Below are 57,366 nucleotides of genomic sequence, written 5' to 3'. Positions count from 1 at the left end.
AGTCACTCATGAACAATGCAGATATTAAGAGAAGATTTACAGAAATATTGAAAGAAAGAGCTCCTCAATATATGAGTTCAATTATAAATCTTGTTAATTCTGATATAAATCTTGTTAAATGTGAACCTATGAGTATTATTGCAAGTTGTATGGTAGCAGCTACTTTAGATTTGCCTATAGATAAAAATTTAGGTTATGCATGGATAATCCCTTATAAAGAAAGAGCCACCTTTCAACTTGGGTATAAGGGATATATCCAATTAGCACTTAGATCTGCACAGTATAAAGCTATTAATGTGATTAATGTCCATGAAGGAGAACTTTCTTCATGGAATCCTTTAACAGAGGAATTAGATATTAATTTTAATAATAGATTATCTGATGCAGTAATAGGATATGCAGGTTTTATCCAGCTTATGAATGGATTCAGAAAAACTGTTTATTGGACTAAGGATCAGATTGAAAAGCATAAACAAAAATTTAGCAAATCTAATTTTGGTTGGGATAATGATTATGATGCAATGGCTCAAAAGACTGTAATTAGAAATCTTCTTTGTAAATGGGGAATTTTAAGTATAGAAATGCAGAAAGCTTATTCAGAAGATATATCAATAGATACTGGAAATAGTAATATTCTAATAGAATCTAATAGTTAAAAAATAAGGGGGTATGGGAATTATGGGAATGAATTTTAGGATTTTGGAAAGTTATGTTATTATGTGTAAAAAATTAAATCTAGAAAGCACATGGAATGGATTAAATAAATTTCAAAAATTATTTTTTGAATTGTTAGATGATGATGGTAAGACAAAATTTAAAAGACCAGATAGATTTCAGGATAGATATTTTAGAAAATAGTTAATGGAGGTTTATGTATGGCAGATATAAAGTGGATTAAGATAAAGACAGATATGTTTGAAGATGAAAAAATTAAACTTATTGATGCACTTCCAGAGCGAGATACAATTCATTATATTTGGTTAAGACTTTTAGTTCAAGCTGGAAAAACTAATGCTAGTGGATATATTTTTCTTAATGAGAATGTCCCATACACAGAAGAAATGTTGTCCACTATATTTTGCAGACCACTTAATTCTATTAGATTAGCTTTGTCCACTTTAAGTAATTTTGGAATGATAGAAATAAAAGAGGACAAGATTATTAAAATTACAAATTGGGAAAAGCATCAAAATGTTGAAGGTATGGAAAGGGTGAGAGAGCAAGGAAGAATAAGAGCTCAGAGAAAAAGAGAGAAAGATAAATTATTAAAGGAAAAAAGTGAAAAGCTTGTCCAAACTAATAATGAAAATAACGTTACTGAAATTGAAAGTAACGTTACAGTAACGGAACAGAATAAGAACAAGAATAAAGAACTAGAAGAAGATATTAAGAATAAGAAAGAAGATATAGATATTAAGAAAAGAGAACTAGAAGAAGATCAAGTAGTTGTTGTTGCTACAAAGATAGTAAAAGATTATGAAGAACTTACAGGAACTATTGGAATTTTTAATATTGGAGCCATAAAACTTGCATTAAAAATGCATGGAGAAAAGTATTTAAGAATGGCAATAGATAAGGGAATGCAAGCAAACAGAATGAATATGACTTATATAAATGGAATATTAAGAAATTGGGCTTATGGAGGCTATCCTAAGGAGGATGTTAATGAGCAATGCATGTTATCAAATGGCAATGAATTTAAAGGCTTTAAACCAAAGAAATGGAATAGAAAAAGCACATCAGATGAATCAGACATTATATAATTGTCCTATTTGTAGAGATACTGGTTGGATACTTAAGCCACAAAAGAATGGAATGGATATTGCAGTAAGTTGTGAATGTAGAAATAAAGAGATACTTCATAGACAATGGAAAGCTTCAGGTATAAATTTGGAAAATAGAAATAGGACTTTTACTAATTTTGAAGAATGGAACGAACATTCTAAACTTGCAAAGGAAGTTGCAATAGCATATGTTAAAGATTTTTCAAACATAAGACTTCATAGAAATAATAGTTTGCTTTTATGTGGTCAAGTAGGAAGTGGAAAAACTCATTTAGCATTAGCAACGGCTCTTAATCTTATAGATAGACATAATCTTGTTGTATATATGTCATATAGAGATGTTGTTACTGACATTAAACAAAACATGCTAGATGCAGAATATTATAAAAAGAAGCTAGCTAAATATCAAAGATGCCAAGTGCTTTTAATAGATGATTTGTATAAGGGAAAAGTTACTGAATCTGATTTAAATATTATGTTTGAAATTATTAATTATAGGTATTTAAACTATTTGCCAATAATAATTAGTACTGAATATGCAATTGATGTACTTTTAAGTTTTGATGAAGCTATAGGATCTAGAATTTATGAAATGTGCAAAGAGTATATTGTTCAGATACCAAAGAACATAAAAAATAATTATAGATTGAGGTAATAAAAAGGGGGCTGGGTTATGGATATGTATAATATAAATGCTAAAGATATTAAGGAAATTTTAGAAACAAAGAAAATTGAAAAAGATGGAGAAATATTTTTCCTACTTAATTATGAGGAATTAGATAAACTTGAAAAAATGTTAGATGAATATAATTCTCTTAAGCAACTAGTTATTAGCTTAAAAAGGCAGAATATGATTTTAAGAGATGGCATTAAGAGGATAAATGATATTGTGAGTTTTAAAAAGAATAAGTAAATTTATAAAAGCAGATGAATTTTATTATGAATAATAGCAAATTAAATTAATATGTTAAATATGTAACTGATATTTAAGAAAAATTAATAGGAAATATTACTTAGCAAAAGCATAAATGGAAATAAATTACCACAAATTAAAAGCTGATGAAATATAATTAAATTTGAATCATCAGCTTTAGAATATTAATTATTATATATGATAAGAAGTATTTTTTCTTTCAGTAAGTACTGCACTAACCTTTTCTATAAAGTTTCCTTTTGAAGTTAAGAAAACATTTTGCTCAATAATTGTATCCATTATAGAAGCAACTTGTTCATCTGTAAGGTCATTTTTTGCATTATCTATTGTTAATGTTACTTTTGCATCTTGTGATGTTTTGAAAGTTAAAGCTAAAGAATATTCCATATATTTCACCTCCTAGTTGTTTATTAAAAAAGGAATACTATTCTGAGATAATACTTGATTCTGTTACTAATATATTTCTTGTATTAGCAGAAATAGCAGATCTAATAGCATTAGCAGTAGCAAGTAATGCATCTGATGTTGCAGTAGTATTAATGTTAGAATAAGATCTTTTCTTGTATTGAATTTCACCAGAACTATTAGTTCCATTTTCAACTTCAATTACAAGTGTACTTGAATTTAAAGTTTTGTTAGCCATATAGGGCCACCTCCTTATTTATAGTTTCAATTAGGATATATGTTTTATTACATAAAAATAAGCAGTAAATATAAAAATATTTACTACTTATTTAAGCTATTTTATTAATAGAATTTAAATTAGTATTCATTTTTAAGTGATTTAAAAGCATTTTGTTTAAAGTAACAACAGATTTTTCTACTTTTTTTAAACTTGTATCTATTTTTAAAAACACTAATAGGTATACAATTAAGGGAAATAATATGCAACATAAATCATTAAAAATCATAAGAATCACCTCTGGATATTTATTTTATATAGAAGTTATATGTTTTTTAATGAATTAATAAAGTGGTTTTACTAAATTAATAAATATATATAGTAAAAAAATTATTAATAATATTTGAAATACAAACAGAATTTTAAGTGAAATATTCATTGAAAATAGTTCTATGCCATAGCACTTGTGAAATCTTTTCATACAAAATAATAAAAAACTTGTTGGAATTAAAAATAAAAATATAATTACTGAAAAACCATAGCTATTATTACCTGTAATCATATATATTATATATTTACATATAAGTAATAGTATTGTGAAAGTTATATCTAAGGTGAAATTAAAGAAAATAAATCTTTTTGTGTTGATATGTCTATTTTTCATAATATCAAACCTCCATATTATAATTATTTACAATTAAAAGAATTGTAATCATAGTTGAGTACCATTTTCATTAATTATATAGTTATAATAATAATCTATTGCTACATCAACTATGGTACTGATGTAAGCATTTATATCTGGATGGCAGCTTTTTAGCTCATTTAATTTTCTAATAGTTGATTTTCTAAGTACATAGGTACGCCTAATTGATGGTTGTTCTTCATTAATAGCTGGACAAGCTCCATTTGCACAAGGTGTTTTTATATTATCAGGTAGTTCATTATTTTTAATATCAGAAGTTAATTTGAATAATTTGTCATTGGTAATGGTTTTATTGATAGGTGTTGTATCTTGAGATGTAAAATTAAAAGATGATACACAGTTTTCTGTATTTATTGAATCTTCAAAGCTAAAACAGTCATTATCCTCTTCATCATTAACTGAAATAAGAAATGTTGAATCTGTAGTTGATTTTTTTGATTTTCTTGCCATGTTTAAAAACCTCCATAAACATATCTTTTAAAAAACATATATGCATAAAAATATTTATTTTAAAGAATATATGTTTTTAATAATAAATAAATGTATGAATATGTATTTATAAAAATATGCTTATTTTAGGCCAATTAAGAGCTTTTTTATGTAAAAGCATATATATTACCTATAAGATTAAAAGAGTGGAGGTAAAGGCTATGAACAATGATGAAATCAAAATTAAGAAAAAAGGAGATAGTACTTATGATATTTATAAAATAGCATTAGCAATAAAAAATTCAACATATGATGATGATATGGAATGCTCATTAGTTAATGAAAATATTATTGATGATTGTCAGCATTGCGGCTTAAGATTTATTTGTAATGGGATAAATAATCTTTCAGATGAATTTGTTTCTAAAACAACAAAGACAGTTCAACATTTTTCTGTATAGTTAAAGGCACCAGATTAAATTTCTGGTGCCTTTTAATTGAGTATATAAGATAGTTTACTTAGAATTTCTTTTTTTCTTTTAAGACTTGCAGAGTAATTTAGATTATATTTTTTACAATATTGTCTTAGAGGCATGTCCAAGAAATATAAGTGTTCAATTAACTTTCTATCATTAGCGTTTAATTTATTCATTGCTTTTTGAATCTGTAATTTTGTGTCTATATTACTTATAGGATCTATATAGTTATTATCCTTATAATATTTTTCTAAATCAGTTGTAAATGAATATATATCAGTATATTTATTGCCTTCTTTATTAAGATGACATCTAAGAATGGAGTGGATAGAATTTTTTATTGCATTAGTACCATAAGCAACAAATCTGTGTTGTTTAGGGTTATATAATTTAATAGCTTTCATTAGTATTTTAAAACATTCACTATGTAAATCATCTTTATCGTATCCCTTTATATGAATTTTTTTACAAAAGTTAAAAATGAATGGTTTAAAATTTTCAATAATTTTTTCTTTTGCTATTTCATTATTATTTTTGGCTTCAATTACAAGAAATTCCATTTGATTATAATCCATAATTATCGCCTCCCATATTAAAATATATGTAAAAATATTAAAAATATAGAAAATATGATAAAATAATATATATGAAAAAGTAAAAAAATAAATTGAAGAAAAGGATGCCTTTCTATTCTTCAGCACACATAAAACCTAATAAGCCATCAATCAAAAGTACTGAATAACAGAAAGGCTTTGATTATAATGGGGATACCCCAAACCCCAGCTCCAGTCGCAAAAATAATTTGATTTATAAGGACTGCATTATTTTTGCTTTATGGAGCGGTAAGGAGGTCGAGAGCAAAATAGAAATAATAACAAGTTATATTTATCATATTCAATATACAAAATTTTTTAGAAAAAACATTAAGAAAATATAAAGGATAGGGTTATATTCAATAAGCTAATATATTTATTATTAAAAGTACAATTAATAAAATAATTATTGGAGTATAATGTTAATCATTCTGTAAAAGACTACGATAATAATATTATATATGAATATTAACAGATTAGGCACCTAGTATCTGCAGGGGTGCAGATAAAAAGGTCACAACCCAATAAGGGCCAACTTCACTTGGACTACCCCAGGGGTGATCCACCTTGTACAAGCGGTTGTACAAGGACGCTTAAATTAAAAGAAAAGTTTACTTAATAATTTAGATAGTAATGAAATTAGGATTAGTGTTTTATAATACTATTTCTAAATTATTTTAAGGAATATTTTATTAATTCGTTTATATGTGAAATTTAGAATGTGATACATAGAACCGTATCATAAATAAGTGAGGTTTTTACTGAATTTGGTGTTAGATTATAGGTGAGAGGTTAGTTATGTTTCGCCTCTACCATGAATCCCCTGACAATACACTCTGTATTGTCAGGGGGTTATTACTATGTAAGAAAATAAATATAAAAAAGTATTGTATTTCAATACAGCATATTATAAAATATAATGAGTTATGTTGTATTTTTGGAGGGCTTATGAATAATGTTGATGTAATAAAAGATAAAAATGATATAGAAAAAATAAAAAATATTCTTATAATCGGCGATTATAGAAATTATCTTATGTTTATTATTGGGATTAATACTGGATTAAGAATTACACAAATATTATCATTAAAATTTTCGGATTTGATTGATAATGAAGATAACGTTATAAGTAAAATTGACTTTAATGGAATTGAATACAGAATAAATGACTGCATTAAAGATGCTCTTAGAAACTATATATGTGTTAGTGGAGTAGAAAATAAAAATACATTTATTTTTAAAAGTAAAAAAGGAAGTAATCCAATAGAAAGAACACAAGCTTATAGAATATTAAAAAATGCTTGTAGGGAAGCTGGAGTAAACTTGAATTTTGGAACACATACTTTAAGGAAAACATTTGGATATCATTTTTATAAAGAATATAAAGATTTAAAGTATTTACAGAAATTGTTTAATCATTCATCTATAAAGATAACTATGGAATATATAGGAATAGAGAGAAAAAGTGATGAAATAAAATATAGTTCATTTAATTTATAACTTAGGAAAAGAGGTAGAGTATATGCTAAATGTAATAGATTTATTTTGTGGGTGTGGAGGATTAAGTCTTGGATTTAAACTTGCTGGATATAATATAGTTGGTGGTGTAGATATAAATAAAGACGCAATTGATACATTTAATGCTAATTTTTCAAATGCAAAAGGTATTTGTTTTGATTTATTGAAAATGGATAGTGATAACATAGTTAAAGCTTTTGGAGATTTAAAAAACATAGATGTGATTATAGGAGGGCCACCTTGTCAAGGCTTTTCTTCAGCTAATAGATATAAAAAAGAAGAAGAGGATGATAGAAACAAATTGTTTTTCGAGTTTGTTAAGTTTGTAGATTTGGCAGAACCTAAAGCAATAGTTATTGAAAATGTTAGAGGAATAGTAACAAGCAATAATGGATATGCAAAAGATAGAATTTATGAAATATTTGAAAGTAGAGGATATGAAGTTAATCACCAAATTTTAGATGCATCATTATATGGTGTTCCACAAAAAAGACTTAGAAACTTTTTTGTAATTACAAAAGGAATAAAATTTGACTTTGAATTGTTAAGGAAAAAAGAGAATATTGTAACTGTAAGAGAGGCGATAGGCGAACTATATAATTATGATAAAGAGTCTATAAAAGAAGCCTATAAAATTAATACTATAGCAAAAACTGAATATCAAAAGTATTTAAGAAATGAAGAAAATATTATTTATAATCACGAAATAAAGTATCCTGCAGAAATTGTACAAAAGAGAATGTCATTTGTACCTCAAGGTGGAAATTGGAGGGATATTCCTCAAGAATTATTTGAAAATAATAGAAGTAATAGACATTCTTCAGCTTTTAAGAGATTAAACGAGAAAGACACATCAGTTACTATAGATACTGGAAATGCACACAGTAATTATTTTCACCCAATCTATAATAGAATACCTACAGTTAGAGAAGCTGCTAGGTTACAATCATTTAATGATGCTTTCATATTTAAAGGTTCAAGAACAGCTCAATATAGACAGGTTGGAAATGCAGTTCCGCCATTATTGTCTAAAGCAATAGCAGATGCATTAAAGGAGGTACTAGGGGATGAATAAACCAAAAATTTTAGATTTGTTTTGTGGTTGTGGAGGTTTAAGCTTAGGATTTGAAAATGCTGGTTTTGAAGTAGCGTTGGCTATAGACATATGGAAAGATGCTATTGAAACATATAATAGGAATCATTCTAAGCCAGTAGCTATATGCAAGGATATACATGAATTAGATAATAATTATTTAAGAGACTTTTCTCAAAAGGAAAATATAGTAGGAGTAATAGGAGGGCCACCTTGCCAAGGATACAGTACTGTAGGAACTAGAGATGTAAATGACCCTAGAAATCATTTGTATCTAGAATATTGTAGGGTAGTTGAAGCTATAAAGCCTAAATTCTTTGTTATTGAGAATGTAAAAGGATTATTAACATTAAATAATGGTATGTTTAAAGATGATATTATAGATAGATTTAGTAAATTAGGATATAATATTTCTTTTAAAGTTCTAAATGCATCAAATTATGGAGTCCCTCAAAATAGGCAAAGGGTATTTTTTGTAGGTCTTAAGGATGAAGAATTTGATTTTCCTGTAGAAAAGGATTATAAAGTATCAACATTTGAAGCACTAAGTGATTTACCATCATTAGATACAATGAAAGAATGTTTAGAAATATATCCATATGAAGATGATGAAGTAAATGAATATCAAAAGTTAATGAGAAAAGATAGTAATATGATTTATAATCATAATGAAACTAAGCATACAGAACAAACTAAAAATATTATTTCTATGATTAAAGATGGAGGTAGAATATCAGATTTACCAGAGGAATATTGGGGAATAAGAAAATATAATAAAGCTTTTCAAAGAATGAATAGTAAAGAACCATCACATACTATAGATACAGGTCATAGAAATTATTTTCATTATAAAGAAAATAGAGTTCCTTCAGTAAGAGAATGTGCTAGAATACAGTCATTTCCTGATAAATTTATTTTTATAGGAGCAAAAACAAGTCAATATAAACAAGTTGGTAATGCAGTTCCACCATTGTTGGCAGAGGAAATTGCTAAGCAAATAAAGAAATATATAAGTAATAAAGCAAAGTAGTTTAAACTTTGCTTTATTTTTTTTGTACTATATAATTATAGAGAGTGGATAAAGGAGGGGATAAATATGAAGTTAAAACTAGAGGGGTGCTCTAATGCTGGATTTAGTTTAACTGATATTAGAAAAGAACAGATATTGGAATTATCTGAGTGGATTATAAATCACACAGAAGATAAGCCAAAAACATACAAACAGATACAAAATGAAATACAAATAGAATGTAAACACCTAGATTCATCAAAGGTGCGAATGTTAGTTCCATTTCTAAGAAAAATGGGGTATGTTAATAATGAAGGTTTTGAACAAAAAAATTCATTAATATCTTTAAAAGAATTTATTACGGATGAAGGGAAATGTTTTATTGAATACTTAAAAATGACCTCTAAAATTATGCAGCTAGAGCAAAGAGATATAGAAAATAAGATAGAAGAAATAGATGGGCTTTTTAACATGATTAACATGATAAATTTAATAAGTAATGGTGAAGAAATATATATAGATACGATAGAATTTCTAAAAAAGTACAGAACTATGGATAAGAATGAGTTCTTTATAATGACGACAATGAAGAAGAGACATGAAGGTGAAGAGTATATAAAAATGTTAGATAAAGCTATATGCAAATATAGAGGGGGTATCTTTAAAAGAATTGAAATTGTAAAACACCAAAATGCTTATAATTATGTAAAAAGCTTTTTAGTTGAAACTAATTTAATAATACAATCAGAAAATTCTATAAGATTAAATGATAAATATTTAAATATTATAAGTAAAATGATGTAGGAGAACAATGCTATGGATGTAAATACTAATATAGTTGATACAAAAGAAGTTATTAAAACAGAGATTGTAAATCAACTGGATAATATTAAAAAAATGTTAATAAATGATAAAAAAGAATATAGTAATATTGAGGAGATAAAAATTAATAAACCTCATAATAGAATAATATTTGGAGCACCAGGAACTGGAAAAAGTTATAAAATAAATAAAGAAATAAAAGAAAATAATTTAAAAGAGTTATCTAAAAGAGTAACGTTCCATCCGAATTACACATATTCACAATTTATAGGGACTTATAAGCCAATTAGTAAATCATTTATAGAAAATGGTATAGAGAAAGAAGTGATATCATATCAATTTGTACCAGGAATTTTTTTAAATGTTTTAATTGAAGCTTTAAAAGATGAGAATAAAGGAATTCCACATGTATTAGTCATAGAAGAAATTAACAGAGCTAATCCAGCAGGAGTATTTGGAGATATATTCCAGTTATTAGATAGAAATAGTGATGGAAAAAGTACGTATACAATAAATATGCCTACAGAGATGAAAAAGTACGTGAATAGCGAATTAGGAATTGATTCTGACAATTATATAGATGAATTATATATACCTAATAATATGTATATTTGGGCAACTATGAATAGTGCTGACCAAGGTGTATATCCAATGGATTCTGCTTTTAAGCGAAGATGGTCATTTGAATATATAGGAATTGACAAAAATGAAAAAGAGTTAAAAGGTAAGAACTATGAATTTATTAGATTAAAGGATAAAGATAACACTTATTCTGTATATGAATGGAATATGGTAAGAAAGGCTATTAATAAAAAACTTAAAGTAGATGGAAAAATAAATGAAGACAAGCTTTTGGGGCCATTTTTCTTAAGTAAGACAGAATTATTGAAATGTAAGGATAGTCAAGAAGAGTTTGATGAGATATTTAAGAGTAAGGTTTTAATGTACCTATATGAAGACATATTGAAATATAAGAAAATAGATTTTTTTGTTGAAGGTGTACAAACGTTATCGGATATAATGAACGCATATGATGATGGAAAAGTATTTAATTTTGAAATAGAAAAGACACAAATAGAAGGTGATAACTACAAATTAGAAGTTGCTGAGGAGCAAAGTTCTTACCAGACAAAGGAGTAGTTTGAGCGATGATATTATTAAAGGAGCTTAGACCTTATTCAGAAAAAGAACTGATGGATAAGTTAGAAGTAGAAAATGATGATTTTCAAAAGATAATAAAAATATTAGATTACAAAAAAATATTAAAATATAATTATAGAGGGGAAATACAATTCTCATATGTTGGAATAGTTCTAGTAAAGGGTAAGGCTATTTTTATTTTTCCAAAGTATGTACAATGTAAAAATGAAGCAAATGAAATACAATCATTAAAGCAAATTATAAAGCTTCTAAATGAGTTTAGTGCAAGAGAAAAATTAGATAAGAATAATTTGGAAAGTTTTTCTTTAGAACAAGAAACATTAGAAGATAATTTAATACCTATAATTTGTTTTTTACTAGAGGACTATATTGAAAATAATATATATGAAAATGAAGTAGATTCGACTGAAGTAAATGGAGATGGTGAAATTAATTGGGATAAAACTATAGAGTTAGTTGACCCAATAGTAATAAATAATCAATGGTTTTACTCGGATTTAATTACTAATAGAAGTAGAATTGATAATGATAGATATATAACTAGATTACATGGAGCTATAATAAATGAATGTATGGAATTTTTAACGAAGACAGGTCTAAATTCTATTCTAACATATAATGTAGATAATATAGAAAATTCACTTGAAGATTTAGATGAAGTGGATAGAATAGAGAGAGAAATTGAAAATGAAATGATGGTACAATTTAATGATAGAAAGAAAAGAGTACTACAGGCTATAAAGGCATACATAGCTAAAAGAAGTGATACAAGTGAAGTAAATCTATTATTATATGGTACAAGAAACTTTAAGTGGGTTTGGGAAGTAATATGTGGATATGTATTTGATAATGAGTTCGTAAAGAATGGCAGGAAGAGTAAGTATAAAATTTATGAAATAGAGTCTCCAAAATGGTATATTGATAATAGAAACAACTTAGAAAATGATAATTCAAGTGAATATGAAATGCAAAAAAATAGGCTAACCCCTGATATATTAAAAGTAGTGGTACATGAGAATATTAGATGTCTGTTAATTTTAGATGCAAAATATTACAATTTGAGAATTGAAAATGAATATTTAAAAGGTAATCCAGGTGTGGATGATATTACTAAACAATACTTATATCATACTGCATTAAAGTCATATATAGAGAAGAATAATATTACAAAAGTTATAAATGCATTTTTATTGCCTTCTGAATTAAAAACTTATGTACAAGGAGAAGTTGTATTAGATTTCATGAAACAATTTTCAGATATTAACATAAACTTAATTAAACTTAATGTAGATGAAATTATAAATATGTATTGTGGATATAAAAAATATAATTTACAATATTTTATTTCTATGATAGATATATGGAATAAAAAGATAGATTAGTACTTAATAGAATTATAAATATATATTATTTTAAAGATAATAAGTATTTGCAATTAGTAGGGGGCAATGTTGATGAATAGCGAAAGAAATTTATTGTTACAGTTTCTTCAATGGAATGATAGAAATGGATGTTATACAGATGAAAATTGCGATTTAGAGGAAGTACCAAGAATGACATATGAAGATGCAGTAAAGTATTTCTTTGGAGTAATGAATGATGATTTTTATTATAGTATAGCTGATAATATTTTTGAATTGTCTTATGATGAAGTAATTAAATATGCTAAAGATAATAACTTATATGATTCAACTGGATTGGTTATAATTAATTAGACATAAATTATTCGGTCAAGATATAATATTAAAAATTATACAAGGAGAAATATTATGGCTAGAAAATCAACAAATTACACTGATGAGTTTAAAAAGCAAATAGTTGCATTAAAACAAAATGGCAAATCTACAGCAGACATTTCAAGAGAATATGACATAGCAAAATCTACAATAAATAAATGGGTAAAAGATTATAACAATTCTGGTTCTTTCAAGGCCAAAGATAATCGTACCGATGCAGAAAATGAACTAATACGTTTAAGAAAAGAAAATAAACAATTATTGATGGAGAATGATATTTTAAAGCAAGCAGCGCTGATAATGGCACGAAAATAGAAATTATTTTATCAAATAAGGAAAAGTACAGTATCAGCGCAATGTGCAGAGTTTTAAATATTCCTAGAAGTTTAGTATATTATAAAAGAAAAATTAGAGTATGCAATACTAAACTTGAAAATGCAGTTATTTCAATATTTAGAGAAAGTAAAAATAACTATGGAACAAGAAAAATAAAAGTTGAACTTAAAAAGCAAGATATAATAGCTTCAAGAAGAAAAATACGCCAAATAATGAAGAAATATAGGTTGATTTCAAATTATACTGTAAAACAGTATAAGGTACATAAATCTAAATGTAATGAGGAAAAAATTGATAATGTTGTACATAGAGAATTTAATGACAGAGAAGATTTAGAAATAGTAGTAAGCGATTTAACATATGTTAATGTTTCAGGAAAATGGCATTATATATGCTTATTAATTAACCTATTTAATAGAGAAATTGTTGGCTATTCTGCTGGTCCTAATAAGGATGCTAAGCTAGTATATGAAGCATTTATGAATTCTACAATTAATTTAAAGAAGGTAAAGATTTTTCATACAGATAGGGGCAATGAATTTAAAAATAAAATTATTGATGAACTTCTTGATACTTTTGAAATAGAAAGATCTTTAAGCAAAAAAGGATGTCCTTATGACAACGCCGTAGCGGAAGCAGGATATAAAATAATAAAGACTGAATTTGCATTTGATAGGATTTTTGAAAGTTTGGAACAATTAAAATTAGAATTAAGAAGTTATGTTCTATGGTATAACAACAAACGCATACATAGTGCTTTAGGTTATATGACACCAGTAGAATATAGAATTTCTAATATGACCGAATAATAACTGTATAAAAAAGTGTTGACAATCCAAAGTATATCAAGACTAGGAAGAAGTCTTAAAGATCTTATAGAGCAGCTAGTTAATAAAGGGGTAAGAGTTATCATAATAAAAGGAGGAATAGATACCTCTTCAAGTGTATATAAACTTTTACTTGCTGTATTTGGTGGAATATCAGAGCTGGAAAGAGAAACAATTCAAGAGAGAGTGCTGCAAGGAGTAGAAAAGTGTAAAATTACAGGAAAAACAAAAACAGGGAGATGGTTTGGCAGAGAAGTGAAAACTTTATAATCATTGCCTAAAGATTTTAAAAAGTATTATTAAAAGATGATAAATAAAGAGATAACAAAAGTTGAAATGGCAAAGTTGCTTGGATGTGGCAGAGCAACATTATATAGATGGATTAAATTATATGAAGGCTGATTATTGAAATTTGGGCACCTAGTACCTGCACCCGAAAAATGACAGGTTATCACTGTAAATTTCTAAGCTTATAGCCGTCTCTCGGCAAGCTCGAGCCATCTATAAACTAAGAAATTTATCAGATTAAACTAGCCATTTATTCGGGTACCCGCAGGGGTGCAGTAAAAAATACCACCATGTAAAATAAGGCCCACTTGGACTACCCCAGGGGTGGTCCACCTTGTACAAGCGGTTGTACAAGGACGTTTATGATAAATACAGAAATAATTATTCCTGAGCCTAAAGGTTGATAGTAGTGTAAATTTGTATATAACTCATAATAAAAATAAAAAAATATCTCATATAGTTCTTATGAGGTGATAAATCATGAGTAAATTAAATTTACTAGCAATAGACATAGGTCATAATGTTAACTACGACACTGGAGCAAACGAAATAAGAAACGAAGATGAATTAAACAGACTAGTAGGACAAGCTTTAATTAACAAATGTACTAATGTAGGAATAAAGGCTATTAATTGTACTCCAAGTACTGCATCAAGTCTTAGTGATTCACTAAAGAAAAGATGTAATACAGCCAACAATAACAATGCAGATTTCTTTTTATCAATACATCATAATGCAGGTGGTGGTCATGGAGCAGAAGCATTAGTTTATAAGGAAGGTTTAGGCTCACAAGTAGGTAATTCCATCCTTAATAATTTAAGTGATTTAGGATTAACCAACAGAGGAGTAAAGATTAGAAGAAATCTAGCTGTTTTAAGAAATACAAATATGCCAGCTCTGCTTATGGAATGTGCATTTATAGATAGTAGCAGAGATATGAGTAATTATGATGTTAATGCAGTAGCAGAATGCATATTTAAAGGAATATGTTTAGTATTTCACATAGCAAGTATATCAGATTCAGAATATTATACAGTTGCTAAAGGGGATACTCTATGTAGCATTTCAAGAAGATATGGTGTAAGTGTTAATGATCTTGTAAGAATTAATGGAATTACTAATCCTAATTTAATTGTAATTGGACAAAAGATATTAATAAGATAAATTAATAATATTGAAAATAAAAAAGATTATATATAAGGAATTAACCTAATATATAATCTTTTTATTTAGGCAATAATAAATGTTTTTTCAGTTCTTTTAATTAATGATGCAGAAACTTTAGTTTGTAAAAAGCCTTTTTTGGTTTTGAAAACTTTTCTAGATATAATTTCATCCATAAGATTATTAACTTCTATATCATTTATATCGGATTTTATTCCATCAATTGATAAAGTAACTTTTTCACTAGAAGTAGTTTTAAATATCATAACAAGAGAATAAATCATTATTTTCACCTCCATCATTAATTCTCAGAAAGTGTGTATGATTCTACTATTTCTGTGCCAATTATACTTCCTTGTAATACATTTTTAAAAGCATTTGAGATAGCTATTAAATCTTCTTCTGTTGCATTGGGATAGATATTGGTAAAAGATTTTTTCTGTATTATTGCTTCACCGATACTGTTATAGCCTGTCTGAATTTTAAAAGCAAGTGTAACAGATTGAAGATACTTTTGTGTCATAATAATCAACTCCTTTATTTATTTTTAGTAATATTAATAAGTGCTTGAATTGAATTATTGAGTTCATTGAAGGAAGTTGCTAAAGAAGACATTTGTTTTTCTAATCTTATTAATACATAAGCAGTAACAGCAACAGGAAAGCCTATGTTAGCAACCATATTTAAAAAATCATTCATTTCCATAGAATCAACTCCTTTAAGGTTTTATACATTTAACAAAGATATATGATTTTACATAAAAAGAATATTAATAAATTTCATCTTGACATATATACCCTATATGCATAGGGGTTGCTAAGGTCCATCAGTAATTATTGTTATGAAAGTATCTACTACATTATTTTTTATTAGTTATTAAAGTATATTTTTTATGGACAATTAAACAGTTTAGCATATAGGGGGATTATTTTAATTTTAAGTATAGATATTTGTACTTTTTATTATTTGTTTTGTGAATATGTCAAGAAGAAATTTAGCAACATATAAATATAAAAATATGTATTTATAAGAATTTAAAAATAAATATTTTTATGAAATACCTAGGACACCCCTGGGGCAGTCCTAGGTGTACAAGCTGTGCAATAGCTTGTACATGGCTTTGGCGAAAGATAGACATGGGTATGCAAAAGTAGCCTATATTAATGATCCGGAATGAGTGGATGTATTAATATAGGCTGCTTTGCTTGTAGAAACTATTATCCGATACCTGCAGCGACCTTATGCAACAGCTTGTATAAGGTGGACGCCACTGTGGTTGTCCAAGCTGCAGAATTTCTTTGGACAAACGTTTGTCCAAAGTGGACTCCCCTGGGGTTGTCCATAGGTTAAAAGGAAGATTATCTAATTTTCTTTTTAGAAGCAATTGCTATAATACAAGAAATAGTCATTACAGTAATAGTAAGTGGAATATTACATAAGTTATTAGTTGATGAAGAACTATTATCAGTATCACCGTTATTATTAATTTTATAGTCTGAAGGTAAAGCCTTAAAAATTAATTTGTGATCAATATATTCGCTTGTATTATAGGTATTTACATATTCCTGAGTTGTAGAATTCTTATATCCGTAAATTATTAAATTTTTATTGCAGTCCCAAAAAGGTCCTTCTGGACTTATCATAGCATTATCGCATAATATAGTTACTGATTCAATGTTTTTGCATGATGTGAATATTCTATCACCAAATTTTTTGACATTTTCGGGAAAAACTACAGATAATAAATTATTACATTCTGAAAATGCATCATCTGAAATACAAGTTACCGTATTTGGAATGGTAATTTTGTCTATTAAATATGGAACGATAACTAATTTTGATACATCTTTATTATATACAATTCCATTAATACTAGTATATTTAGGATTATTGTTATCTACATTAATTTTAGATAAATTATAACATTTATAAAATGCAACAGGTGAAATAACTTCTACACTACTTGGAATTGATATAGTTGATAAGTTGGGACAATTTTGAAAACTAGAAGTATATAGACGTTTTACTGTATTGGGAATTACTATAGTTTTAAATTTACAATTGTTAAATGCACCAGAGAGTGTAGTTACGGGCATACCATTTATGTATGAAGGAATAGTTACTGAAGAATCATCACCATGATAACCAGTTATCATAATAGTATTATCTTGCTGAATAGAATAGTCAAAATCATTATATGATTTTTTTGAATTTTGTATAGCAGCAGGTTGTGTTTTAATTTCTATTTTTGGCGTATCAGTAGTTAGGTTTGTTTGAATATTAGTTGCTGGGGTTGATGTAGATTCACTTGCATTTACTTTAATTGTAAAGACATTTCCGATAATAAGTAATGATAAAATAATTATTTTTATGAAATTAGATTTTATATTCATAGTATTCACTTCCTATTTTTATTGTTTATATATGTATTATCGTAGAGTAATTCGTAAAAAATAACTATAATTTGATGTAGTGTTAAAATATTATAAATTATTTAATATTATTAATAAAAAATTTTCTCTATTAATTATAAGATATGAGTATTTTGAATTAATGTAATAAGACGATAGAGTAATAATAGGATATGTATAAGGGAAGGAATTTGTATTAAAAATGTATTTAAAGAAATATTATCATTAATGCAAATGTAAATTTGGGATTACAGTTAATTAGGAGATGTTATGAAAAAGAAGAAGCTTATGTTTTCAGAAAAATATAAAAGAATAAATAGAATATATGATATTATTGATGCCTTTAATATTTTTGAAATATTAGAAATGGACGGATTATCAAAAATCAAAGAATATATTGATGATCAAATGAATTATTATAGTACATTAAATTTTCAAATACGAACATTGAAAGAAAAATTTTATCATGGGAAAATATATATTATTAAAGGAAAAGAATTGATTGCATAATTATTGGATCATCTAATGTTAGTGCAAGTGCATTTAATGGCAATTATGAGCTAAATGAATTAATACTATGTCATAAATGTGTAAATCAGTATCAGGATTAGTTTGATTTATTATGGAGTAAATGTTATTCCATAGATATTGTTAATCCTGATAGAATTGTATGTATAGATGAGAGAAACTATAATAATTCTATTTATGATATAGTTAGTGTTGACAAAAAATATATATATGATACGGTAATGAGTAAAATAAATGATTCAGAAGTCTTAAGAAGATTTGAAATTTGGAGTATTAAGGAACCAGATGAAATATATATTGATTTAAATATTAATAGCCTACATAAATATATTGCGTTTATATATTATAAATATAATTTGATTGTGTTGGATTCTATATACAGTAATAATGGATATTATTTTTTTTACGATTATACAATTAATGATTTAATAGATTTAACAAAGAATGCCACCAAAGCTGAAATATTTAAAATTGCATCAATGAAAAAACATGGTTATCATATTTCAAATATAGAAAAATTACATGGTAACATTGAAAAAATATTTATTAGGAGCTAAGTATATTATCTTTTAGAAATAAACATGATATAAAAGAAAATTTTTTAGTGCAAACTATTGAAGTCATAATTGTGATTGAAGTATTAGTTATATTAAAAATACCTAGGACTCCCCTGGGGCTGTCCTAGGTGGCCTAGCCCTTTAGGGCTTGGACATGGCCTTGATATAAAAATAGAATTACGAATGCAAAAGTAACTGATATTAATGCCGCGTGGTAGTGCGTGTATTAATATCAGTTGCTTTGCTTGTAGGCACTTTAACCGAAAAACTTGAGCTTAAGATTTGATAAAAATATTTTTATGGGGTAGCGAAAGAGCTTCTTGGGACAATCGCTTGTCCAAAGTGGACTCCCCTCGGGGTTGTCCACAGATAATTATTAGCAATGAATATCTATATTATTTTATGTTCTTTTAGTTTCAAGTAAATAGTTCTATAAGGCTTATAATTGCCTCTAAGAAGTCTTTTTATTGTTGCAGTTGAAGTATTAAGTACTCTAGCACAATCACTTAGTGTGTAATTATTAGCATTTTTCCATGTTCTTAAGGCAGAAGGAATATGATCATATTCTTTAATTAATCTTTTATGGTGTTTCTTAAAGATACCTTTATCTTTAAATTTTTTATACATATCATATGAAAGAGATTGACGTCCATTGCATAATCTTTTTAGTGTTGAATCAGTAACATTAAAAATCTTTGCACATTCTGAGAAACTATATTCATTACATGTTTTCCATTCCTTAAATTTCTCTTCTGGATGATTAAAGTGCCAATAATAATAATCTCCGAAATATTTTATATCTATATTTAGAAAATTGCATATATCTTTAATAGAATTAGGAATAGGATATAATGCATCTTCTTCCCAAGATTGTATTGAACTTTCATGGTGTCCAATTGATTTTCCAAATTGTATTCTATTCATATTATGCTGCTTTCTTACTTTTCTTATTCTTTGTCCTAAAGTATCTTCTGGTAGTGAAGCGAATATTGTTTTATAAACTTCAAAAGATATTGGTGGAAATAAATGTGAAAATGTTGCAAGTGAGTTTAGTGTGCAGGTGCAAATTTTGCTAGCAGTCCTGACAGAATTTTGATACATTGTCTGGATCCGGTATTTGTATGTGAAAAAATTGCCTACACATCTATTGGTAGTGTTATTTCTATTACAGATGTTGTGGAGAGTACAATAACTGGTAAAGATGGAATCGGCGGTATACAAACAAGGGGAAAATATAGAGAAGGATACCCTAGATCAGTCTTTTTATGATTTTTATAAAATTTTAAAAGAGTTGCGTATAAATTATATTATTAAGTAAATACTAATATAGTGAGTATTTTTTGTTAAAAATATTGACATTATAATAGTGTAGTGATAAAATAATATATTTTGCTTGACATATAGCAAAAAACGTTGTAAAATATTGTATAGGAAAGAGGGTGTTTTTTTGGAAGGAATTAGAACAATAGAGTGTATAAAAAAGGATATTGAAACTCATTTAGGTGATAAGGTTACCTTGAAAGCAAATGGTGGTAGAAAGAAAATTTTAATTAATGATGGAATAATAGAAGGAATATATCCAAGTATATTTGTCGTAAGATTAGAGGACGACACCCAAAGAACTGTAACTTACAGTTATTCAGATGTATTAACTAATACTGTGCAATTAGTATTCCCAAGTTAATATGAAAGTTATTTCAATAAGGGCTGTTTTAATGTAAAATTAAATACATTAAAACAGCTTTGTTGTTTATAAAGAAAAATTTGAGGTGCAATAAGTTTATGAATGAAATATCAGAAGAAATACTTTCTCTGAAAAGTAAATTGGAAAATAATCCTATAGATATAGAAAATAGTTTAAAACTTGCCTATCTTTATGAGGAATCTAATGAGTATATTAAAGCTGCAAAAATATATTGCTTTTTAGGGCAATTTTCAAGTGAAAAAGATTTTTTGAAGAACAAATTAACAGATTGTATATATGAGTGTGGTAAAACAAACCAAAAACATATAAATATAGTTTTAGATGAAATTTCTTATATTTCATCTCCAGTTAATGTATTTCCTGTGTTTTGGAAATTTTATCTTGATAAAAATGGAAAACTCAATTTTAGAATAGAACTCTTTTTATTTAAATTTTTAAATAAAAAAAATTCTCTATATAATCAATTTGTATGTGTTCATAATTTATCTTATAGTGGAAATGCATATAATACTGCAATGGTTCTTAATAGGTCCTTAAGAGGTGATATGCATTATAATATTAAATGTGAAATTGTTGAAGCTTACATTTCTAGAAGTACGGAAACAAATAATGATTTAAGTATTTTACCTATAGCGACCACTAAAGCAAATCAAATAGTAGAGTTTTGTTATAAAGATTTTAAAGGTGAAAAGAAATTAAATCCTTATGAATTTCATTATTTTAGGATTAATAAAAATATGATTATAAAGTCAAAAAATAATATTATATTTGGAAAACCAATAAAATTAGGTCATAGTAGTACAAGAAAAAAACTTATTTTAGACATATTTATTGATACATTATCTTTTAAATATATACAAGATAATTCTTTTAAAGATGTACAGGAAATATATTCTTTTTTTAATAAAGGTATAATATTTTCGCAAAATTATACAATAGGTGAATATACAAGACCTGTTGTATCTGGTATGAGAAGTGGCTTTTATACATATAAGAATGGCATGTTTAATGATAAAGTTAATACAAAAATAAATGAAAAATATAAGCTTACAGCACAATTAATGCAGGAACGTGGTTATATGACAGCAGAATTTTCAGGAGATATTGGTCAGCCTTCAGGTGATTTATTAAGAGGTTTAAATAGAGTTATTGTTCAAAATGGTCATAACTATAGGGTAGCTGAAATTATAGAAGATACAATAGACCATTTAGAAAGCTTTAAAGAATGTGATAATTATGTTAGAATCTCACTTTTAGATATTCATAGAGCAATAGAAGAAAAAGTAAACAGAAATATATTAACAGAAGTACAGGTACCTATTAGCAAAAGATTTGAAAAAGGAAGCGGATCAAATAGTGTATTTGAAAAAAGTACCACAGAAAAGCAATACGAATATAAAAATACAATAAGAAAGGTTGATAGATATTTAGGTATATTATTTAAATATATTTTACAAAATTATAAAGAAAATGAATTTTTAATTACATTAACATCTGATCATGGAGCTATGATGCTTGACAATGAAGATTATCTTTTGAAAGATATTCATACAAATACTGCATTAATGGTAAGAGGGGGGAATATACCTAAAAAGGGTTTATATAATGAGGAGTTAACAAGTGTCATAGATCTGTATTCTATAATAGATACATATTCATATACATATAATTATAAAAGGGATGTAAATGATTCGAATTTGCCTAGTATACTTGGAGGTAAAAAAAGAGAGTATGTTATTTCTGAATCATTATATCCAGGACAGACATACAAAATAAGTATAAGAAATAGAAAATATGAATTTAGGTTAGAAACAAAAGAAAAAACTAACTATAACGGAAAAATTAATATTGGGAATTTTAATAGCATTATATACTTAAGAAACAATAAACAAGTAGTAAAAGATAAAGAAATAGAAAAATATTTTATGGATATATTTATGAATCATATAAGAGGTCAAATAATTAAGAACATTAATAAAAGATAAAAAAAGAAAGATGGTGGGTATCCATCTTTCAACTATGGTATAAAAGGGTATTGAGAATTTATGAGAGGTTATATGGTCAATAACCATCTTTATAATACGATATACATATAATAATGTCAAGCCCATTTCATAAAAAAAGTTAAAAAAATGTTCATAAAATTAATAAAAAGTTTTTTATTTTACATTTAATTGAATTTATATGATTAAATGTAATAAAATTTAATTATAAGTATATATATATAATATATGTTTGTGGGAGGGATATTTTTATGCCTAAAATAGATGTTGTAAAGAAAAATATAAGTTTTGAAAAGCTTGTTAAGCAAAACAACACTTCTACAGTATTAAAAAATGAATATTTAATACCAGACACTCATCCAGATGCTGAAAAAATATTAATAATTGATCCTAAAGCAACAATAATTAATAAAGAAATACTATCTGACAAAATTTTAATTGGAGGAAAAATAGAATATAATGTGATTTACATACCTAGAGAGGATAATTGTCCTGTAAATTCCGTAGAATATTCTGAAGAATTTACCAGTTATTTAGAGATATCTAATAATAGTGGTAAGATAAGATGCGATGCAAATTTTGAAATTGAGCATATGAAATTTAGAGTGATGAATGAAAGAAAGATAGAAGTTGAATGTGTAATAAGAACTAATTATGATGTATATTTATCTTCAGATTTTGATTTCGTAGAAGGAATAAACGGTGATAAATCATTAGAGCTTTTAAATAAAAAAACAAAAATAAATAGTATTGTTTATGACAAAGAATTAGATATAGTAAGCAAGCTTATTATGAGAGTGCCCATGGATAAACCTGAAATAAGTAAAATATTAAAAGCTTCATTAACTCTTCATAAAAAAGAAGTAAAATTAGGTGAAAACAAGATATATTTAGGTTGTTATTGCAAAATTGTTATATTATATATGGATAATGACAATAGTAATATATATTCAATAGAGGATGATATGTATATATCTAAAGAAGAAGATATGGATGGGATTTTTCAAGAAATGATTCCTATAGTTTCTTATGAAATAGAGAACAAAGATATAACATTTGAAAGTGATGATCTGGGAGAATCAAGAGTTATTAATCTAGAAGTTTTAGTTAAATCTAACTTAAAAATATTTTTTGATGAAGAAGTATCTACAGTTGATGATGCATATTCCACAAAATATATGCTTGATATAAATAAAAATCGTTATGATTTGGGGATGCTAAAAGGAACACAGACAATTGAATCAATTATAAGAGATAGTATTAATTTAAAGGAAAATCAAGAAAGACCTGAGAGCATAATATTTACAACTGGAAAAGTAATAATAAATGAAAAAAATATTACTATAAACAAGCTTACAATCGAAGGTGTTATTAATGCAGAGGTTTTATATAAATCTTCAGGAGAAAATATATCATACTCAGCTATAAATGGTATAATTCCATTTTCATCATCAATTGATATAGCTGGAATTAATGGAGATATGAAATCAATTGTATTATGCAGCATAGAGAATATTGAAGGAACCATAGAATCAAATAATATTGCTCTTAAGATAACTTTATCTATAAGTGCAAAGGTATTTTCAGAAGAAAGTAAAGTATTTATTTCAGATGTATTAGAATCAGATGAAGATATTAAAGATAAAAAATCAAGCATTACCATATATGTTGTTGGAAAGGGAGATACATTATGGGAAATTGCAAAGAAGTTTAATAGTACTGTAGATGCAATTACAAAAATAAATAATATTGATAATGCTGATATGATTTATCCAGGTGAAAAGATATTAATTCCTGGAAGAGCAATATTTTAGCTAATTAATAGAGCGCAAATAGCGCTCTTTTTTTATTTTTTTGAATAAGATTTGTATTGTTAGGATAGAATAAAAAATGCATGATTGAGGTGATTTTATGTCTGAACAATTAATTGGAAATTTAATTATTATTGGAGGAGCAGAAGACAAAGAAAATAAAAAAGATATTTTGAAAAAAGTTTGTAGTTATATAGATTGCAACAATGATTTATTGGTTATTGCAACTGTAGCAACAGAATATCCTAAAGAAGTAGCCAATAAATATAAAAAGGTATTTAGCTCGTTAAATGTTAAAAATATTGATGTTTTAGATATTGCATCAAGAGAAGATTCTTACAAAAATAAAAATATTGAAATAATAAATAAAGCAAAACTTATCTTTTTTACAGGAGGAGATCAGCTTAGAATTACAAGTTTGATAGGTGGCACTCCTATATTTGAAAAATTACAGCAAAAGCTTAATGAAGGTACTTATATTGTTGGAACTTCTGCTGGAGCATCGGTTATGAGCAATACAATGATATTAGAAGGAAAGGATCAAGAAGCTCCTAAGAAATCATCCATACAAATGTCTCCAGGTTTTGGTTTTATAAAAGGAGTAATAATAGATCAACATTTTGATCAAAGGGGAAGGATAGGAAGACTTTTATCAATTATTGCTCAAAATCCAGAAGTTTTGGGGATAGGAATAGATGAAAACACAGCTATTATTGCAAACTATAAAGATGAAATTCATGTTATAGGTGAAGGGGCTGTATATTTTGTGGATGGAAGTAATATTACATATACAGATGTATCAGATCAAAATGATAATAAAGTTCTTAGTATATTTAATATAAGGCTTCACGTTTTAAAAAATGGAGATAAATTTAGTATATTTAAAAAAGCACCTATTAAGGAGGAAACAATTTAAAAATGAAAATAATCAATAAAAGAATATTTACTGGTAAAAATATATATTCATATAAAAAATGTATAAGAATAGATGTTGATTTATGTGGTTATTGTGAGGTGCCAAGTAAAAATATAAAAGGATTTAATAATGGACTTTTAAAATTAATTCCAGAACTATATTCTCACAGGTGTGGAATTGATGAAGAAGGTGGATTTGTTAAAAGACTAAATGAAGGAACATATTTAGCTCATATATGTGAACATATAATAATAGCTATTCAAAATAAAATTGGTATTGATGTATCCTATGGAAAGGCTAGAGAAATTAATGGTGATATATATTATATTGTATTTGAATATATGTACCAAAATACAGCAATGGAAGTGGCACGACTTGCTATAGATATAATAAATTCATTAATTAATGGTGAACATATTAATTATGATGCTAGAATAAAAATTTTAAATGAAATTCTTTCAAATGAAACAATAGGACCTAGTACATTATCTATTATACAGTCTGCTAAAAGATATGGAATGCCTGCCTTTGAGTTAGAAGATAGTGGCTTTTTTCAAATAGGATATGGAAAACAGGGAAGAGTAATTGAAGCAACTATAGGTTCTAGTACTAGTTGTGTAGCAGCAGATATTGCTTCTGACAAGGTTCTAAGTAAAAAATTATTATATAATCAAAATATACCTGTGGCAAAAGGAACTAGAGTGTATAACATAATAAACTTATTAAAAGAAGTTGAAGAAATAGGCTATCCTGTTGTGTTAAAGCCTAGATATGGGAGCAAGGGTAAAGGTGTTATTTTAAATATAAAAAATGAGCAAGAACTTGTAAGAAAATATAATGCTTCTCGTAAGTTATATAAAGATTTAATTGTTGAAAAATATATAGAAGGTAATGATTATAGAGTTTGTGTTGTAGATTATAGTGTGGTTGCAGTATCTCATAGAATTCCTCCATATATTATTGGAGACGGAATTCATAATATAAAATATTTAATTATGAAGTTAAATGAAGATCCTATGAGAGGAATAGATCATGAAAAGCCATTAACTAAAATAAAGATTGATAATGAGATGCTTATAGAATTAAAAAATAAAAATATGAGTTTATCATATATTCCTAAGAAAAATGAAAAAATTAACTTAAGAGAAAATGGAAATATATCTACTGGAGGAATTGCAGTAGATTGTACTGATATTATTTGTGAAGAAAATATTGATATATGTATAAGAGCAGCTAGAGCAATTGGACTTGATATATGTGGTATAGATATAAAAACAAAGGATATAAGCAAACCTATTTACAATGAAGGAGTTGTGGTTGAAGTAAATGCAGCACCTGGAATTAGAATGCATAAGTTTCCACATAGAGGCAAATCTATTGATGTTGGAGAAGCGATAGTTAAAGAACAGTATAATGGTATTCCTAAAAATATTCCTGTTATATCTGTAACTGGTACTAATGGAAAAACAACTACAACTAGATTAATTAGTCATGTTTTAAGTAGTGCAGGATATAAGGTAGGAATGACATCTACTGATGGAATATATATTGATGGAAAATGCATAGATACTGGAGATGATTCGGGATATTATAGTGCAAAAACAATTTTGCTAAATAAGGAAGTAGAAGCTGCTGTACTTGAAACTGCTAGAGGTGGTATTATAAAAAATGGTTTGGCTTATGATGTTGCAGATGTAGCAGTGCTTACTAATATTACTGAAGATCACTTAGGATTAAATGAAGTAAATAGTATAGAAGATTTAGCATTTGTAAAATCATTAGTAGTTGAAGCTGTTAAGGAAGAAGGATATGCAGTAATAAATGCTGATGATAAATATAGCAGATATATTTTGCCCCGAATAAAATGTAGGAAAATATATTTTTCAATGAATTGTGAAAATCCTTTAATAAAAAAATCTAATAAAGAAAAGGATAGTATATCAGTATATGTTTTGAATAATGAAATAGTAGCAAGTGAAAACGGAAAAATAAAGAAAATAGCTTCTATAAATAGTATTCCTATAACATTAAATGGTATGTTAGAATTTAATATTGAAAACTCATTAGCTGCCTGTAGTGCACTTATAGCTATTGGGATTGATTATATGCAAATAGCAAGAGGGTTAAAAACATTTAAATTAGATTCCAATTTTAATTCGGGAAGGTTTAATATATTCAATGTAGATGGAGTAAAAGTTGTTCTTGATTATGGTCATAATATAGAAGGATATAAGTGCGTATTGAAATCTTTGACCAAAATAAGAAAAAAAGAAATCATTGGAATAATTGGAGTACCAGGGGATAGAGAAAATTCTCATATAGAAGAGATTGGGAAAATATGTACTAAAACTATAGATAAAATAATTATTAAAGAAGATAAAGATAGAAGAGGAAGAGAAAAGGGGGAAGTTGCTAAAATTTTAGAAAAAGCAATAAAACACAATAAAAATAAAAAATGCATGGTATGTTTAGATGAAGTAGAAGCTTTAAAAAGGGCACTTAATATAGCTGTTAAAGATGATATTATTGTTGTATTTTATGAAAAATTAGAACCTTTAATTGAAGTTATAAAAAGTTATGATGAAAATTATTCAAAGTTAAATTTAGCAAGTTCTTAATAATAAGAATAAAAACCTTTCTTGTGGTTATACTCATAATTACAAGGAAGGTGTTTTTATGAGAAGAATGAGTTTGAATTTTTTATCAACAATAAGTATAGTTTTAATTGTTTTATTATTAAACGGTTGTACAAGCTTTAATGCATTAGATGTAAAAAAATCTAAATTTAATAATGTAGTGGAATATAAGTATGAGGATGTTAAGAATACAGTTATAAGATTTCATGTTATTGCTAACAGCGATAAAGAGGAAGATCAAAAAATAAAATTAGAAATTAAGGATAAAATAATTAATTATATTTATCCGTTTTTACAGAAATCAAATTCTATAGAAACTTCTAGAAATATATTAAATAGCCAGAAGGAAAATATTCTAAATATTGCTAGTGAAATATTATTAGAAAGTGGTTATAATTATAAAGCAAATATTGAATTTTCTAGAGAAAATTTTCCAGAAAAAAGCTATGGAAATATAATTTTACCTCAAGGTGAGTATGAAGCATTTAGAATAATACTTGGAGATGGTAAAGGAAAAAATTGGTGGTGTGTAATGTTTCCACCAATGTGTTTTATCGATGTAACAAAAGGAAAAATAGAGGAGGATAAAAGTAAGGAAGAACTTGATGCTGTTATAGAAAATGCTAATAGGTCTCAAAATAATGATACTAATAACATAAAAATAAAATTTAAAATATTAGAAATATTTAAGTGATATTTTCTCATATCTTGATGTGTTTTTTAAGCTATGCTACAATTAAAAATAGACGTTTATGGAGGAAAAAGTATATGAAAAGAAAAGCGTATGCCAAAATTAACATATCTTTAGATGTTATTGGAAAGAGAGAAGATAATTATCATTTACTTAAAATGATAATGCAAAATATAGACTTATACGATGAAATTGATATAAAGAAGGTCAAAGAAGGTATAACAATAAGATGTAATAAATCTTTTGTGCCAGTTGATGAACGTAATTTAGCTTATAAAGCAGCTAAGTTATTTATAGATACTTATAACATAAATGAGGGAGTAGATATTTATATAAATAAAAATATACCAGTATCTGCTGGTCTTGCAGGAGGTAGTACCGATTGTGCTGCTGTTCTTGAAATATTAAATAAAATGTTTAATGTAAATGCAAACCAAAAAGAACTTATGGAATTAGGTGTTAAACTTGGTGCTGATGTTCCTTACTGCATATGTAAAGGTACAGCTTTATGTGAAGGAATAGGTGAAAAAATAACTAAGCTTAAACCATTTAGAAATCAAATATTAGTTCTTGTAAAACCGCCATTTGCAGTGTCAACAAAAGAAACTTATAAAGCATTTGATATAAATAAAGCAAAAATTCATCCAAATACAGAAAAAATCATCAAATATATGTCAAAAAATAATTTAAGAGCAGTTTGTGATAATATGAAAAATTTATTAGAAAATGTTACTCTTAGAAATAACAAAAGTATTATACAAATTAAAAGAAGTATGATAAATTATGGAGCAGTTGGATCAATGATGAGTGGAAGTGGTCCTACAGTATTTGGTTTTTTTGATGATATGTTAAAAGCACAAAAATGTTATGATGATATGAAGAAAAAGTATGCAGATACTTTTATAACTAGGACAATATAAATTATAAATATACGGAGGTACAAAAATGACAAGAGCATTAGCTATGATGTCAGGAGGTCTTGACAGTACACTTGCAGCAAAATTAATAAAAGATCAAGGAATAGAAGTAATTGGAATATGCTTTAAATCATATTTTTTTGGAGAAAAAAATGCATTAAGAATGACTAAACAAATTGATATTCCATTAGAAGTAATAGATTTTTCCAAAGAACACTTTGAGATGGTTAAAAATCCGGAACATGGAAGAGGAAAAAATATGAATCCATGTATAGATTGTCACGCAATGATGATGAAGTATTCAGGAGAACTTTTAAAAAGGTTTGATGCTGATTTTATAATAACAGGAGAAGTTTTAGGTCAAAGACCAATGTCTCAAAACAAACAGGCATTAAATACAGTAAAAAAGATATCTGGATATTCTGATAAAATATTAAGGCCACTTTGTGCAAAAAATTTAGAACCAACAGAAATGGAAAAAAATGGTCTTGTTGATAGAGAAAAGCTTCTTAATATTTCGGGCAGAAGTAGAAAGGTTCAAATGGAATTGGCTGAGAAATGGAATATAAAAGATTACCCATCTCCAGCAGGAGGATGTAAGCTTACAGAACCTAATTATTCTATTAGATTAAAAAAAGCTCTTGATATAGATGAAAATGTAAGCCCTAAAACTTTGAAATTATTAAGCTTTGGAAGACATTTTTTAACACCTGATAATACTACAATTATTATTTCAAGAACAGGTGATGAAGGAGAAATAATTAAAAAAATAATTGATCAAAATGATACTGTATTTATACCTTCTAGTCATATGGGAGCAATGGCAATTATAGAAGGAGATACTTCAAAGGAAAATGAAGAATTAGCATGTAGGTTAGTTTCAAGATATAGTAAGGGAAAAGATGAACCATATGTTACTGTTAAATTTGGAAAGTTTGGAACTAAATTCAAAAATGAATTAACTGTAAAACCAGCAGATGAAGAGCTTATTGCTAAATATTTATTAAAATAGTAGTTTTTATGGAGGGGAAAATGAAAAAAAAAGCATTAGTAAAAGTTGTAAGCAATGCTAATATACAAGATGAGGACTTAATAGAAGTTATATCACCAGGTATCTTTGAAGATATTGAAGGTGGTTATAGAACTATTTATGAAGAAACAGAAATATCAGGCATGGATGGAACTTTAACTACAATATACATGTATGAAAATAAGGTGGTTCTAGAAAGAGTTGGGAGTACATCAACTAAAATGGTATTTGCTTTAGATGAACCAGCAGTAGCTTTATATAATACTCCATATGGAATGCTTGAATTAACTATAAGCACTGAAAAATTAGATGTTGATATAGATGAAAATGGTGGCAAAATCTATATTGAATATGATATGGCTGTAGCAGGTCAAGAGCCATTAAGAACAAAATTAAATCTTTCTATTGAGGCAAAATAATATTGCATCATTAATAATATTTCATCATTGTATTTTGAAAGATCAAATACAATGATGTATTATTAATTATACATTGAAAAAAATGGTATTTAGTGATATACTAAATGTGTAAAATATCAAATCATATTACAAATCAAATCGTAAAATTCCTATTTTCTTTTTAATAAAATTCCAAAGGATAATAATTAAATAATAAATTGGAGGGGTCAATTTGACAAAGGACCAATATGAAAATATGACTTTAGCTAAAATAAAGGAAATAGCTAAAACATTAGATATAAAAAATATTTCTAAATATAAAAAGATGGAACTTATTGATGAAATTATAAAAACTGAAAAACAGAATGACTTACATCAAAAAAATAATATACATAAAGAAAATGATGAAAATTTAGTAAATAAAAATAATAAAATTCATTATAATACTGAAAAAAGCATTGTTAAGGATGGTGTCGTATTAAGAGAAAAAATTACACCTAAAAATAATGAAAGAGAACATGAAAGAAAAGAAGAATTAAAGACTATGATTAATGATTCTAATTCTGTAAGAGGAATTTTAGAAATATTAGAAAGTAATAATTTTGGATTTTTAAGATGTAAAAATTATTTAACTAGTAGTGAAGATATATATGTATCACCATCTCAAATTAGAAGATTTAATTTAAAAACAGGAGATGAGGTAATAGGAAAAGTTAGAGAAGCAAAAGAAGGAGAAAAATTTAAGGCTTTACTGTATGTTGAAAAGGTAAATGGAGAACATCCAGAAAAAGCAATAGGAAGAAAAGCTTTTGAAAGTCTTGTGCCAATTTATCCTACAGAAAGAATAAGACTTGAGACAAAAGGAAATAGCAATGATTTATCATCAAGGCTTATGGATATAATATGTCCTATAGGTAAAGGTCAAAGAGGTATAATAGTAGCACCTCCTAAGGCTGGTAAGACAACATTATTAAAGAAAATAGCACAAAGCATATCTAAAAATAATCCAGAAGCTGTTTTAATTGTTTTACTTATTGATGAAAGACCTGAAGAAGTTACAGACATGCAAAGAAGCATAGATGGGGAAGTAATATATTCAACATTTGATGAAGAACCTCAAAATCATGCTAAAGTTTCAAGAATTGTTTTAGAAAGAGCAAAAAGAATAGTTGAGCAAGGTAAAGATGTTGTTATATTATTAGATAGTTTAACAAGACTTGCACGAGCATATAATTTAAGTATCACTCCTACAGGAAGAACATTATCAGGAGGCTTAGATCCAGGGGCTCTTGTAATGCCTAAGAAATTTTTTGGGGCAGCTAGAAATATTGAAAATGGAGGAAGTCTAACAATTCTTGCAACAGCACTTGTTGATACAGGTTCAAGAATGGATGACATGATTTTTGAAGAATTTAAAGGTACAGGTAATATGGAAGTTCATTTAGATAGAAAACTTCAAGAAAGAAGGATATTCCCAGCAATAGATATTTATAAGTCAGGAACAAGGAAGGAAGATTTACTTTTAGATTCAGAAGAAAAAGAAGTGTCTTATTTAATTAGAAAAACAATGTATAAAGATGGAAATATAGAGAGTATTACAGAAAATCTTATTAGCATGCTTTCAAAAACTAAAAATAATAAAGAATTTATTTATAACTTTGAAAAAAACAATAATATTACAAAAAAATAATTATTATAAAAATAAGGGCTTAAATTATAAGTCCTTATTTTTATTTAAAAGGTCATTTACAATATCTAAAAGTTTATATGGTGAATAAGTACTAGATAATTTACTTAAGTTATTTTTCATAGTATTTAAAATGTTTTTATTAGCAACAAATTCATCTATTAATTTATTAATATCATTTAAATCTTTAATGTAATATGCATAATTATTTTTAACAAGAAAATCTGTATTTTCTGTTTCTTGCCCAGGAATGGCAAATGGAATTATTATTGGAATATTTTTAACAATAGCTTCTGATATAGTAAGACCTCCAGGTTTTGTTATTAAACAATCTGAATATTCCATTAATTGAGGTATATCGGTGGTATAACCTAAGATATGTATTTTTTTGTTTATGAAACTTGTTTTGCTACAATTATGTGTAAGAGTTTTTTCTAGTTTTTTGTTATTTCCGCATACTACTGTAATTCTAAGTTTATTTTTGTTGTTTAGAAGCTTTTTAAGTACAAAGGAAATATCTGAAAGTCCCATACTTCCGCCCATAAGAAGAACACTAAGATATTCATTATCCTTTAAGTATATTATGGTTTCATCAGTTAAATAGAAACTGCTTTTTACCGGAATTCCTATAGGATATATTTTTGAGGGAGAAATTCCCTTGTCTATTAAGGAGTTTTTTGTGTAATTACTTCCTGTAATATAAGCATCTACTAATGGATTAATATATGTATAATGAGCTTTGAAATCTGTTACTATAGATATGAATGGAGTTTTTAAACCATTTTTTTTAAGCATTGTTATGACATTTACTGTCATAGGATGAGTTCCAATAATTATATCTGCATCAAAACCATCTATTACTTTTTTTACTCTTAAACTTGTGAACTTAAAAATAGGTTTAAGAATTAAATTCGTTTTTGATGAATCTGTAAATTTATAGAAGGAACCATAGAATTTTGGAAATTTAAAAGCTAAGATTTCATACCCTTTAACTATTAATTTATTTAAAAAATTAGATCGTGATCTTAAAAATTCATATTTTATACATTTAAAATTGTTACAAGAAAGGGTCTCTGCTATAGAATTAGCAGCTTGGTTGTGTCCTTCTCCAGTTGAAGCAGTTAAAATTAGAACTTTTTTCATGTTTAGCCAACTCACTTTTATAAAAAATATTGCATAAATAGTTTACCATGATTTTTGAATAAAGAAAATGGGAAAGACTAAGTCTTTCCCTAAATTTCTACTATTTGTTAAGTCCAAATCTCTTGTTGAACTTATCAACTCTACCGCCTTTATCAACGATTTTTTGTTTACCAGTGAAGAATGGGTGGCATTTAGAGCATATTTCTACTTTTAGTTCGTCTTTAACAGAACCAGTTGTAAAAGTATTTCCACATGCACACTTAACTACAGCTTCATGGTTGTATTCTGGATGTATGCCTTGTCTCATTAGTTTCACCTCTTTTAATAAACTAAATAATTATTATTTTTTAAAAAACAACTACTGTATTGTAACATGATTTTATTAAAGAGTCAAATGTACTTTTTAGTTTTTTACAATAAAATAATTTTTTACATTTATTATATATATATTAAATGTTATAATCAAAAATAGAGGTGATTATATGAGGAAGTGTGATGTTGGCGGCCAGGCAGTAATGGAAGGTGTAATGATGAGGGGCACTAGGGGCGTAGCCGTTGCAGTTAGAAAAGATAATGGTGAAATAGTAGTAAAAAACGATGATAAAAAGCCCTTTTTAAAAAGACATCCTAAACTAAATATTCCTTTTGTTAGGGGAATATTTGTTTTGATAGATTCACTTAAGGTTGGAATAGATGCCCTTAATTATTCAGCATCTGTTTTTACAGACATAGAAGAAGAACCTAGTGATTTTGAAAAATGGATTGATAAGGTTTTTAAAGGCAAGGCAAATGACATTATTATAGGTATAACTATGATAATATCATTACTTTTATCAATAGTAATTTTTGTCGGAATACCAACTGTTGTAACATCATTTTTTAAAAAATTTGGAGTACCTTCTGTAGGACTTAATTTTATAGAAGCAGTACTTAGAATTGTAATTTTAGTTTGTTATATGTGGCTTATAGGTAAAATGAGTGATATTGAAAGAGTTTTTCAATATCATGGAGCTGAGCATAAAACAATATTCTGTTATGAAGCTGAAGAAGAACTAACAGTAGAAAATGTTAAAAAGTTTAAGAGATTTCATCCAAGATGTGGAACTAATTTTATATTTTTAATAATGTTTGTTAGTGTTTTTGTGTTTTCATTTACAGGTTGGGGTAGTTTACCAGAAAGATTGGCTCTTAGAATTGTAATGATACCTGTAATATCTGGAATAACCTATGAGATTTTAAAATGGCTTGGAAGAAATGATAGTAAATTATCTAAAGCAATAGCAAAACCAGGAATGACACTTCAAATTCTTACAACAAGAGAACCAGATGATTCACAAATAGAAGTAGCTATTGCATCATTAAAAGCATCAGAAGGAATAGAATAATGAAAAAAACTATATTAGAACTTATTAATTATGGAACAAGAGAATTAAAAGAAAGTGATACACCAAGGTTAGATGCTGAACTTATTTTGAGCAAGGTATTAGAAAAAGATAAATTATACTTATTAATGAATAAACAAGAGACAGTGTCTGAAATATATGTAAATGAGTATTATTCTTTAATAAATTTAAGAAAGGAAAAAATGCCGGTAAAATATATATTAGGTAAATGCGAATTTTATGGTATTGATTTATATATAGAACAAGGTGTTCTTATTCCACGAGGTGACACTGAAATTTTAGTAGAAGAAGTTTTAAAATTAATAGATACTAAAAAAGAAATACATTTGTGTGATCTTTGTAGTGGCAGTGGTGCTATTGGTATTGCCATTGCAAAAAATAGTAGCAATGTATTTGTTGACGAAATAGATTATTATGATAAACCTGAAAAGATTACTAAGATAAATATACAAAAAAACAATTTGTCAGATAAAGTTAAGTTTATAAAAAGTGATTTACTAAATGAAGTTATAGATAAAACCACATATGATATTATAGTTTCAAATCCGCCATATATAAAAAAACAGGATATAGATGAATTAATGAGTGATGTAAAAGACTACGAACCTATTACCGCATTAGATGGAGGAAATGATGGATTATATTTTTATAAGAAAATAATTTCACAAAGTAAAAAGGTGCTAAAATTTAATGGTATATTGGCTTTTGAAATAGGGTATGACCAAGCAAATGACATAAGAAAAATATTAGAAATAAACGGTTATAAAAATATTAAAGTGGTAAAAGATTTAGCTGGACTTGATAGAGTTGTTATAGCTTTTTTACAATAGTTATTTAATTTGTATAAAATATAATTAGTATGATATAATAATACGATGTGAAAAATTATAGTACGGAGTGATTAAAATGTTATTAGATAAATTAGCATTTACAGAAAATAAGTATGATGAATTATCAGTAAAAATTAGTGATCCATCAATTATGGCAAATCAAACTGAATGGAGAAAACTATGTAAGGAACATGCGGAACTTGAAGTTATAGTAAATGCATATAAAGAATACAAGAAAGTAGTAGATGATTTACAGGCAGATAAAGAAATGCTTGTGGAAGAAAATGACAAAGAAATGAGGGATATGCTAAATGAAGAAATTTCTTCACTAACTGCAAGACAAGAGGAATTAGAAAACCATATACAAATTTTACTACTTCCAAAAGATCCTAATGATGATAAAAATGTATTTGTTGAAATTAGAGGTGGTGCTGGTGGAGAGGAAGCAGCATTATTTGCATATAACTTATTTAGAATGTATACAAGATATGCTGAAAATAACCATTGGCAAGTAGAAATTATGAGTTTAAATGAAACTGATCTTGGTGGTTTTAAAGAAGTTGTATTTATGATTAAAGGACATGGAGCTTATTCAAAATTGAAATATGAAAGTGGAGTTCATAGAGTTCAAAGAGTTCCAGATACAGAATCAAGTGGTAGAATACATACATCTACAGCTACTGTAGCTGTACTTCCAGAAGTAGATGACGTTGAAATAGAAATAAATGATAAAGATTTAAAAATTGATGTATTTAGAGCATCAGGAAATGGTGGTCAATGTGTAAATACTACTGATTCAGCTGTAAGAATGACACATTTACCTACAGGAATTGTAGTATCATGTCAAGATGAAAAATCACAAATTAAAAATAAAGAAAAGGCTTTGAAAGTTTTAAGAGCAAGATTATATGAAAAAGCTGAAGCAGAAAGAAGTGCTGGAATAGCAGAAGATAGAAAGAGTCAAGTAGGTACTGGTGATAGAAGTGAAAGAATAAGAACATATAATTATCCACAGGGAAGAGTTACTGATCATAGAATAGGATTAACACTTTATAAATTAGATTCATTTTTAGATGGTGATATTGATGAAGTTATTAATGCGTTAATAACTGCAGATCAAGCAGAAAGAATGAAACAAATGGGAAATACTGACGTAGAAGAATAGTAAATTTAAGGGACAGACTCAGCATTGTGAGTAGGTCCCTTAAATCATGGAGGATAATTTGGATATTTTTAAAGCTATAAAACTTGAAAAAAAATATACAAAAAGATTTTTTGTGATAATGTTTCTTATTGCAATTATATTACCATTATCAGTGTATCTTACAGGAATTATGAATGTGTTCTATATGACTTATTTAGGGATAATTGAATTTCTTATTTTTGCAACAGTTATAAATAAAATAAACTATACTAGATTAAACTATATATGTAATAAAAATAGACTTAGAATAAAAACAGGTTTATTAGGGAAAGAAAGTCTTGTGTTTTGTGATAAAGTAGTTATGGTACATACCGTAAAAATGGAAGAAGTTATGGAAATAGTTATAGTTACAAATGTTCATTTTAAAAATAGAAATTTAAGACCAGTTCACAAGGTATTTATGAAAAGATATTCATCAGTAGTAAAAGAATTTCAAAAAATTCAAAAAAAATATCCAGATACTATTTTTTATTATCAAGTTATAAAAAGAGGCGGATTAAAAAAGTATTTATTATTAGACACAATATATAAAAATTGTGTTAAAGCTGTATATACTGATGATTGTATTCAAAATATAAAAATAGCAAGAGGTCAGACTTTAGTTTAGAAAGAAGGTATTATAAGTGACTAAGGTATATAATATTAGTGATATTAATAAAGATAAAGAATATATAAAGGAAGCTTCAAATATTATAAAAAATGGTGGTACAGTAGTATTTCCTACTGAAACTGTTTATGGTTTAGGTGCTGATGCTTTAAATGAACAAGCAGTAAAAAAAATTTTTATAGCTAAAGGCAGGCCTCAGGATAATCCATTAATAGTACATGTGGCATCAAAAAATATTGAAAATCTAGTTTTAGAAGTTCCAAGTATTGCAAAGAAAATGATGGATAAATTTTGGCCAGGGCCACTAACTATAATACTTAATAAAAAAGATGTTATTCCAAATGTTACAAGTGCAAATTTAAATAGTATTGGTATTAGAATGCCAGATAATGAAGTAGCATTAGAATTAATAAAAGAGTCAAAAACACCTATTGCTGCACCTTCAGCCAATATAAGTGGCAGACCAAGTCCAACAGATGTACAAAGATGTACTGAAGATTTAGATGGTAAGGTTGATTGCATTTTAGGTGGAGTTAATAGTAGAGTTGGTGTAGAATCTACAATAATTGATTGTACAGTAAATCCGCCAGTTGTATTAAGGCCAGGTGGAATAACACTTGAAATGTTAAAAAAATTGGATAATAGAATTGAAATTGACAAGGGTGTAATGGAAAAGCCCACAAAGGATTTAAAACCAAAAGCTCCTGGTATGAAATATAGACATTATGCACCTAATGCAAAGGTTACAATTATTTCTGGTGAAAATGAAAAAGTGATAAATAAAATAAATGAATTAATAAGTAGTAATAAAGATAAAAAAATAGGACTTCTTATTACTAAAGAAAATGAATTAAAGTTTAAGAATTGTGAAAAAATAGTTATTGGTAGTAAAAAAAATTTAAATGAGGTTGCACATAATTTGTTTGAAGCATTAAGGTCATTTGATGATAAAAAAGTTGATATAGTTTATGCTGAAGCTTTTGAAGAAAAGGGAATAGGTATAGCTATAATGAATAGATTAAAAAAAGCAGCAGGATATGATATTATATTTGTATAGATTATTTTTTAAATTATTAGGAGGTGCTTACTATGAAAATTGCTTTAGGAGCAGATCATGGTGGATTTGAATTAAAAGAAGAAATAAAAAAACATTTAGAAGAAAAAGGGTTTGAAATAAAGGACTTTGGTACATATAGTACAGATTCTTGTGATTATCCTGATTATGCATTACCAGTTGCAGAAGCAGTTGCAAAAAAAGAATTTGATTTTGGAATATTAATATGTGGTACAGGAATTGGTATTGGTATTGCAGCAAACAAGGTTCCAGGAATAAGAGCAGCTCTATGTTCAGATACTTTCAGTGCTCATGCAACAAGACAACATAATGATGCTAATATATTAACTATGGGAGCAAGAGTTGTAGGACCAGGTCTTGCACTTGATATAGTTGACACATTTTTAAGTGCAAAATTTGAAGGTGACAGACACATAAAAAGAATAGCTAAAATAGCAGCTATAGAAGAAAAATATAATAAGTAATCATTATTATGTTAATTGCAAAAGGAGACGTTTATGGATAGACGTGATAAAGTTAATTATTATTTAGATATAGCTGAAACAGTTTTGGAAAGAGGTACATGTCTTAGAAGAAATTATGGAGCTATTATAGTAAAGAATGATGAAATAATATCAACAGGATATACTGGATCGCCAAGGGGTAGAAAAAATTGCAATGAACTTGGATTTTGTAGAAGAGAACAGCTTAATATTCCAAGAGGAACGCAATATGAATTGTGCAGATCTGTTCATGCAGAAGCTAATGCCATAATAAGTGCTTCTAGAAGAGATATGATTGGCTCTACGTTATATTTAGTTGGTAAAGAGGTTAAAACAAATAGCTATGTAGAAAATGGTAATTCTTGTACTATGTGCAAGAGAATGATTATAAATGCTGGTATAGATAAGGTTATTGTAAGAGATACAAAAAATGAGTATAGGGAAATAGAAGTTGAAGAATGGATTCATAATGATGATTCTTTAAGTTCTGATATTGGATATTGATTTTAAATTTGTTATAGTATATATAATAGTTAATTAAATCTTAAAATCTCAAGGAGGAGATAAGTTTGAAAAAGAAAGTAATAACTATATTTGGTACCAGACCTGAGGCAATAAAAATGGCACCATTAGTTAAAGAACTTCAAAAGAGAAATGAGATAGAATCCTTAGTATGTGTTACAGCACAACATAGAGAAATGCTTGATCAAGTGCTTGAACTTTTTGATATTAAGCCAGATTATGATTTAGATATTATGAAAACAAGACAGTCTCTTACAGGAATAACAAATAAGGTTTTAGAAGGATTAGAAGAAGTATTTGAAAAGGAAAAGCCAGATATGGTACTAGTTCATGGTGATACTACTACAACATTTGCAGGAAGTCTTGCCGCTTTTTACAAACAAATAAGAGTAGGTCATGTTGAAGCTGGTCTTAGAACATTTGATAAATATTTTCCGTTTCCGGAAGAAATGAACAGAAAACTTACAGGAGCAATAGCTGATTTACATTTTGCACCAACAGAAGGTTCAAAAAATAATCTTCTTAGAGAAGGAATTGATGAAAATAATATATACATAACTGGAAACACAGTAATAGATGCAATGCTTCATACAGTTGAAGATAATTATACATTTGAAGATGATGAACTTAATAATATAGATTTTAAAAATAAAAAAGTAATAATGGTTACTGCCCATAGAAGAGAAAATTGGGGTGAAGGAATCGAAAAAATATGTACAGCCTTAAATAAAATAGTAGAAGAAAATAAAGATGTAGAACTTGTATATTTAGTTCATTTAAATCCAATAGTAAAAGACGTTGTATACAAAATGCTAGGTGGAAAAGAAAGAATACATTTATTAAATCCTTTAGATACAAAAGAAACTCATAATTTAATGAACAAGTGCTTTATGGTTATGACTGATTCAGGTGGTATACAAGAAGAAGCCCCACATCTTGGAAAACCAGTATTAGTATTAAGAGATGTAACAGAAAGACCTGAGGCGGTGAAGTATGGAACAGTAAAATTAGTAGGTACTGATGTAAATAAGATATTAACTGAAGCTAATAAGCTTCTTAATGATAATGAAGCTTATGAAAAAATGAGTAAAGCTGTTAATCCTTATGGAGATGGTAAGGCTTCAGAAAGAATAGTTGATGCTATACTTAAGTATTATGATTTAAGTGATAAGGATGTAAAAGAGTTTAAGTGCTAGTTTGTTAAAAAATAAACAAAATCTATTGAAAAAAAATGTAGTAATGGTATAATTACATTATGTTAATAAGTTAACATTTTAATTTAATATAATAATGTAATTAAATTTTTAGGAGGTTTTTTTATAATGAAAGAAGTAGTTATTGCAAGTGCAGTTAGAACTGCAATTGGTTCTTTTGGTGGAACACTTAAAGGTGTATCTGCAGTAGACTTAGGTGCAACAGTTATTAAAGAAGCTGTTAATAGAGCAGGTATAAAGCCAGAAGCTGTTGAAGAAGTCGTTATGGGAAATGTTATTCAAGCAGGTCTTGGACAAAATACAGCTAGACAAGCAACAATTAAGGCTGGTTTACCAGAAGAAGTTCCAGCTATGACTATAAACAAAGTTTGTGGATCAGGTCTTAGAACTGTTGCATTAGCAGCTCAAATGATAAAAGCAGGAGATGCTGATGTTGTAGTTGCTGGTGGTATGGAAAGTATGTCAAATGCTCCATATGCATTAAAGGATATGAGATGGGGACACAAAATGAACGCTGTTCCAACTGTTGATACAATGATTAATGATGCATTATGGGATGCATTTAACAATTATCATATGGGTGTTACTGCTGAAAACATTGCTAAACAATGGAATATTACAAGAGAAGAACAAGATGAATTTGCTTTAGCATCTCAACAAAAAGCAGAAGCAGCTATAAAGTCAGGAAGATTTAAAGACGAAATCGTTCCAGTAATGGTTCCTCAAAGAAAGGGTGATCCAATAGTATTTGATACTGATGAAGATCCAAGATTCGGAACTACTATAGAAAAATTAGCTAAATTAAAACCATGTTTCATTAAAGATGGTACAGTAACAGCTGGTAATGCTTCAGGAATCAATGATGGAGCTGCAGCATTTGTTGTTATGAGTGCTGAAAAAGCTAAAGAACTTGGTGTTAAGCCACTTGCTAAAATTGTTTCTTATGGTTCAAAGGGATTAGATCCAGCTATAATGGGATATGGACCATTCCATGCAACTAAGAAAGCTTTAGAAAGAGCTAATATGACTGTTGATGATTTAGATTTAATAGAAGCTAATGAAGCATTTGCAGCTCAAAGTATAGCTGTTGCTAGAGATCTTAAGTTTGATATGAGCAAAGTAAATGTAAATGGTGGCGCTATTGCACTTGGACATCCAGTTGGAGCTTCAGGCGGAAGAATTTTAGTTACATTATTACACGAAATGCAAAAGAGAGAAGATGCTAAGAAAGGTTTAGCAACTTTATGTATTGGTGGAGGAATGGGTACAGCATTAGTAGTTGAAAAACTATAATCTTTACTTAATTTCTTATTAATATATATTATATGTCTGCAGAGTTTAGTCTATTTAAGGCAAGCTTTGCAGATTTTTTTATTTAACTATATTGATTTAAGGAAGTGAAAATATATGGAAAAAGAAAGTATAGAAAAGTTAAATAGGCGAGAAAAATTTCAAAGAAAAATGGAAAAAAGAAGAATAATAACTTTTAGCATACTTACACTATTAATAATAGTAGTAATAGCATCATTATCTAATACATTAATAAAAAACATTAAGAAAACGGATAGTAATAATGAAATATTAGAAAATCAGGAAGAAAGTCAAGAAAATGAATTACAAGAGGGAAATAATGAATCTGAGTCTAAAGAAATAGTAGTATCAGCTGCTGGAGATTGTACATTAGGTCAAGATGATACATTTTCATATTATGGAAGTTTTAATAATCAGATAGAAAAGTATAATTATGACTATAGCCAATTTTTGAAAAATGTTTCAGACATATTTAAAAATGATGATTATACTATATGCAATTTAGAAACTACATTTACTGATTCAACTAAAAAAAGAGAGAAGGGAGATAAAATTCAGTATCATTTTAAAGCTACTAAAGAATGTGCTGCTGTTTTGACAACTTCATCAATAGAAGGAGTTACTATAGCTAATAATCATATATATGATTATGGAAATAGTGGATTTAAAGATACTATAGATACATTAAAAACTAATAATATTGATTTTTGTGGAGAAGGATATAAGATAGTAAAAGAAATAAAAGGAATTAAAATTGCCTTTTTAGGCTATACAGCATGGGAAAATACAAGTGAATTAAAGAGTAAAATTACTTCAGATATTACAGAATTAAAAAATAATAATGTTCAAATTATTATTCCATATTTTCATTGGGGAATGGAAGGGCAATATAGACCTTGTGAAGTTCAAGAACAAATAGGCCGTTTTACAATAGACAGCGGTGCTGATGTGGTTTTGGGATCTCATTCTCATGTAATTCAATCACTTGAAAATTACAAAGATAAATTAATAGTTTATTCATTCGGAAATTTTTGTTTTGGTGGTAATAGTAATCCTACTGATAAAAATACATTTATTCTTCAGATTAAATTTAATGTAAAAGATGATAAAGTACAAGATACAAGTTATAAAATTATTCCATGTAGCATATCATCACAAGATAATTTTAATGATTATACTCCTACTATATTGTCTCAAGAAAGAGCTAATATGGTAATTAAAACCATGAATGAAGGGGCTATAAACTTAAAGAACATGGGATCTCAGGAGTATTTTACATTAAAAAATGAGGAATAGTCATTTTTTTAAAAAAAATATGAATTTATTTGAAAGTGTAAATTCATTGAAAAGAGGTAAAAGATACTTTTTAGCTTTTTTTTGTTAATATTTAAAATAAAAAAGGAATTTTAAGTTTAAATTTTAAAAAAAAATTGTAAGTGAAAATGTTATCAAATTATTAACAAGAGCAATTCATTTTACTAAATATTCTGAAAATTGAATTTTAAATGAATAAAATGTCATTTTATATTTAAAATGGTTTAATAACGAGATAGAATAAGAAAAAAGCCGAAAAGCCTTCCTGAATTTCTTTAAAATGTTATTTTTGATAAATTTCAATAAAATTTAAGAATTTCTTAAAGTAAAGCATAGATATATAATAGCAATATCGAAAGCAAGGAGAATATTGGATGAGTAAAGAGATGAATAAGTTAGAACTTATAACTGTTAAATATGACATTGCTATTACATTATTTTTGTCTTTAATCATTGGAATAATCTTTTCTTTTGATGTAGCAGTAGTTTTTACTTTAGGAAGTTTTATATCCTTAATTAATTATTTACTATTAATTTATTTTACTAAGAAAGCCTTAAGTGGAAATAAAATAAGAGTAATAATAAGTAATATATTGAGGATAATAATAGTAGCAGTAATGATAATTCCTTTTGCAAATAATTTTAAATTAGTAATAGCTTATGTACTAGGAATCACATTACACTATATAGTATTAATTTACTGTACAATAACACAGAAAGGAAGTGCTTAGGTTTGAGTGAATCTGTACCTATTTTTTCCTTTAGTATTGGATCCTTTCCCGTTAATATTACTCAAGAGGTAATAATTCAATGGGTTGTGATAGCGATACTTGGAATATTGGCTTTCCTTTTAACAAGAAATTTGAGCAGAATTCCAGGGAAGAGACAGGTTGTATTAGAAATGATATATAATTATGTTTCTGGTTTGGTAGAAAACAATATGGGCGAAACTTTCATTAGTTACATACCATATGTTGGAACACTTGTTGTTTACTTATTAGTTTTGAATTTTACAGGATTAATAGGAATATCACCTGTCACTCAAAACTTAAATGTTACAGCAGGACTTGCATTAATATCTTTTCTTGTTATAAATGGAACAGCAATTAAAAGAAATGGACCAGGTGGTTATGCTAGGGGCTTAGTTAAACCTTTTGCATTAATGCTTCCACTAAATGTATTGGAAAGATTTACTCTTCCAGTATCATTAGCTTTGCGACTATTTGGTAATATGCTTGCAGCAACAGTGTTAATTGACAAAATTTATGAAGCCTTAGGCTCATTAAATTGGTTTGCACAAATTGGAGCACCAATTATAGTCCATGGTTATTTTGATTTGTTTGATGGAACAATTCAAATGTTAGTATTCACAATGCTTACTATTAACTATATTAAGTTAGTAGCAGACGAACATTAAAATGTATTTTGAGGAGGAAACAATATGGATTTATCAGTTTTAGCAGCAGGAATAGCTGCACTTGCAGGAATTGGAGCAGGAGTAGGAATAGGAATTGCTACAGGAAAAGCAACTGAAGCAATAGCAAGACAACCTGAAGCAGCTAGTAAAATACAAACAGCATTAATACTTGGAGCTGGTCTTTCAGAAGCAACTGCAATATATGGACTTATAGTTGCAATATTATTAATCTTTGTCAAGTAATTATATATTAATAAAAGGAGGCAGAGTGTAATGAATATAGATCCATCAGTAGTATTAGCTACAATGATAAACTTTGTGATTCTGCTTTTAATATTAAAACATTTCTTTTGGGATAAAGTTGGAAATGTTATAAAGGAAAGACAAGATTACATAGAAAGTAAAATTTCACAGGCAGATGAAGATTCAGAAAAAGCAAGATTATATCTTGTTGAAAATGAAAGAATTTTAAGATCATCTAAAGAAGAAGGAAATAAAATAATAGAAGCTAAAAAAGAAAAGGCTAATAAAATGTATGATGAGATAGTAAAAGATGCTAATAAAGAATCAAAAGCTATTATGGAAAGAGCTTCTCTTGAAATTCAAAGACAAAAGGAAAAAGCTAAATATGAATTAAAGAAAGAAGTTGTAGATTTAGCTATAGATTTATCAGCAAAGGCTATTTCAGAAAAAGTACAAGAAGAAAAGCAAAGAGATTTAATTAATGACTTCATTACTAAGGTAGGTAGTTAAATATGTATGAATATTTAGACAGAAGGTATGCTCTTGCCTTGTATCAAGTAGCGGAGGAAAAAGGAAAAGTAGAAGAATATCTAGATGAGTTAAGAATGGTTTGTAAGCTTATTGATGAAAATGAGGATTTTAAACAAGTAATAAAGCATCCTCAAATTAGTACAGTAAGAAAAAAACAAGCATTTGTAAATATATTTAAAGATAAAATTGATGATGATTTATTATCATTTCTTTTGATACTTATTGAAAAAGATAGAATTAGATGTATTAAAGAAAAATTAAAGCAAATGGAAAAAATTCATTTAGAAAGAAATAATATTTTAATAGCAGAGGTAAAAACTGCAGTTCCAATGCTTGATAGTGAAAAGAAATCCTTAAAGGAAAAATTAGAAGCGCAATATGATAAAAATATTATAATGAATAATGAAGTCGATAAAAGTATCTTAGGCGGTGTATTTGTTCGTGTTGGTAATGATGTTATTGACGGAACAGTTAAATCTAAGTTAGAAGAACTAAAAAAAATAATGCTTAAGAGAGAATAGAGGTGAGTCTATGAATATAAAGCCAGAAGAAATTACTTCAATTATAAAAAAAGAAATTGAAAAGTATGAAAAAAATATAAAAACAGTTGATTCTGGTACAATAATACAAATTGGAGATGGAATAGCTAGAGTATATGGGCTAGATGATTGTATGGAAGGTGAGCTATTAGAATTCCCTAATGATGTATATGGAATGGCCTTAAATCTTGAACAAGATAATGTTGGTTGTGTTCTTCTTGGTTCTGAAGAAGGAATAAAAGAAGGAGATATTGTAAAGAGAACTAATAAAATTGTTCAAGTGCCTGTAGGTGAAGCTTTAATTGGAAGAGTAGTAGACTCTTTAGGAAAACCAATAGATGGTAAGGGCCCTGTAATTACTGATAAGACAAGGCCTATTGAAGTTCATGCACCATCAATAATAGAAAGAAGTTCAGTTAATGAAGCACTTCAAACAGGTATTAAAGCTATTGATTCAATGATTCCAATTGGAAAAGGTCAAAGGGAACTTATAATTGGCGATAGACAAACAGGAAAAACTGCTTTAGCTATTGATACAATTTTAAATCAAAAAGATAAAGATGTAATATGCATATATGTTGCAATAGGACAAAAGCAATCAACAGTTGCACATATTGTTAATACATTAACAGAAATGGGAGCAATGGATTATTCTATTGTTGTTAGTTCAACAGCTTCTGAATCAGCTCCACTTCAATACTTAGCTCCTTATTCAGGATGCAGTATTGGTGAATATTTTATGCATGAAGGTAAAGATGTACTTATAATATATGACGATTTATCTAAGCATGCAGTAGCTTATAGAACAATGTCACTACTTCTTAGAAGACCACCAGGAAGAGAAGCATATCCTGGAGATGTTTTCTATATACATTCAAGATTATTAGAAAGAGCTGCAAAGCTTTCAGATGAACTTGGAGGAGGTTCCTTAACTGCACTTCCAATAATAGAAACATTAGCAGGTGATATTACAGCATATATACCAACAAATGTTATATCTATAACAGATGGTCAAATATTCTTGGAATCAGATCTTTTCTTCTCAGGACAAAGACCTGCTGTTAATGCTGGAATATCTGTATCAAGAGTTGGTGGTAATGCACAAATAAAAGCTATGAAACAAGTATCTGGTACATTAAGACTTGAACTTGCACAATACAGAGAACTTGCCGCTTTTTCACAATTTGGTTCTGATTTAGATAATGATTCAAAGAGAAGACTTGAAAAAGGTAAGAGATTAATGGAAGTATTAAAGCAAGATCAATATGTTCCAATGGCTGTAGAAAATCAAATAATTATTTTCTATGCAACTGTTAATGATTTCTTATCAGATATACCAGTTTCAGATATTAAGAAATTTGAAGCTGAATATATTGAATATATGGATACTCATCAAAGAGATGTATTAAAGAAAATAAAAGAAGGTTCACCATTAACAGATGAAATAAAGAAAGTACTAGATGAATCATTAGTTGAATTTAAAAAAGAATTTTTACAGAACTAATTAGCAATATAAAATTAATGCAGAATGCAGTAAATAAATCTTCTGCATTCTGTATTTTTTAATGAGGAGGTGGCAGTGTGGGTTCAGGAGGGCTTATTGAAATAAAGAGAAGACTGAAATCAGTTCAAAGTACTAAAAAAATAACAAACGCCATGGGTCTTGTTGCAACTTCTAAGCTTAGAAAATGCAGAAGAGCATTAAGCGATAGTAATGAATATATGGAAATTTCTAAAAAAAATATGGAACTTTTAGCTAGTGTTCCAAGTGAAGATTTAGATATTCCTTACTTTAAAGAAAATAAGAGTGAACAAAAATTATATATAATTATTGCATCTGATTCTGGTTTATGTGCAGGGTATAATGCTAACACAGTAGCATATCTTGAAAATATAACAAAAGAAGATAAAAGTGATGTAAAAGTTATGATTGTTGGTGCAAAGGGTATATCATATGTTAAGAGAGCTGGATTTAATTCTATAGCAGAATATGTTGATATACCAGAAATACCAACAGTTAAAGAAGTAAAAGTAATATATAATGAAGCTTTACGTATGTTTGAAGATGGTGAAGTTTCTGAGGTTAATATTGTATATACAAAATTTACTTCACCAGTAAAACAGGATGTAACAGTAGAAAGGTTGCTTCCTGTTGAGTGCGATTTAGATAGTTCAAATGAAATATCTATTGAACCAGATTATGAAACAGTATTAAAAGCATCATTAGATGCCTATTTGAAAGGTAAAATTAGATATTATATGTTATCTTCAAGATGTAGTGAAGAAAGCTCTAGAATGAATGCAATGGATGGTGCAACTAGCAATGCTAATGATATTATAAATAGCTTAAATGTTAAGTATAATAGAATACGTCAAGCTATGATAACTAATGAAATATCTGAAATTGTTGGTGGAGCATCAGCACAAAAATAGAAGGAGGTATTAGAAGATGCCTGGAAAAATTGGAAAAGTAGTTCAAGTTATTGGACCAGTAGTTGATATAAAATTTGATTCAGACTCACTTCCAAATTTATATAATGCAATACATATAAATTTAGGTGATGATATCCTTGTTGCAGAAGTAGAACAACATATGGGTGACGACATAGTAAGAACTATAGCTATGGAAGCGACAGAAGGATTACGTAGAGGTATGGATGCTGAAGATACTGGAAGACCTATAGCAGTACCAGTTGGCGAAAAAGTACTTGGAAGATTATTTAATGTTTTAGGAAATGCCATTGATAATGAAGGCGAAGTAGTAACAGATGAGAAGTATCCAATTCATAGACCAGCACCTAGTTTTAAGGATCAATCAGTAGAACCACAAATGTTTGAAACAGGAATTAAGGTTATTGATTTATTAGCACCATATCAAAAAGGTGGAAAAATAGGATTATTTGGTGGAGCAGGAGTTGGAAAAACAGTTCTTATTCAAGAGCTTATTAATAATATAGCTAAGCAACATGGAGGACTTTCTGTATTTACAGGAGTTGGAGAGAGATCAAGAGAAGGTAATGATTTATTCCATGAAATGAAAGATTCTGGTGTATTAAACAAAACAGCCTTGGTATTTGGTCAAATGAATGAACCACCAGGAGCTAGAATGAGAGTTGCATTAACAGGACTTACAATGGCTGAATACTTTAGAGATCAAGGTCAAGATGTGCTTTTATTTATAGACAATATATTTAGATTTACACAAGCTGGTTCAGAAGTATCTGCACTTCTTGGAAGAATACCATCAGCAGTTGGATATCAACCAACATTAGCAACAGAAATGGGTGCTTTACAAGAAAGAATTACTTCCACAACAAATGGATCTATAACATCAGTTCAAGCAGTATATGTACCTGCTGATGACTTAACTGACCCTGCACCAGCTACAACATTTACACACTTAGATGCTACAACAGTTTTATCAAGAAGTATTGTTGAACTTGGAATTTACCCAGCAGTAGATCCTTTAGAATCTACTTCAAGAATATTAGATCCAAGAGTAGTTGGAAAAGAACATTATGAAGTAGCTACAAAGGTAAAAAATATTCTTGAAAGATATAAAGAACTTCAAGATATTATAGCAATTCTTGGTGTAGATGAATTATCAGATGAAGATAAAGCAGTTGTTAATAGAGCAAGAAAAATTCAAAGATTCCTTTCTCAACCATTTACTGTAGGTGAACAATTTACAGGAATGAAGGGTAAATATGTACCAATTGCTGAAACAATAAGAGGCTTTAAGGAAATACTAGAAGGTAAGTATGATGATCTTCCAGAATCTGCATTCCTTTTTGCTGGTACAATTGATGATGTAGTAGAAAAGGCTAAAAAATTAGCGTAAGGAGGTTTAAGTATTATGGCTAAAACCTTCATATTAAAAATATTGACTCCAGAAAATACATTAGTATCTGAGGAAGTAGAAAAAGTAATTACTAAATCACAAACAGGTAATATTGAATTTTTATATGGACATGAGCCTATGATTGTAAGTACAGTTTCTTGTATTACAAGATTTGTGGATTCAAATGGTGTAGAAAAAAAATTATTTACATCTAAGGGAGTTGTTAATGTCCAAAGGGAAGAGGTTGTATTTTGTTTAGATGCAGCAGAATTTCCAGAAGATATTGATTTAGAAAGAGCAAAAAATGCTAAAGAGAGAGCTGAAAAGAAATTAAAGGAAGGAACTTTTGAAAATAAGGAAATTGTTATAGGATGCCTAGAAAGGGCAAACTTAAGAATTAATTTGAAGAATACTTCTAATAAATAACATTAAAATACATAAGAGCGTATTACAAATTACAAATTATTAATTTAATTATAGTTACGCTTTTATGTATTTTTTTTATACAAAATATCATGTATTTTTATATAATTTTCACAAATTTTGACAAAAATTATATATATATAATAAAGTGAATAGAAACATAAGATTTGACAATAATTATTAGATGAGGTGATCTTGTGAAAATGAGAATATCAATAATTCTAATGATTGTGCTACTTATGATGAACTCTACAGCTTTTTCAAATGATTATAATGTTGCTAAAATGGTAAATACAGATGAATTAAAGGGAATTGCTCGAATTGTTAATAATACAGTTGAAATTAAATACAAAAATAATATTAATGCAAAGGAAATTAGAAGAATAGACAAGAGATTATTAAATGATTTTTTTTATTATAATGATAATTATATGGTATCTAATACCGCAAAGTATGAAATACTAGGAAATAATAAATTTGTGTTGCAATATGTTTGTAAAAGACTTAATTCTGTAAAATTAACAAAATATAGTGGAGGAATATTTGGAATAGGATATATACAAAATAGAAAAATTTCATTTGCAATTGTAAATTATGATACAGGAAGCTATTTAATTCTTGGAACTCCAATTATTAATATAGCTTATTAATAATCAGTGTAACTTATTATTATTACTTAGCAATTAATTTGGAGGACAATATGGAAAAGTTTATGGTAAAGGGTGGAGGAAAGCTTTTAGGAAATGTAGAAATAAGCACTGCCAAAAATGCTGTATTACCAATAATGGCAGCAACAATATTATGTTCTGATGAGGTTATTATTAGAAATCCGCCATTTTTAAAAGATGTCAATGTTATGTGTAAATTATTAAGTAGTATAGGAGCAAATTTAAAAAGCAATATATTAACTGAAAAACCTTATATAAAAGTTGATACTAGTGATATAAATTCAAATGATTTAGACAATAATCTAGTTAATGAAATGAGAGCATCATTTTTATTAATAGGACCAATGGTGGCAATGAAGGGAAAGTGTAAAATATCTATGCCAGGAGGTTGTAAAATAGGAAAAAGGCCTGTAGATTTACACTTAAAAGGATTAGAAAAATTGGGAGCCACAATTATTGAAGGTAAAGATTATATTGAAGCAAAAGCTAATAAATTAGTTGGAAATTGTATAAAATTAGATTATCCATCAGTAGGAGCAACTGAAAATATTTTAATGGCAGCTTCTCTTGCTTTTGGTAATACAATTATTGAAAATGCAGCTAGGGAACCTGAAATTATTGACCTTGCAGATTTTTTAAATAGTATGGGAGCAAAAATTAGTGGCGCTGGTAGTAAAATCATTAAGGTTACTGGTGTAAGAGAGCTTAAAGGAGGTATATATACACCAATTCCAGATAGAATAGAAGCATGTACATTTTTAATTGCAGCACTTATTACTAATGGTAAAATAACACTTAATGGAATAAAGTATAAAAATATAAGTTTTGTTTGTGATATTTTAAAATCATGTGGAGCTGTTATTACAGAAGATAATAATTGTATACATGTAAATGGCGAAAAGAACATGTCACCAGTAAATATACTAACAGGACCATATCCAGCATTTCCAACAGATGTTCAACCACAAATGATGGCATTACTTTCTACTATAATAGGAAATAGTAAAATTACTGAAACAGTATTTGAAAATAGATTTTTACATGTTAATGAACTTAAAAAAATGGGTGCAAATATTAATGTATTAAACAATACAGCATATATTAAAGGAACTGAAAGTTTAATAGGATCTAAGGTTAGAGCTACTGATTTAAGAGCAGGTGCAGCAATGATACTTGCAGCTCTTAAAGCAAATGGTCAAACAGAAATTGAGGAGATTAATCATATAGATAGAGGATATTATAAAATTGAAGATAAGTTAAGAAAACTTGGGGCTTGTATATATAGAATTTAAGGTATAGACAATTAACAAATAGTAATAAAATAATAATAAAGACCATATATTAGTATAAATTATTATATGGGAGATTAACTTGAAATATTATTTTAAACTTTTTATAAAACACTTTAAAGTAGTAAAAAATAGTAATGTTTTTATTAGTACTATTAGCATAATGTGTTTTTTAGTTATAATAACATATTTAATTAGTGATACTAAAATTGTACAAAGTGTAAATTTTGAAGAAGTTTGTTTAAATGATAATATTAATTTTAGTAATAATACTGTAAGTATAGAAGGAAATAATAAAGCAAAAATATATATGGAAGATAATGAAAAAATAATAGATGTAAATGTTGAAGATTATGTTATAGGAGTTGTAGCTTCTGAAATGCCAATAAACTTTAATGAAGAAGCATTAAAAGCACAGGCTGTAGCTGCAAGAACATACTATTATTCAAAAAGATTAGAAAATTGTACTAAGGCTCATGGTGGTGAAATTTGTTCTTCAACCCATTGCCAAGTATATATGAATAAAGAAGATAGATTAAATTCATGGCCTAAAGATAAAGGTGAAGAATATTGGGATAGAGCTGTTAATGCAGTAAATTCTACAAAAGATGAAGTATTAACATACAATGGAAAAATCATAATGCATCCTCAATTTTTTGCTGTTAGCTCTGGAAAAACTGAAAGTTTTGCAGATGTTTTTTCGGAAGATATACCATATCTTAAATCAATTGAAAGTCTAGGTGAGGATATTGCACCTAAGTATAAGTCTAATATAGAATTATCATTAGAAGATTTTACAAGTAAGGTAAACAACACATTTAGGGAGGCTAATTTAAAAGCTAATGATTTGGCAAATGAAGTAAGGATAATATCTAATACAGATGGCGGTTCTGTAAAAAAAATAAAACTTGGAGATGTGGAAATTAAGGGGACTGATTTTAGAAAGTTGTTTAATTTAAATTCTGCAAACTTCAATGTAAGTATAAGTAAATCAAAAGTAGTAATTGATTGCACTGGTTATGGACATGGTGTAGGTATGAGTCAGTGGGGAGCTAGAGTAATGGCAGACAAAGGTGCAGATTATAAGGAAATATTAAAACACTACTATACGGGAATTGAGATAAAAAAAATAAAATATTATTAAGAGCATAGCTTGTTATTAATTTTAACGAGCATGCTTTTTTTTTATAGAATTTATGTATTTGTCTAAATTTGTCTAAAGAAAAATATTCTAAAGGTGTATTAATTATTTTTATAAGGCAAGAATAGAGAAAGGAGGTGTTTATATGCAAACAAATTATAAACAAAAAGTAAAAGATTTTTTTAGAAAGGAAGGATTTTATGTAGTACTATTTTTATGCGTTTGTTTAGTTGCTACAGGAGCAGCTATTTCCTATAAACAATCTAAAAATAATAGTACAGGTAGAGATACTACTATAGAAGATAATAATAAAAATGATGAAGTATCATCGAATATTAATGAAAATAACAAAGCAAGTGGAATGCAAAATGCAGAAATAGCAAAGGATAATAGCAATTCTACAGATAAGGATAACAAGGATAATAATGAATCTAAAACTACAAGTGCACAAGTACAGCTTCAATTTGAAAATCCAGTGGATGGAAAGTTAATAAGAGGATATACATATCCTAAACCTGTAATGATGGATGAAACTAATCAAAGAACAATTCGTGGTGTAGACATTGAAGCAAAAATAGGCACCAATATAAAGGCTGCAGAAGATGGCATTATAGAAAAAATAGAAAATACTGGTGTTGAAGATGGAATGACAATAGTAATTGCACATGCAAATGGAATAAAAACTAAATATACTAATTTAAATGAAAATGTAAATGTTAAGGCATCTGAAACAGTTAAAAAGGGAACTGTAATTGGAACTGTTGGTGATACTGCAAAACTTTATTCAAAAGAAAAATTTGGTGAACATTTAAATCTTCAAGTACTAGATGCTAATAATGAACAAGTAGATCCATCAAGTTATTTTAATTTCAAGTAAATATTGTGCAAAAAATTGTGAAAATTAAAGTGTAAATGTTTAACCTAGTGGTAATTAACATTTCTGCTGAGGCATAAGAATAATTATAGCTAATTAAGGAGGTAGCAATAAAGTTGAAAGACTACATTGAAGAAAGAGTACTTGAAGTAGCTAAGTATATAATAGATTCAAAAGCTACAATAAGAAAAACTGCAAAGGTATTTGGAGTTAGTAAAAGTACAATTCATAAGGATATGACAGAAAGGTTACCAAAGATTAATCCTGTAATTGCAAAACAGACTCATAGTGTACTAGAACTTAATAAAGCAGAAAGGCATATAAGAGGTGGTAAAGCTACAAAATTAAAGTACAAAGCTATTGAATGATTTTATTAATCCATATATAATAAAAGTAAACGAAAAAATAGAATGAATTATATATGGGAGTGAATAAATGTGTGGTTTTGGAAAACTGGTACAGAATTAGGAATAGATTTAGGTACAGCAACAATACTTGTATATGAAAAAGGTAAAGGTGTTGTTTTAAAAGAACCATCAGTTGTTGCAATTAACAAAAATAATAACAAAATATTAGCAATTGGTGAAGAAGCTAGGAAAATGATAGGGAGAACACCAGGTAATATTGTAGCTGTAAGACCACTTAGAAATGGCGTTATTTCAGATTATGATATAACAGAAAGAATGCTTAGAGAAGTTATTCAGAAGGCATCAGGAAAAAGAAATATTGTAGCGCCTAAAGTAATGGTTTGTATTCCTTCTCAAGCAACAGAAGTTGAAAAGAGAGCAGTACTTGATGCAGCAAGAAATGCAGGGGCAAAAAGTGCATATTTAATAGAAGAACCATTAGCAGCTGCCATAGGTGCAGGGCTTGATATAACAAAGCCTAATGGAATAATGGTAGTAGATATTGGTGGTGGTACTTGTGATATAGCCGTAATATCTCTTGGAGGAATAGTTGTAAGAAAATCTATAAAAATTGGCGGAGATAGATTTGATGAGGCAATAATTAAGTATGTAAGAGACAAATACAAATTAATGATAGGAGAAAAGACAGCAGAAGATTTAAAGATAGAAATAGGATCTGCTTTTAAAGGTGACAGAAATGAAAAATTATCAATGAAGGGTAGAAATCTTATAACTGGATTACCTGATGAGGTAGAAATAGTAACAGAAGAAATTAGAGAAGCACTTAGTGATTCTGTTGATCAAATTACGCAAAATGTTAAATTAGTACTAGAACAAACCCCACCAGAAATTTCAGCAGATATAATCGAAGAGGGTATACTTATGACAGGTGGAGGATCTTTATTACATGGTTTAGATAAACTTATTGAGTATGAAACTGGAATAAGAACAATTATAGCTGACCATTCAGTAGAATGTGTAGTAGAGGGTACAGGAAAAGTACTTCAATATATAGACAAATTTGGTGCTCAAATTTATGATAGTGAAGTAGTATTAATAGAAGAATAATAAAAGTGTTTAGCAAATGAAAAAAATTCATTTACTAAACACTTTTTTATTCTATAAAATTGTTTTGATAATTTGAGTAAGCTTCTAATATGCCATGAGAAATAACTTTTGCCATATCTGATATAAATGATAACCTTATAGACCTAGCAGAAAATATATTTGAATAATCACTAGAATCAACAATGCCTATAATTGAAGCAGTACCTACATCTGTTAATTTTTTTCCAACGCCTTTACCAGGATGTATGGGGTAATCGCGAGTATGTATTTCACCAACAGATTTTACATTGCCAAGACATGCATCAATTCCAATGATACATGAATCTGGATGCTTTAAAGTTATATCCCTAAGATTATTGTCTAAATTTAATGCATGTATAGGCGAAGAAATAGTTCCGTAAACTGGTAGAGGTAAAAAACTTTCCTTGAGAAGTGTACCAACTAAAGGACCAAGACAATCACCTATACATTTGTCTGTACCAATACATATGATAACAGTATTTTTTGTTATGAATTTTTTTATGCTTTTTGCAATTTGATAATATGCCATAGGTGAATTGTATTTTACTTTTTGTTTAATCATTATTATACACCTCCCTTAAAATTATATGTTACAAAGTGGAAATTTATATAATACAAGGGTAAATTTTAATATTTTATATATTATATGCAAATTTATTATTATATGTGTATGCTGTTTTAAAAGTAGAAGAGATATTTTATTTTAATAAATTTGTGTTTTATAAAACTAAAAAATATATTGAATATTAAAACGAAGAAAAATAAAGAAAATTAGAGGAAAATAAATATAACTACTTGTAATAGCTGTGAGTTGGAGTTGAAATAAAATAAGTTTAACTATATACTAACTATTGTTGGTTAGCGGCATTAGTTGTTTGATTAGTGCTTAAAATAAAATAAGGATGAGTTCCCGAGTGGCCAAAGGGGGCAGACTGTAAATCTGTTACGTTTCGTTTCGATGGTTCGAATCCATCCTCATCCACCATTTTTATTGGGCGCATAGCTCAGCTG

67 protein-coding genes, 1 tRNA gene and 1 pseudogene (1 of these 69 only partly in view) are annotated in these 57,366 nt (G+C 27.6%); 56 read left to right on the top strand and 13 right to left on the bottom strand.

Translation table 11 applies throughout. The features are described from left to right. The 5 genes in view from ACTNAO_RS05495 to ACTNAO_RS05475 are tightly spaced (at most 22 nt apart) and all read left to right on the top strand, a layout consistent with a single transcriptional unit that may run on beyond the window. Positions 1-656 carry the 3' portion of a recombinase RecT gene (locus ACTNAO_RS05495; protein WP_441027739.1) on the top strand. It extends 79 nt beyond the left edge of the window, so only the last 656 of its 735 coding nucleotides appear in the window; its start codon lies beyond the left edge, outside the window; its stop codon occupies positions 654-656. Positions 657-678: 22 nt separating this feature from the next. Next, positions 679-858, top strand: coding sequence for a hypothetical protein (locus tag ACTNAO_RS05490; RefSeq protein WP_441027738.1), 180 nt, complete (start codon positions 679-681; stop codon positions 856-858). Positions 859-875: 17 nt separating this feature from the next. Further along, positions 876-1,763, top strand: a complete 888-nt coding sequence (locus ACTNAO_RS05485; RefSeq protein WP_441027737.1) for a phage replisome organizer N-terminal domain-containing protein — start codon at positions 876-878, stop codon at positions 1,761-1,763. After that, positions 1,744-2,439, top strand: a complete 696-nt coding sequence (locus ACTNAO_RS05480) for an ATP-binding protein (protein ID WP_441027769.1) — start codon at positions 1,744-1,746, stop codon at positions 2,437-2,439. Before ACTNAO_RS05485 ends, ACTNAO_RS05480 begins: the two co-directional genes overlap by 20 nt. Before the next feature lie 18 nt (positions 2,440-2,457). Continuing rightward, positions 2,458-2,697 (top strand): hypothetical protein, encoded by a 240-nt coding sequence (locus ACTNAO_RS05475; protein WP_441027736.1) that lies wholly within the window; start codon positions 2,458-2,460, stop codon positions 2,695-2,697. Positions 2,698-2,889: 192 nt separating this feature from the next. Here ACTNAO_RS05475 and ACTNAO_RS05470 read toward each other — a convergent pair whose 3' ends face one another. The 4 genes from ACTNAO_RS05470 to ACTNAO_RS05455 all read right to left on the bottom strand — a co-directional run bounded on the left by ACTNAO_RS05470 (position 2,890) and on the right by ACTNAO_RS05455 (position 4,496). Beyond that, positions 2,890-3,105, bottom strand: coding sequence for a DUF2922 domain-containing protein (locus ACTNAO_RS05470; RefSeq protein ID WP_441027735.1), 216 nt, complete (start codon positions 3,103-3,105; stop codon positions 2,890-2,892). A gap of 37 nt (positions 3,106-3,142) precedes the next feature. Continuing rightward, positions 3,143-3,361: a DUF1659 domain-containing protein gene (locus tag ACTNAO_RS05465; RefSeq protein WP_441027734.1), complete on the bottom strand. Its 219-nt coding sequence runs from the start codon at positions 3,359-3,361 to the stop codon at positions 3,143-3,145. Between the two features lie 91 nt (positions 3,362-3,452). Continuing rightward, a complete protein-coding gene (locus ACTNAO_RS05460) occupies positions 3,453-3,629 on the bottom strand; it encodes a hypothetical protein (RefSeq protein ID WP_441027733.1) in 177 nt (58 codons plus the stop codon). A gap of 423 nt (positions 3,630-4,052) precedes the next feature. Then, on the bottom strand, positions 4,053-4,496 hold the full coding sequence (locus tag ACTNAO_RS05455; RefSeq protein WP_441027732.1) for a hypothetical protein: 444 nt from the start codon (positions 4,494-4,496) through the stop codon (positions 4,053-4,055). 200 nt (positions 4,497-4,696) lie between these two features. Between ACTNAO_RS05455 and ACTNAO_RS05450 the strand changes: the two genes are divergently transcribed. After that, positions 4,697-4,936: a hypothetical protein gene (locus ACTNAO_RS05450; RefSeq protein ID WP_441027731.1), complete on the top strand. Its 240-nt coding sequence runs from the start codon at positions 4,697-4,699 to the stop codon at positions 4,934-4,936. A 32-nt stretch (positions 4,937-4,968) separates the two neighbouring features. Here the strand turns inward: ACTNAO_RS05450 and ACTNAO_RS05445 are convergent, their stop codons facing one another. Further along, positions 4,969-5,526: a sigma-70 family RNA polymerase sigma factor gene (locus ACTNAO_RS05445; protein ID WP_441027730.1), complete on the bottom strand. Its 558-nt coding sequence runs from the start codon at positions 5,524-5,526 to the stop codon at positions 4,969-4,971. Positions 5,527-6,492: 966 nt separating this feature from the next. Between ACTNAO_RS05445 and ACTNAO_RS05440 the strand changes: the two genes are divergently transcribed. From ACTNAO_RS05440 to ACTNAO_RS05390, 11 genes are all read left to right on the top strand, one after another. Then, the gene (locus ACTNAO_RS05440; RefSeq protein ID WP_441027729.1) at positions 6,493-7,044 is read left to right on the top strand and encodes a tyrosine-type recombinase/integrase; all 552 of its coding nucleotides are present in this window, start codon (positions 6,493-6,495) and stop codon (positions 7,042-7,044) included. 22 nt (positions 7,045-7,066) lie between these two features. Next, positions 7,067-8,137: a DNA cytosine methyltransferase gene (locus ACTNAO_RS05435; RefSeq protein ID WP_441027728.1), complete on the top strand. Its 1,071-nt coding sequence runs from the start codon at positions 7,067-7,069 to the stop codon at positions 8,135-8,137. Continuing rightward, positions 8,130-9,185 carry a DNA cytosine methyltransferase gene (locus ACTNAO_RS05430; protein ID WP_441027727.1) on the top strand — a complete coding sequence of 352 codons (1,056 nt, stop codon included), beginning with the start codon at positions 8,130-8,132 and terminating at the stop codon, positions 9,183-9,185. The genes ACTNAO_RS05435 and ACTNAO_RS05430 overlap by 8 nt, the downstream gene beginning before the upstream one ends. A 66-nt stretch (positions 9,186-9,251) precedes the next feature. Next, positions 9,252-9,968: a hypothetical protein gene (locus tag ACTNAO_RS05425; protein ID WP_441027726.1), complete on the top strand. Its 717-nt coding sequence runs from the start codon at positions 9,252-9,254 to the stop codon at positions 9,966-9,968. A 12-nt stretch (positions 9,969-9,980) separates the two neighbouring features. Beyond that, entirely contained in the window at positions 9,981-11,126 is a 1,146-nt protein-coding gene (locus tag ACTNAO_RS05420; RefSeq protein WP_441027725.1) for an AAA family ATPase, read from the top strand. A gap of 8 nt (positions 11,127-11,134) precedes the next feature. Then, on the top strand, positions 11,135-12,529 hold the full coding sequence (locus ACTNAO_RS05415; protein ID WP_441027724.1) for an LlaJI family restriction endonuclease: 1,395 nt from the start codon (positions 11,135-11,137) through the stop codon (positions 12,527-12,529). A gap of 72 nt (positions 12,530-12,601) precedes the next feature. Continuing rightward, positions 12,602-12,862 carry a hypothetical protein gene (locus ACTNAO_RS05410; protein WP_441027723.1) on the top strand — a complete coding sequence of 87 codons (261 nt, stop codon included), beginning with the start codon at positions 12,602-12,604 and terminating at the stop codon, positions 12,860-12,862. Between the two features lie 54 nt (positions 12,863-12,916). Continuing rightward, positions 12,917-14,028, top strand: a protein-coding gene (locus ACTNAO_RS05405; protein WP_441027722.1) for an IS3 family transposase whose coding sequence is annotated in 2 segments (ribosomal slippage) — positions 12,917-13,163 and positions 13,163-14,028 — 1,113 coding nt in all. Because the reading frame shifts where the segments join, the coding sequence is not laid out codon by codon here. A 15-nt stretch (positions 14,029-14,043) separates the two neighbouring features. Continuing rightward, the gene (locus ACTNAO_RS05400; RefSeq protein ID WP_441027721.1) at positions 14,044-14,316 is read left to right on the top strand and encodes a recombinase family protein; all 273 of its coding nucleotides are present in this window, start codon (positions 14,044-14,046) and stop codon (positions 14,314-14,316) included. A 36-nt stretch (positions 14,317-14,352) separates the two neighbouring features. Further along, positions 14,353-14,448 (top strand): helix-turn-helix domain-containing protein, encoded by a 96-nt coding sequence (locus ACTNAO_RS05395; RefSeq protein ID WP_441027720.1) that lies wholly within the window; start codon positions 14,353-14,355, stop codon positions 14,446-14,448. A 366-nt stretch (positions 14,449-14,814) separates the two neighbouring features. Next, positions 14,815-15,498: an N-acetylmuramoyl-L-alanine amidase gene (locus ACTNAO_RS05390; RefSeq protein WP_441027719.1), complete on the top strand. Its 684-nt coding sequence runs from the start codon at positions 14,815-14,817 to the stop codon at positions 15,496-15,498. A gap of 65 nt (positions 15,499-15,563) precedes the next feature. On the opposite strand, the gene ACTNAO_RS05385 is transcribed toward ACTNAO_RS05390, so the two are convergent. The 4 genes from ACTNAO_RS05385 to ACTNAO_RS05370 form a co-directional block, all read right to left on the bottom strand. Further along, positions 15,564-15,782, bottom strand: a complete 219-nt coding sequence (locus ACTNAO_RS05385; RefSeq protein ID WP_441027718.1) for a DUF2922 domain-containing protein — start codon at positions 15,780-15,782, stop codon at positions 15,564-15,566. Between the two features lie 17 nt (positions 15,783-15,799). Beyond that, on the bottom strand, positions 15,800-16,021 hold the full coding sequence (locus ACTNAO_RS05380; RefSeq protein WP_441027717.1) for a DUF1659 domain-containing protein: 222 nt from the start codon (positions 16,019-16,021) through the stop codon (positions 15,800-15,802). A gap of 14 nt (positions 16,022-16,035) precedes the next feature. Next, positions 16,036-16,203 (bottom strand): YvrJ family protein, encoded by a 168-nt coding sequence (locus ACTNAO_RS05375; RefSeq protein ID WP_441027716.1) that lies wholly within the window; start codon positions 16,201-16,203, stop codon positions 16,036-16,038. A 653-nt stretch (positions 16,204-16,856) separates the two neighbouring features. After that, positions 16,857-17,891, bottom strand: coding sequence for a leucine-rich repeat domain-containing protein (locus ACTNAO_RS05370; protein WP_441027715.1), 1,035 nt, complete (start codon positions 17,889-17,891; stop codon positions 16,857-16,859). A 288-nt stretch (positions 17,892-18,179) separates the two neighbouring features. Between ACTNAO_RS05370 and ACTNAO_RS05365 the strand changes: the two genes are divergently transcribed. Further along, positions 18,180-18,419: a hypothetical protein gene (locus ACTNAO_RS05365; protein WP_441027714.1), complete on the top strand. Its 240-nt coding sequence runs from the start codon at positions 18,180-18,182 to the stop codon at positions 18,417-18,419. A gap of 239 nt (positions 18,420-18,658) precedes the next feature. Next, the gene (locus tag ACTNAO_RS05360) at positions 18,659-18,994 is read left to right on the top strand and encodes a hypothetical protein (protein WP_441027713.1); all 336 of its coding nucleotides are present in this window, start codon (positions 18,659-18,661) and stop codon (positions 18,992-18,994) included. A 390-nt stretch (positions 18,995-19,384) separates the two neighbouring features. On the opposite strand, the gene ACTNAO_RS05355 is transcribed toward ACTNAO_RS05360, so the two are convergent. Next, complete coding sequence (locus ACTNAO_RS05355) at positions 19,385-20,095, bottom strand: helix-turn-helix domain-containing protein (protein ID WP_441027712.1); 711 nt, start codon at positions 20,093-20,095, stop codon at positions 19,385-19,387. Here ACTNAO_RS05355 and ACTNAO_RS05350 point away from each other — a divergent pair. From ACTNAO_RS05350 to rho, 11 genes and pseudogenes are all read left to right on the top strand, one after another. Next, positions 20,051-20,263: pseudogene (locus ACTNAO_RS05350) on the top strand (sporulation peptidase YabG); the annotation flags it as partial. The gene ACTNAO_RS05355 and the pseudogene ACTNAO_RS05350 sit on opposite strands and share 45 nt — an antisense overlap. A gap of 178 nt (positions 20,264-20,441) precedes the next feature. Continuing rightward, positions 20,442-20,678, top strand: coding sequence for a Veg family protein (locus ACTNAO_RS05345; RefSeq protein WP_441028328.1), 237 nt, complete (start codon positions 20,442-20,444; stop codon positions 20,676-20,678). Between the two features lie 98 nt (positions 20,679-20,776). Further along, positions 20,777-22,684: a sulfatase-like hydrolase/transferase gene (locus ACTNAO_RS05340; RefSeq protein WP_441028326.1), complete on the top strand. Its 1,908-nt coding sequence runs from the start codon at positions 20,777-20,779 to the stop codon at positions 22,682-22,684. A gap of 269 nt (positions 22,685-22,953) precedes the next feature. After that, on the top strand, positions 22,954-24,516 hold the full coding sequence (locus ACTNAO_RS05335; RefSeq protein WP_441028324.1) for a DUF3794 and LysM peptidoglycan-binding domain-containing protein: 1,563 nt from the start codon (positions 22,954-22,956) through the stop codon (positions 24,514-24,516). A gap of 97 nt (positions 24,517-24,613) precedes the next feature. Further along, the gene (locus ACTNAO_RS05330) at positions 24,614-25,429 is read left to right on the top strand and encodes a cyanophycinase (protein WP_441028322.1); all 816 of its coding nucleotides are present in this window, start codon (positions 24,614-24,616) and stop codon (positions 25,427-25,429) included. A gap of 2 nt (positions 25,430-25,431) precedes the next feature. Next, the gene (cphA, locus tag ACTNAO_RS05325; RefSeq protein WP_441028320.1) at positions 25,432-28,047 is read left to right on the top strand and encodes a cyanophycin synthetase; all 2,616 of its coding nucleotides are present in this window, start codon (positions 25,432-25,434) and stop codon (positions 28,045-28,047) included. Positions 28,048-28,105: 58 nt separating this feature from the next. Continuing rightward, on the top strand, positions 28,106-28,759 hold the full coding sequence (gene spoIIR / locus ACTNAO_RS05320) for a stage II sporulation protein R (protein ID WP_441028318.1): 654 nt from the start codon (positions 28,106-28,108) through the stop codon (positions 28,757-28,759). A 74-nt stretch (positions 28,760-28,833) separates the two neighbouring features. Beyond that, positions 28,834-29,676, top strand: coding sequence for a 4-(cytidine 5'-diphospho)-2-C-methyl-D-erythritol kinase (gene ispE / locus ACTNAO_RS05315; protein ID WP_441028316.1), 843 nt, complete (start codon positions 28,834-28,836; stop codon positions 29,674-29,676). A 25-nt stretch (positions 29,677-29,701) separates the two neighbouring features. Beyond that, positions 29,702-30,685 carry a tRNA 4-thiouridine(8) synthase ThiI gene (locus ACTNAO_RS05310; RefSeq protein WP_441028314.1) on the top strand — a complete coding sequence of 328 codons (984 nt, stop codon included), beginning with the start codon at positions 29,702-29,704 and terminating at the stop codon, positions 30,683-30,685. A 20-nt stretch (positions 30,686-30,705) separates the two neighbouring features. Next, positions 30,706-31,122 carry a DUF1934 domain-containing protein gene (locus tag ACTNAO_RS05305; RefSeq protein WP_441028312.1) on the top strand — a complete coding sequence of 139 codons (417 nt, stop codon included), beginning with the start codon at positions 30,706-30,708 and terminating at the stop codon, positions 31,120-31,122. A 211-nt stretch (positions 31,123-31,333) separates the two neighbouring features. Next, positions 31,334-32,791: a transcription termination factor Rho gene (rho, locus tag ACTNAO_RS05300; protein WP_441028310.1), complete on the top strand. Its 1,458-nt coding sequence runs from the start codon at positions 31,334-31,336 to the stop codon at positions 32,789-32,791. Between the two features lie 24 nt (positions 32,792-32,815). Here rho and ACTNAO_RS05295 read toward each other — a convergent pair whose 3' ends face one another. Together ACTNAO_RS05295 and rpmE are read right to left on the bottom strand one after the other, a co-directional pair. Then, a complete protein-coding gene (locus ACTNAO_RS05295; RefSeq protein ID WP_441028308.1) occupies positions 32,816-33,931 on the bottom strand; it encodes an MGDG synthase family glycosyltransferase in 1,116 nt (371 codons plus the stop codon). A 100-nt stretch (positions 33,932-34,031) separates the two neighbouring features. Then, complete coding sequence (rpmE, locus tag ACTNAO_RS05290; protein WP_441028306.1) at positions 34,032-34,238, bottom strand: 50S ribosomal protein L31; 207 nt, start codon at positions 34,236-34,238, stop codon at positions 34,032-34,034. A 175-nt stretch (positions 34,239-34,413) separates the two neighbouring features. Between rpmE and ACTNAO_RS05285 the strand changes: the two genes are divergently transcribed. The 25 genes from ACTNAO_RS05285 to mreB all read left to right on the top strand — a co-directional run bounded on the left by ACTNAO_RS05285 (position 34,414) and on the right by mreB (position 56,334). Then, a complete protein-coding gene (locus ACTNAO_RS05285) occupies positions 34,414-35,316 on the top strand; it encodes a DUF1385 domain-containing protein (RefSeq protein WP_441028304.1) in 903 nt (300 codons plus the stop codon). Next, positions 35,316-36,164, top strand: coding sequence for a peptide chain release factor N(5)-glutamine methyltransferase (gene prmC, locus ACTNAO_RS05280; RefSeq protein ID WP_441028302.1), 849 nt, complete (start codon positions 35,316-35,318; stop codon positions 36,162-36,164). Before ACTNAO_RS05285 ends, prmC begins: the two co-directional genes overlap by 1 nt. A 76-nt stretch (positions 36,165-36,240) precedes the next feature. After that, the gene (prfA, locus tag ACTNAO_RS05275) at positions 36,241-37,329 is read left to right on the top strand and encodes a peptide chain release factor 1 (RefSeq protein WP_441028300.1); all 1,089 of its coding nucleotides are present in this window, start codon (positions 36,241-36,243) and stop codon (positions 37,327-37,329) included. Between the two features lie 58 nt (positions 37,330-37,387). After that, positions 37,388-37,975 carry a hypothetical protein gene (locus ACTNAO_RS05270; protein ID WP_441028298.1) on the top strand — a complete coding sequence of 196 codons (588 nt, stop codon included), beginning with the start codon at positions 37,388-37,390 and terminating at the stop codon, positions 37,973-37,975. A gap of 16 nt (positions 37,976-37,991) precedes the next feature. Further along, positions 37,992-39,032, top strand: a complete 1,041-nt coding sequence (locus tag ACTNAO_RS05265) for an L-threonylcarbamoyladenylate synthase (protein WP_441028296.1) — start codon at positions 37,992-37,994, stop codon at positions 39,030-39,032. A 32-nt stretch (positions 39,033-39,064) separates the two neighbouring features. After that, the gene (gene rpiB, locus ACTNAO_RS05260) at positions 39,065-39,514 is read left to right on the top strand and encodes a ribose 5-phosphate isomerase B (protein WP_441028294.1); all 450 of its coding nucleotides are present in this window, start codon (positions 39,065-39,067) and stop codon (positions 39,512-39,514) included. A 33-nt stretch (positions 39,515-39,547) separates the two neighbouring features. Next, complete coding sequence (locus ACTNAO_RS05255; protein ID WP_441028292.1) at positions 39,548-40,036, top strand: deoxycytidylate deaminase; 489 nt, start codon at positions 39,548-39,550, stop codon at positions 40,034-40,036. A gap of 65 nt (positions 40,037-40,101) precedes the next feature. Beyond that, on the top strand, positions 40,102-41,250 hold the full coding sequence (wecB, locus tag ACTNAO_RS05250) for a non-hydrolyzing UDP-N-acetylglucosamine 2-epimerase (RefSeq protein ID WP_441028290.1): 1,149 nt from the start codon (positions 40,102-40,104) through the stop codon (positions 41,248-41,250). A gap of 126 nt (positions 41,251-41,376) precedes the next feature. After that, positions 41,377-42,561 carry an acetyl-CoA C-acetyltransferase gene (locus tag ACTNAO_RS05245; RefSeq protein WP_441028288.1) on the top strand — a complete coding sequence of 395 codons (1,185 nt, stop codon included), beginning with the start codon at positions 41,377-41,379 and terminating at the stop codon, positions 42,559-42,561. Between the two features lie 114 nt (positions 42,562-42,675). Then, positions 42,676-43,875: a CapA family protein gene (locus ACTNAO_RS05240; protein WP_441028286.1), complete on the top strand. Its 1,200-nt coding sequence runs from the start codon at positions 42,676-42,678 to the stop codon at positions 43,873-43,875. 392 nt (positions 43,876-44,267) lie between these two features. Continuing rightward, complete coding sequence (locus tag ACTNAO_RS05235; RefSeq protein WP_441028284.1) at positions 44,268-44,624, top strand: ATP synthase subunit I; 357 nt, start codon at positions 44,268-44,270, stop codon at positions 44,622-44,624. Between the two features lie 2 nt (positions 44,625-44,626). Then, positions 44,627-45,310, top strand: a complete 684-nt coding sequence (locus ACTNAO_RS05230; protein WP_441028282.1) for a F0F1 ATP synthase subunit A — start codon at positions 44,627-44,629, stop codon at positions 45,308-45,310. A gap of 24 nt (positions 45,311-45,334) precedes the next feature. Then, complete coding sequence (gene atpE / locus ACTNAO_RS05225; protein ID WP_441028280.1) at positions 45,335-45,553, top strand: ATP synthase F0 subunit C; 219 nt, start codon at positions 45,335-45,337, stop codon at positions 45,551-45,553. 30 nt (positions 45,554-45,583) lie between these two features. Further along, the gene (locus tag ACTNAO_RS05220) at positions 45,584-46,063 is read left to right on the top strand and encodes a F0F1 ATP synthase subunit B (RefSeq protein WP_441028278.1); all 480 of its coding nucleotides are present in this window, start codon (positions 45,584-45,586) and stop codon (positions 46,061-46,063) included. Positions 46,064-46,065: 2 nt separating this feature from the next. Continuing rightward, on the top strand, positions 46,066-46,605 hold the full coding sequence (locus ACTNAO_RS05215; protein ID WP_441028276.1) for a F0F1 ATP synthase subunit delta: 540 nt from the start codon (positions 46,066-46,068) through the stop codon (positions 46,603-46,605). Positions 46,606-46,615: 10 nt separating this feature from the next. Then, positions 46,616-48,127 (top strand): F0F1 ATP synthase subunit alpha, encoded by a 1,512-nt coding sequence (gene atpA, locus ACTNAO_RS05210; RefSeq protein ID WP_441028274.1) that lies wholly within the window; start codon positions 46,616-46,618, stop codon positions 48,125-48,127. 77 nt (positions 48,128-48,204) lie between these two features. Continuing rightward, positions 48,205-49,056, top strand: a complete 852-nt coding sequence (gene atpG / locus ACTNAO_RS05205; protein WP_441028272.1) for an ATP synthase F1 subunit gamma — start codon at positions 48,205-48,207, stop codon at positions 49,054-49,056. Positions 49,057-49,072: 16 nt separating this feature from the next. After that, complete coding sequence (atpD, locus tag ACTNAO_RS05200) at positions 49,073-50,464, top strand: F0F1 ATP synthase subunit beta (protein WP_441028270.1); 1,392 nt, start codon at positions 49,073-49,075, stop codon at positions 50,462-50,464. 15 nt (positions 50,465-50,479) lie between these two features. Continuing rightward, a complete protein-coding gene (locus tag ACTNAO_RS05195) occupies positions 50,480-50,890 on the top strand; it encodes an ATP synthase delta/epsilon chain alpha-helix domain-containing protein (RefSeq protein WP_441028268.1) in 411 nt (136 codons plus the stop codon). A gap of 194 nt (positions 50,891-51,084) precedes the next feature. Beyond that, positions 51,085-51,537, top strand: a complete 453-nt coding sequence (locus ACTNAO_RS05190) for a hypothetical protein (protein WP_441046073.1) — start codon at positions 51,085-51,087, stop codon at positions 51,535-51,537. Positions 51,538-51,587: 50 nt separating this feature from the next. Further along, complete coding sequence (gene murA, locus ACTNAO_RS05185; RefSeq protein WP_441028264.1) at positions 51,588-52,847, top strand: UDP-N-acetylglucosamine 1-carboxyvinyltransferase; 1,260 nt, start codon at positions 51,588-51,590, stop codon at positions 52,845-52,847. Between the two features lie 79 nt (positions 52,848-52,926). After that, positions 52,927-53,988: a stage II sporulation protein D gene (gene spoIID, locus ACTNAO_RS05180; RefSeq protein ID WP_441028262.1), complete on the top strand. Its 1,062-nt coding sequence runs from the start codon at positions 52,927-52,929 to the stop codon at positions 53,986-53,988. Between the two features lie 142 nt (positions 53,989-54,130). Continuing rightward, the gene (locus ACTNAO_RS05175; RefSeq protein WP_441028260.1) at positions 54,131-54,862 is read left to right on the top strand and encodes a peptidoglycan DD-metalloendopeptidase family protein; all 732 of its coding nucleotides are present in this window, start codon (positions 54,131-54,133) and stop codon (positions 54,860-54,862) included. 113 nt (positions 54,863-54,975) lie between these two features. Continuing rightward, positions 54,976-55,227 carry a sporulation transcriptional regulator SpoIIID gene (gene spoIIID, locus ACTNAO_RS05170; protein ID WP_441028258.1) on the top strand — a complete coding sequence of 84 codons (252 nt, stop codon included), beginning with the start codon at positions 54,976-54,978 and terminating at the stop codon, positions 55,225-55,227. Positions 55,228-55,296: 69 nt separating this feature from the next. Continuing rightward, entirely contained in the window at positions 55,297-56,334 is a 1,038-nt protein-coding gene (gene mreB, locus ACTNAO_RS05165; protein WP_441028256.1) for a rod shape-determining protein MreB, read from the top strand. Positions 56,335-56,380: 46 nt separating this feature from the next. Here mreB and yyaC read toward each other — a convergent pair whose 3' ends face one another. Next, positions 56,381-56,917, bottom strand: a complete 537-nt coding sequence (gene yyaC / locus ACTNAO_RS05160) for a spore protease YyaC (protein ID WP_441028254.1) — start codon at positions 56,915-56,917, stop codon at positions 56,381-56,383. 338 nt (positions 56,918-57,255) lie between these two features. Between yyaC and ACTNAO_RS05155 the strand changes: the two genes are divergently transcribed. Continuing rightward, positions 57,256-57,340, top strand: a tRNA-Tyr gene (locus ACTNAO_RS05155). Positions 57,341-57,366 lie beyond the last annotated feature (26 nt).

It is taken from the genome of Clostridium sp. HCP1S3_C6 (genome assembly GCF_052066735.1).
In the GTDB taxonomy this organism is placed as follows: Bacteria; Bacillota; Clostridia; order Clostridiales; family Clostridiaceae; genus Clostridium.
Note: the sequence above shows the minus strand (reverse complement) of the source record. Positions and strands in the feature narration are given on the sequence as shown.

Excerpts from the sequence above, each read along its gene's own strand:
- ACTNAO_RS05490 (WP_441027738.1), top strand. The coding sequence starts at position 679 with ATGGGAATGAATTTTAGGATTTTGGAAAGTTATGTTATTATGTGTAAA.
- ACTNAO_RS05485 (WP_441027737.1), top strand. The coding sequence starts at position 876 with ATGGCAGATATAAAGTGGATTAAGATAAAGACAGATATGTTTGAAGAT.
- ACTNAO_RS05480 (WP_441027769.1), top strand. The coding sequence starts at position 1,744 with ATGAATCAGACATTATATAATTGTCCTATTTGTAGAGATACTGGTTGG.
- ACTNAO_RS05475 (WP_441027736.1), top strand. The coding sequence starts at position 2,458 with ATGGATATGTATAATATAAATGCTAAAGATATTAAGGAAATTTTAGAA.
- ACTNAO_RS05470 (WP_441027735.1), bottom strand. The coding sequence starts at position 3,105 with ATGGAATATTCTTTAGCTTTAACTTTCAAAACATCACAAGATGCAAAA.
- ACTNAO_RS05465 (WP_441027734.1), bottom strand. The coding sequence starts at position 3,361 with ATGGCTAACAAAACTTTAAATTCAAGTACACTTGTAATTGAAGTTGAA.
- ACTNAO_RS05460 (WP_441027733.1), bottom strand. The coding sequence starts at position 3,629 with ATGATTTTTAATGATTTATGTTGCATATTATTTCCCTTAATTGTATAC.
- ACTNAO_RS05455 (WP_441027732.1), bottom strand. The coding sequence starts at position 4,496 with ATGGCAAGAAAATCAAAAAAATCAACTACAGATTCAACATTTCTTATT.
- ACTNAO_RS05450 (WP_441027731.1), top strand. The coding sequence starts at position 4,697 with ATGAACAATGATGAAATCAAAATTAAGAAAAAAGGAGATAGTACTTAT.
- ACTNAO_RS05445 (WP_441027730.1), bottom strand. The coding sequence starts at position 5,526 with ATGGATTATAATCAAATGGAATTTCTTGTAATTGAAGCCAAAAATAAT.
- ACTNAO_RS05440 (WP_441027729.1), top strand. The coding sequence starts at position 6,493 with ATGAATAATGTTGATGTAATAAAAGATAAAAATGATATAGAAAAAATA.
- ACTNAO_RS05435 (WP_441027728.1), top strand. The coding sequence starts at position 7,067 with ATGCTAAATGTAATAGATTTATTTTGTGGGTGTGGAGGATTAAGTCTT.
- ACTNAO_RS05430 (WP_441027727.1), top strand. The coding sequence starts at position 8,130 with ATGAATAAACCAAAAATTTTAGATTTGTTTTGTGGTTGTGGAGGTTTA.
- ACTNAO_RS05425 (WP_441027726.1), top strand. The coding sequence starts at position 9,252 with ATGAAGTTAAAACTAGAGGGGTGCTCTAATGCTGGATTTAGTTTAACT.
- ACTNAO_RS05420 (WP_441027725.1), top strand. The coding sequence starts at position 9,981 with ATGGATGTAAATACTAATATAGTTGATACAAAAGAAGTTATTAAAACA.
- ACTNAO_RS05415 (WP_441027724.1), top strand. The coding sequence starts at position 11,135 with ATGATATTATTAAAGGAGCTTAGACCTTATTCAGAAAAAGAACTGATG.
- ACTNAO_RS05410 (WP_441027723.1), top strand. The coding sequence starts at position 12,602 with ATGAATAGCGAAAGAAATTTATTGTTACAGTTTCTTCAATGGAATGAT.
- ACTNAO_RS05395 (WP_441027720.1), top strand. The coding sequence starts at position 14,353 with ATGATAAATAAAGAGATAACAAAAGTTGAAATGGCAAAGTTGCTTGGA.
- ACTNAO_RS05390 (WP_441027719.1), top strand. The coding sequence starts at position 14,815 with ATGAGTAAATTAAATTTACTAGCAATAGACATAGGTCATAATGTTAAC.
- ACTNAO_RS05385 (WP_441027718.1), bottom strand. The coding sequence starts at position 15,782 with ATGATTTATTCTCTTGTTATGATATTTAAAACTACTTCTAGTGAAAAA.
- ACTNAO_RS05380 (WP_441027717.1), bottom strand. The coding sequence starts at position 16,021 with ATGACACAAAAGTATCTTCAATCTGTTACACTTGCTTTTAAAATTCAG.
- ACTNAO_RS05375 (WP_441027716.1), bottom strand. The coding sequence starts at position 16,203 with ATGGAAATGAATGATTTTTTAAATATGGTTGCTAACATAGGCTTTCCT.
- ACTNAO_RS05370 (WP_441027715.1), bottom strand. The coding sequence starts at position 17,891 with ATGAATATAAAATCTAATTTCATAAAAATAATTATTTTATCATTACTT.
- ACTNAO_RS05365 (WP_441027714.1), top strand. The coding sequence starts at position 18,180 with ATGAAAAAGAAGAAGCTTATGTTTTCAGAAAAATATAAAAGAATAAAT.
- ACTNAO_RS05360 (WP_441027713.1), top strand. The coding sequence starts at position 18,659 with ATGAGTAAAATAAATGATTCAGAAGTCTTAAGAAGATTTGAAATTTGG.
- ACTNAO_RS05355 (WP_441027712.1), bottom strand. The coding sequence starts at position 20,095 with ATGTATCAAAATTCTGTCAGGACTGCTAGCAAAATTTGCACCTGCACA.
- ACTNAO_RS05340 (WP_441028326.1), top strand. The coding sequence starts at position 20,777 with ATGAATGAAATATCAGAAGAAATACTTTCTCTGAAAAGTAAATTGGAA.
- ACTNAO_RS05335 (WP_441028324.1), top strand. The coding sequence starts at position 22,954 with ATGCCTAAAATAGATGTTGTAAAGAAAAATATAAGTTTTGAAAAGCTT.
- ACTNAO_RS05330 (WP_441028322.1), top strand. The coding sequence starts at position 24,614 with ATGTCTGAACAATTAATTGGAAATTTAATTATTATTGGAGGAGCAGAA.
- cphA (WP_441028320.1), top strand. The coding sequence starts at position 25,432 with ATGAAAATAATCAATAAAAGAATATTTACTGGTAAAAATATATATTCA.
- spoIIR (WP_441028318.1), top strand. The coding sequence starts at position 28,106 with ATGAGAAGAATGAGTTTGAATTTTTTATCAACAATAAGTATAGTTTTA.
- ispE (WP_441028316.1), top strand. The coding sequence starts at position 28,834 with ATGAAAAGAAAAGCGTATGCCAAAATTAACATATCTTTAGATGTTATT.
- ACTNAO_RS05310 (WP_441028314.1), top strand. The coding sequence starts at position 29,702 with ATGACAAGAGCATTAGCTATGATGTCAGGAGGTCTTGACAGTACACTT.
- ACTNAO_RS05305 (WP_441028312.1), top strand. The coding sequence starts at position 30,706 with ATGAAAAAAAAAGCATTAGTAAAAGTTGTAAGCAATGCTAATATACAA.
- ACTNAO_RS05295 (WP_441028308.1), bottom strand. The coding sequence starts at position 33,931 with ATGAAAAAAGTTCTAATTTTAACTGCTTCAACTGGAGAAGGACACAAC.
- rpmE (WP_441028306.1), bottom strand. The coding sequence starts at position 34,238 with ATGAGACAAGGCATACATCCAGAATACAACCATGAAGCTGTAGTTAAG.
- ACTNAO_RS05285 (WP_441028304.1), top strand. The coding sequence starts at position 34,414 with ATGAGGAAGTGTGATGTTGGCGGCCAGGCAGTAATGGAAGGTGTAATG.
- prmC (WP_441028302.1), top strand. The coding sequence starts at position 35,316 with ATGAAAAAAACTATATTAGAACTTATTAATTATGGAACAAGAGAATTA.
- prfA (WP_441028300.1), top strand. The coding sequence starts at position 36,241 with ATGTTATTAGATAAATTAGCATTTACAGAAAATAAGTATGATGAATTA.
- rpiB (WP_441028294.1), top strand. The coding sequence starts at position 39,065 with ATGAAAATTGCTTTAGGAGCAGATCATGGTGGATTTGAATTAAAAGAA.
- ACTNAO_RS05255 (WP_441028292.1), top strand. The coding sequence starts at position 39,548 with ATGGATAGACGTGATAAAGTTAATTATTATTTAGATATAGCTGAAACA.
- ACTNAO_RS05245 (WP_441028288.1), top strand. The coding sequence starts at position 41,377 with ATGAAAGAAGTAGTTATTGCAAGTGCAGTTAGAACTGCAATTGGTTCT.
- ACTNAO_RS05240 (WP_441028286.1), top strand. The coding sequence starts at position 42,676 with ATGGAAAAAGAAAGTATAGAAAAGTTAAATAGGCGAGAAAAATTTCAA.
- ACTNAO_RS05235 (WP_441028284.1), top strand. The coding sequence starts at position 44,268 with ATGAGTAAAGAGATGAATAAGTTAGAACTTATAACTGTTAAATATGAC.
- atpE (WP_441028280.1), top strand. The coding sequence starts at position 45,335 with ATGGATTTATCAGTTTTAGCAGCAGGAATAGCTGCACTTGCAGGAATT.
- ACTNAO_RS05220 (WP_441028278.1), top strand. The coding sequence starts at position 45,584 with ATGAATATAGATCCATCAGTAGTATTAGCTACAATGATAAACTTTGTG.
- ACTNAO_RS05215 (WP_441028276.1), top strand. The coding sequence starts at position 46,066 with ATGTATGAATATTTAGACAGAAGGTATGCTCTTGCCTTGTATCAAGTA.
- atpA (WP_441028274.1), top strand. The coding sequence starts at position 46,616 with ATGAATATAAAGCCAGAAGAAATTACTTCAATTATAAAAAAAGAAATT.
- atpD (WP_441028270.1), top strand. The coding sequence starts at position 49,073 with ATGCCTGGAAAAATTGGAAAAGTAGTTCAAGTTATTGGACCAGTAGTT.
- ACTNAO_RS05195 (WP_441028268.1), top strand. The coding sequence starts at position 50,480 with ATGGCTAAAACCTTCATATTAAAAATATTGACTCCAGAAAATACATTA.
- murA (WP_441028264.1), top strand. The coding sequence starts at position 51,588 with ATGGAAAAGTTTATGGTAAAGGGTGGAGGAAAGCTTTTAGGAAATGTA.
- ACTNAO_RS05175 (WP_441028260.1), top strand. The coding sequence starts at position 54,131 with ATGCAAACAAATTATAAACAAAAAGTAAAAGATTTTTTTAGAAAGGAA.
- yyaC (WP_441028254.1), bottom strand. The coding sequence starts at position 56,917 with ATGATTAAACAAAAAGTAAAATACAATTCACCTATGGCATATTATCAA.